General features: G+C 42.6%; 57 protein-coding genes, 4 pseudogenes and 1 riboswitch (1 of these 62 running past the window's edge). Of the genes and pseudogenes, 24 read left to right on the top strand and 37 right to left on the bottom strand.

What is annotated here, in order from left to right:
* Positions 1-94 carry the start of a glycerol-3-phosphate responsive antiterminator gene (locus PP175_RS02475; RefSeq protein WP_272441293.1) on the bottom strand. The gene continues 494 nt to the left of window position 1, outside the view, so only the first 94 of its 588 coding nucleotides appear in the window; the start codon lies at positions 92-94; the stop codon falls past the left edge of the window.
* 356 nt (positions 95-450) lie between these two features.
* On the opposite strand from PP175_RS02475, the gene PP175_RS02470 reads away from it, so the two are divergent.
* The 3 genes from PP175_RS02470 (at position 451) to PP175_RS02460 (ending at position 2,759) form a co-directional block, all read left to right on the top strand.
* A complete protein-coding gene (locus PP175_RS02470; RefSeq protein WP_272441292.1) occupies positions 451-1,032 on the top strand; it encodes a hypothetical protein in 582 nt (193 codons plus the stop codon).
* A 141-nt stretch (positions 1,033-1,173) separates the two neighbouring features.
* Positions 1,174-1,725, top strand: a complete 552-nt coding sequence (locus PP175_RS02465; RefSeq protein WP_272441291.1) for a DUF4309 domain-containing protein — start codon at positions 1,174-1,176, stop codon at positions 1,723-1,725.
* A gap of 398 nt (positions 1,726-2,123) precedes the next feature.
* Positions 2,124-2,759, top strand: a complete 636-nt coding sequence (locus tag PP175_RS02460; RefSeq protein ID WP_272441290.1) for a cadmium resistance transporter — start codon at positions 2,124-2,126, stop codon at positions 2,757-2,759.
* Positions 2,760-2,853: 94 nt separating this feature from the next.
* Here PP175_RS02460 and PP175_RS02455 read toward each other — a convergent pair whose 3' ends face one another.
* From PP175_RS02455 to PP175_RS02435, 5 genes and pseudogenes are all read right to left on the bottom strand, one after another.
* On the bottom strand, positions 2,854-3,207 hold the full coding sequence (locus PP175_RS02455; protein WP_272441289.1) for a DUF190 domain-containing protein: 354 nt from the start codon (positions 3,205-3,207) through the stop codon (positions 2,854-2,856).
* A gap of 4 nt (positions 3,208-3,211) precedes the next feature.
* Positions 3,212-5,335 carry a heavy metal translocating P-type ATPase gene (locus PP175_RS02450; protein WP_272441288.1) on the bottom strand — a complete coding sequence of 708 codons (2,124 nt, stop codon included), beginning with the start codon at positions 5,333-5,335 and terminating at the stop codon, positions 3,212-3,214.
* A complete protein-coding gene (locus tag PP175_RS02445) occupies positions 5,336-5,695 on the bottom strand; it encodes an ArsR/SmtB family transcription factor (protein ID WP_272441287.1) in 360 nt (119 codons plus the stop codon).
* A 404-nt stretch (positions 5,696-6,099) separates the two neighbouring features.
* The gene (locus PP175_RS02440) at positions 6,100-6,483 is read right to left on the bottom strand and encodes a YkvA family protein (RefSeq protein WP_272441286.1); all 384 of its coding nucleotides are present in this window, start codon (positions 6,481-6,483) and stop codon (positions 6,100-6,102) included.
* 156 nt (positions 6,484-6,639) lie between these two features.
* Positions 6,640-8,004: pseudogene (locus tag PP175_RS02435) on the bottom strand (transposase).
* 347 nt (positions 8,005-8,351) lie between these two features.
* Here PP175_RS02435 and PP175_RS02430 point away from each other — a divergent pair.
* The 3 genes from PP175_RS02430 to PP175_RS02420 all read left to right on the top strand — a co-directional run bounded on the left by PP175_RS02430 (position 8,352) and on the right by PP175_RS02420 (position 11,285).
* Positions 8,352-9,035 (top strand): serine/threonine protein kinase, encoded by a 684-nt coding sequence (locus tag PP175_RS02430; RefSeq protein ID WP_272441285.1) that lies wholly within the window; start codon positions 8,352-8,354, stop codon positions 9,033-9,035.
* Between the two features lie 161 nt (positions 9,036-9,196).
* Positions 9,197-10,162, top strand: a complete 966-nt coding sequence (locus PP175_RS02425) for an FTR1 family iron permease (RefSeq protein ID WP_272441284.1) — start codon at positions 9,197-9,199, stop codon at positions 10,160-10,162.
* Between the two features lie 145 nt (positions 10,163-10,307).
* On the top strand, positions 10,308-11,285 hold the full coding sequence (locus PP175_RS02420; protein ID WP_272441283.1) for a glycosyltransferase: 978 nt from the start codon (positions 10,308-10,310) through the stop codon (positions 11,283-11,285).
* 22 nt (positions 11,286-11,307) lie between these two features.
* Here the strand turns inward: PP175_RS02420 and PP175_RS02415 are convergent, their stop codons facing one another.
* The 9 genes and pseudogenes from PP175_RS02415 to PP175_RS02375 form a co-directional block, all read right to left on the bottom strand.
* The gene (locus PP175_RS02415) at positions 11,308-12,012 is read right to left on the bottom strand and encodes a pirin family protein (protein WP_272441282.1); all 705 of its coding nucleotides are present in this window, start codon (positions 12,010-12,012) and stop codon (positions 11,308-11,310) included.
* 77 nt (positions 12,013-12,089) lie between these two features.
* On the bottom strand, positions 12,090-12,545 hold the full coding sequence (locus PP175_RS02410; protein WP_272443158.1) for a MarR family winged helix-turn-helix transcriptional regulator: 456 nt from the start codon (positions 12,543-12,545) through the stop codon (positions 12,090-12,092).
* Between the two features lie 178 nt (positions 12,546-12,723).
* Positions 12,724-13,278 carry a TlpA family protein disulfide reductase gene (locus PP175_RS02405; protein ID WP_272441281.1) on the bottom strand — a complete coding sequence of 185 codons (555 nt, stop codon included), beginning with the start codon at positions 13,276-13,278 and terminating at the stop codon, positions 12,724-12,726.
* Between the two features lie 654 nt (positions 13,279-13,932).
* Positions 13,933-14,742, bottom strand: coding sequence for a molybdate ABC transporter substrate-binding protein (gene modA, locus PP175_RS02395; RefSeq protein WP_272441279.1), 810 nt, complete (start codon positions 14,740-14,742; stop codon positions 13,933-13,935).
* A 203-nt stretch (positions 14,743-14,945) separates the two neighbouring features.
* Complete coding sequence (locus PP175_RS02390) at positions 14,946-15,665, bottom strand: YebC/PmpR family DNA-binding transcriptional regulator (protein ID WP_272441278.1); 720 nt, start codon at positions 15,663-15,665, stop codon at positions 14,946-14,948.
* Positions 15,666-15,767: 102 nt separating this feature from the next.
* Complete coding sequence (locus PP175_RS02385) at positions 15,768-16,649, bottom strand: polysaccharide deacetylase family protein (RefSeq protein WP_272441277.1); 882 nt, start codon at positions 16,647-16,649, stop codon at positions 15,768-15,770.
* 155 nt (positions 16,650-16,804) lie between these two features.
* Positions 16,805-16,927, bottom strand: a pseudogene (locus tag PP175_RS29815) (KGG domain-containing protein); the annotation flags it as partial.
* Between the two features lie 51 nt (positions 16,928-16,978).
* Positions 16,979-17,374, bottom strand: a pseudogene (locus PP175_RS02380) (KGG domain-containing protein); the annotation flags it as partial.
* Between the two features lie 139 nt (positions 17,375-17,513).
* Complete coding sequence (locus PP175_RS02375; protein WP_272441275.1) at positions 17,514-19,934, bottom strand: glutaminyl-peptide cyclotransferase; 2,421 nt, start codon at positions 19,932-19,934, stop codon at positions 17,514-17,516.
* Between the two features lie 308 nt (positions 19,935-20,242).
* Between PP175_RS02375 and PP175_RS02370 the strand changes: the two genes are divergently transcribed.
* The 3 genes from PP175_RS02370 to PP175_RS02360 are packed head-to-tail and all read left to right on the top strand — an operon-like array spanning position 20,243 to position 22,981.
* Entirely contained in the window at positions 20,243-21,046 is an 804-nt protein-coding gene (locus tag PP175_RS02370; protein ID WP_272441274.1) for a GNAT family N-acetyltransferase, read from the top strand.
* Between the two features lie 26 nt (positions 21,047-21,072).
* Complete coding sequence (locus PP175_RS02365) at positions 21,073-21,996, top strand: lysophospholipid acyltransferase family protein (RefSeq protein WP_272441273.1); 924 nt, start codon at positions 21,073-21,075, stop codon at positions 21,994-21,996.
* A 22-nt stretch (positions 21,997-22,018) separates the two neighbouring features.
* Positions 22,019-22,981, top strand: a complete 963-nt coding sequence (locus PP175_RS02360) for a metal-dependent hydrolase (RefSeq protein WP_272441272.1) — start codon at positions 22,019-22,021, stop codon at positions 22,979-22,981.
* A 40-nt stretch (positions 22,982-23,021) separates the two neighbouring features.
* Here the strand turns inward: PP175_RS02360 and PP175_RS02355 are convergent, their stop codons facing one another.
* The gene (locus tag PP175_RS02355) at positions 23,022-23,879 is read right to left on the bottom strand and encodes a patatin-like phospholipase family protein (protein WP_272441271.1); all 858 of its coding nucleotides are present in this window, start codon (positions 23,877-23,879) and stop codon (positions 23,022-23,024) included.
* A 193-nt stretch (positions 23,880-24,072) separates the two neighbouring features.
* On the opposite strand from PP175_RS02355, the gene PP175_RS02350 reads away from it, so the two are divergent.
* The 3 genes from PP175_RS02350 to PP175_RS02340 all read left to right on the top strand — a co-directional run bounded on the left by PP175_RS02350 (position 24,073) and on the right by PP175_RS02340 (position 26,278).
* Positions 24,073-25,197, top strand: coding sequence for a glycosyltransferase family 4 protein (locus tag PP175_RS02350; RefSeq protein WP_272441270.1), 1,125 nt, complete (start codon positions 24,073-24,075; stop codon positions 25,195-25,197).
* A gap of 138 nt (positions 25,198-25,335) precedes the next feature.
* Complete coding sequence (locus PP175_RS02345; protein WP_272441269.1) at positions 25,336-25,599, top strand: hypothetical protein; 264 nt, start codon at positions 25,336-25,338, stop codon at positions 25,597-25,599.
* Between the two features lie 196 nt (positions 25,600-25,795).
* Positions 25,796-26,278, top strand: coding sequence for a stalk domain-containing protein (locus PP175_RS02340; protein WP_272441268.1), 483 nt, complete (start codon positions 25,796-25,798; stop codon positions 26,276-26,278).
* Between the two features lie 50 nt (positions 26,279-26,328).
* Here PP175_RS02340 and PP175_RS02335 read toward each other — a convergent pair whose 3' ends face one another.
* Positions 26,329-26,487 carry a hypothetical protein gene (locus PP175_RS02335; RefSeq protein WP_272441267.1) on the bottom strand — a complete coding sequence of 53 codons (159 nt, stop codon included), beginning with the start codon at positions 26,485-26,487 and terminating at the stop codon, positions 26,329-26,331.
* Between the two features lie 208 nt (positions 26,488-26,695).
* Between PP175_RS02335 and PP175_RS02330 the strand changes: the two genes are divergently transcribed.
* On the top strand, positions 26,696-27,295 hold the full coding sequence (locus PP175_RS02330) for a lysozyme family protein (protein ID WP_272441266.1): 600 nt from the start codon (positions 26,696-26,698) through the stop codon (positions 27,293-27,295).
* A gap of 284 nt (positions 27,296-27,579) precedes the next feature.
* Positions 27,580-27,867, top strand: coding sequence for a putative quinol monooxygenase (locus PP175_RS02325; protein ID WP_272441265.1), 288 nt, complete (start codon positions 27,580-27,582; stop codon positions 27,865-27,867).
* Positions 27,868-27,916: 49 nt separating this feature from the next.
* Here the strand turns inward: PP175_RS02325 and bluB are convergent, their stop codons facing one another.
* From bluB to purE, 8 genes and pseudogenes are all read right to left on the bottom strand, one after another.
* A complete protein-coding gene (gene bluB, locus PP175_RS02320; RefSeq protein WP_272441264.1) occupies positions 27,917-28,618 on the bottom strand; it encodes a 5,6-dimethylbenzimidazole synthase in 702 nt (233 codons plus the stop codon).
* Positions 28,619-28,856: 238 nt separating this feature from the next.
* A complete protein-coding gene (locus PP175_RS02315) occupies positions 28,857-30,464 on the bottom strand; it encodes a glutamate/serine transporter AimA (RefSeq protein WP_272441263.1) in 1,608 nt (535 codons plus the stop codon).
* 314 nt (positions 30,465-30,778) lie between these two features.
* Positions 30,779-33,025 carry a phosphoribosylformylglycinamidine synthase subunit PurL gene (purL, locus tag PP175_RS02310; protein ID WP_442870444.1) on the bottom strand — a complete coding sequence of 749 codons (2,247 nt, stop codon included), beginning with the start codon at positions 33,023-33,025 and terminating at the stop codon, positions 30,779-30,781.
* 46 nt (positions 33,026-33,071) lie between these two features.
* Positions 33,072-33,754: pseudogene (gene purQ, locus PP175_RS02305) on the bottom strand (phosphoribosylformylglycinamidine synthase subunit PurQ).
* Positions 33,755-33,757: 3 nt separating this feature from the next.
* A complete protein-coding gene (gene purS, locus PP175_RS02300; RefSeq protein WP_272441261.1) occupies positions 33,758-34,006 on the bottom strand; it encodes a phosphoribosylformylglycinamidine synthase subunit PurS in 249 nt (82 codons plus the stop codon).
* Entirely contained in the window at positions 33,999-34,718 is a 720-nt protein-coding gene (gene purC, locus PP175_RS02295) for a phosphoribosylaminoimidazolesuccinocarboxamide synthase (RefSeq protein WP_272441260.1), read from the bottom strand. Before purC ends, purS begins: the two co-directional genes overlap by 8 nt.
* Before the next feature lie 14 nt (positions 34,719-34,732).
* A complete protein-coding gene (gene purK, locus PP175_RS02290; RefSeq protein WP_272441259.1) occupies positions 34,733-35,857 on the bottom strand; it encodes a 5-(carboxyamino)imidazole ribonucleotide synthase in 1,125 nt (374 codons plus the stop codon).
* Entirely contained in the window at positions 35,854-36,339 is a 486-nt protein-coding gene (gene purE / locus PP175_RS02285; protein ID WP_272443157.1) for a 5-(carboxyamino)imidazole ribonucleotide mutase, read from the bottom strand. Before purE ends, purK begins: the two co-directional genes overlap by 4 nt.
* A 181-nt stretch (positions 36,340-36,520) precedes the next feature.
* Here purE and purF point away from each other — a divergent pair, with 181 nt between their 5' ends.
* Together purF and PP175_RS02275 are read left to right on the top strand one after the other, a co-directional pair.
* Positions 36,521-37,900, top strand: a complete 1,380-nt coding sequence (gene purF, locus PP175_RS02280; protein ID WP_272441258.1) for an amidophosphoribosyltransferase — start codon at positions 36,521-36,523, stop codon at positions 37,898-37,900.
* 105 nt (positions 37,901-38,005) lie between these two features.
* Complete coding sequence (locus PP175_RS02275) at positions 38,006-38,434, top strand: CBS domain-containing protein (protein WP_272441257.1); 429 nt, start codon at positions 38,006-38,008, stop codon at positions 38,432-38,434.
* A 181-nt stretch (positions 38,435-38,615) separates the two neighbouring features.
* Here the strand turns inward: PP175_RS02275 and PP175_RS02270 are convergent, their stop codons facing one another.
* From PP175_RS02270 to nadC, 4 genes are read right to left on the bottom strand one after another with little or no spacing between them, the layout of a single operon-like run.
* Positions 38,616-39,773, bottom strand: a complete 1,158-nt coding sequence (locus tag PP175_RS02270) for a cysteine desulfurase family protein (protein WP_272441256.1) — start codon at positions 39,771-39,773, stop codon at positions 38,616-38,618.
* Positions 39,774-39,783: 10 nt separating this feature from the next.
* A complete protein-coding gene (nadA, locus tag PP175_RS02265) occupies positions 39,784-40,893 on the bottom strand; it encodes a quinolinate synthase NadA (protein ID WP_272441255.1) in 1,110 nt (369 codons plus the stop codon).
* A 34-nt stretch (positions 40,894-40,927) separates the two neighbouring features.
* Positions 40,928-42,472, bottom strand: a complete 1,545-nt coding sequence (gene nadB / locus PP175_RS02260; protein WP_272441254.1) for an L-aspartate oxidase — start codon at positions 42,470-42,472, stop codon at positions 40,928-40,930.
* 21 nt (positions 42,473-42,493) lie between these two features.
* Complete coding sequence (gene nadC / locus PP175_RS02255; RefSeq protein WP_272441253.1) at positions 42,494-43,345, bottom strand: carboxylating nicotinate-nucleotide diphosphorylase; 852 nt, start codon at positions 43,343-43,345, stop codon at positions 42,494-42,496.
* 418 nt (positions 43,346-43,763) lie between these two features.
* On the opposite strand from nadC, the gene PP175_RS02250 reads away from it, so the two are divergent.
* Together PP175_RS02250 and PP175_RS02245 are read left to right on the top strand one after the other, a co-directional pair.
* Positions 43,764-44,984 (top strand): ammonium transporter, encoded by a 1,221-nt coding sequence (locus PP175_RS02250; RefSeq protein ID WP_272441252.1) that lies wholly within the window; start codon positions 43,764-43,766, stop codon positions 44,982-44,984.
* Positions 44,985-45,006: 22 nt separating this feature from the next.
* Positions 45,007-45,369 carry a P-II family nitrogen regulator gene (locus tag PP175_RS02245; protein ID WP_272441251.1) on the top strand — a complete coding sequence of 121 codons (363 nt, stop codon included), beginning with the start codon at positions 45,007-45,009 and terminating at the stop codon, positions 45,367-45,369.
* 76 nt (positions 45,370-45,445) lie between these two features.
* On the opposite strand, the gene PP175_RS02240 is transcribed toward PP175_RS02245, so the two are convergent.
* Both PP175_RS02240 and PP175_RS02235 read right to left on the bottom strand, forming a co-directional pair.
* A complete protein-coding gene (locus PP175_RS02240) occupies positions 45,446-45,970 on the bottom strand; it encodes a transcription repressor NadR (protein ID WP_272441250.1) in 525 nt (174 codons plus the stop codon).
* Positions 45,971-45,993: 23 nt separating this feature from the next.
* Positions 45,994-47,142 carry an MFS transporter gene (locus tag PP175_RS02235; protein WP_272443156.1) on the bottom strand — a complete coding sequence of 383 codons (1,149 nt, stop codon included), beginning with the start codon at positions 47,140-47,142 and terminating at the stop codon, positions 45,994-45,996.
* A 328-nt stretch (positions 47,143-47,470) separates the two neighbouring features.
* Positions 47,471-47,581, top strand: a riboswitch (TPP riboswitch).
* A gap of 135 nt (positions 47,582-47,716) precedes the next feature.
* Between PP175_RS02235 and thiC the strand changes: the two genes are divergently transcribed.
* The gene (gene thiC / locus PP175_RS02230; protein ID WP_272441249.1) at positions 47,717-49,498 is read left to right on the top strand and encodes a phosphomethylpyrimidine synthase ThiC; all 1,782 of its coding nucleotides are present in this window, start codon (positions 47,717-47,719) and stop codon (positions 49,496-49,498) included.
* A 249-nt stretch (positions 49,499-49,747) separates the two neighbouring features.
* Here the strand turns inward: thiC and folD are convergent, their stop codons facing one another.
* Both folD and PP175_RS02220 read right to left on the bottom strand, forming a co-directional pair.
* On the bottom strand, positions 49,748-50,611 hold the full coding sequence (gene folD, locus PP175_RS02225; RefSeq protein WP_272441248.1) for a bifunctional methylenetetrahydrofolate dehydrogenase/methenyltetrahydrofolate cyclohydrolase FolD: 864 nt from the start codon (positions 50,609-50,611) through the stop codon (positions 49,748-49,750).
* 270 nt (positions 50,612-50,881) lie between these two features.
* A complete protein-coding gene (locus PP175_RS02220) occupies positions 50,882-52,294 on the bottom strand; it encodes an MFS transporter (RefSeq protein ID WP_272441247.1) in 1,413 nt (470 codons plus the stop codon).
* A 170-nt stretch (positions 52,295-52,464) separates the two neighbouring features.
* Between PP175_RS02220 and PP175_RS02215 the strand changes: the two genes are divergently transcribed.
* Positions 52,465-53,349, top strand: a complete 885-nt coding sequence (locus tag PP175_RS02215; protein WP_272441246.1) for a LysR family transcriptional regulator — start codon at positions 52,465-52,467, stop codon at positions 53,347-53,349.
* Between the two features lie 49 nt (positions 53,350-53,398).
* Here the strand turns inward: PP175_RS02215 and PP175_RS02210 are convergent, their stop codons facing one another.
* Positions 53,399-53,593, bottom strand: a complete 195-nt coding sequence (locus tag PP175_RS02210; protein WP_272441245.1) for a hypothetical protein — start codon at positions 53,591-53,593, stop codon at positions 53,399-53,401.
* Between the two features lie 70 nt (positions 53,594-53,663).
* A complete protein-coding gene (locus tag PP175_RS02205) occupies positions 53,664-53,993 on the bottom strand; it encodes an ArsR/SmtB family transcription factor (protein WP_442870413.1) in 330 nt (109 codons plus the stop codon).
* Between the two features lie 221 nt (positions 53,994-54,214).
* Here PP175_RS02205 and PP175_RS02200 point away from each other — a divergent pair, with 221 nt between their 5' ends.
* From PP175_RS02200 to arsC, 4 genes are read left to right on the top strand one after another with little or no spacing between them, the layout of a single operon-like run.
* Positions 54,215-54,556, top strand: coding sequence for an ArsR/SmtB family transcription factor (locus PP175_RS02200; protein ID WP_272441243.1), 342 nt, complete (start codon positions 54,215-54,217; stop codon positions 54,554-54,556).
* A gap of 29 nt (positions 54,557-54,585) precedes the next feature.
* Positions 54,586-55,881: an arsenic transporter gene (locus tag PP175_RS02195; RefSeq protein ID WP_272441242.1), complete on the top strand. Its 1,296-nt coding sequence runs from the start codon at positions 54,586-54,588 to the stop codon at positions 55,879-55,881.
* Between the two features lie 19 nt (positions 55,882-55,900).
* Positions 55,901-56,377, top strand: a complete 477-nt coding sequence (locus tag PP175_RS02190) for an ArsI/CadI family heavy metal resistance metalloenzyme (protein WP_272441241.1) — start codon at positions 55,901-55,903, stop codon at positions 56,375-56,377.
* 25 nt (positions 56,378-56,402) lie between these two features.
* A complete protein-coding gene (gene arsC / locus PP175_RS02185; RefSeq protein ID WP_272441240.1) occupies positions 56,403-56,828 on the top strand; it encodes an arsenate reductase (thioredoxin) in 426 nt (141 codons plus the stop codon).
* A gap of 221 nt (positions 56,829-57,049) precedes the next feature.
* Here the strand turns inward: arsC and copZ are convergent, their stop codons facing one another.
* A complete protein-coding gene (gene copZ, locus PP175_RS02180; RefSeq protein ID WP_272441239.1) occupies positions 57,050-57,256 on the bottom strand; it encodes a copper chaperone CopZ in 207 nt (68 codons plus the stop codon).
* Positions 57,257-57,381: 125 nt separating this feature from the next.
* Positions 57,382-57,666: a metal-sensitive transcriptional regulator gene (locus PP175_RS02175; protein ID WP_272443155.1), complete on the bottom strand. Its 285-nt coding sequence runs from the start codon at positions 57,664-57,666 to the stop codon at positions 57,382-57,384.
* Positions 57,667-57,671: the final 5 nt, after the last annotated feature.

The following is a 57,671-nucleotide window of genomic DNA, read 5'->3' as shown; positions in this document are numbered from 1 at the left end:
CGTTTTCAAGTGCCCTTTCTAAATGCTTATTATATTTAATCGATGCGATTTTTCTGTGTGTCTTGATTTGCTCGTACAATTCTTGCTGATTCACAGAAAGCCCAGCTCCTTCTATGGACAAAAAATAAAGAACCCATAGTAACAGAAAAAGCTCCAAACAAGCTTCACTCATACTATAGGTTCTCCAATTTCTCCGCCCAAAAGTGTATCTACTTGTCACTTATAATAATAGTCTGCATATGTTAAGAGAATTTATGAGAAATATAAAGTAAAGACTTCTTTTCTATTAAGAAGTTGTAAAATGTAGACCTAAAAGGTTGATCACTATACACGATTTTCTATTCCTTCCATTTGCTTATTGCTTTCAGAGCAAAACACCGATTAGGCATAAATCACTTGGTTTGTGAATAATAGAATTAAGAATAGACCAGAAGAAGGAGTTTATAAACCATGAAGAGATTACCCGCTGTCCTCTGTACACTGCTATTATTTCCGTTAATCATTTTAAGCGGCTGCAGCAGTACTTCTGTAACGAAAACAGACAAACCCTTAACGCTAAATCAGCAGACAGACTTCAAATCACCAAACAGCCACCCTGCTTTATCGTCACCAGCAGTAGCATCAAAAGCTGTACATGCCACCCTGAGTGAGAATGATAAACGTTTTATTAAAGGAATAAAGGCTTCACTTCACCACGCACAGCAAGTGATCAGCCAGCTAAAAATAATAGTTTCCACAAGCCAGCAGACAGATGAATTAGATGCGGCCCAGGAGAATATGAATTCTGCCAAACGCGAGATTCTTTATATTTGGAACCAGATCCATAATGAATACCAGCCTGATGGAACGAATCTCAAAAAGATAAAAACTGCATATGAGAATATACTGATGGACTATAGAAAGGGATTAAGTATCCAAATTCAGGGGATAGAAACGACCGGCGGAACCCGGGTTATGGAAGGACTTCAATTAACAGACAAAGCAGAGGAAGATTTAAATAAGCTTTCCACAACGATTATCAAGCTTGGTTAAAGTAAGGCGTAAGCTTCTTAGTGAGTTGCAACGCAGTAATTACTACAAAAATTAAGCAGAAGTACCCCTTTCGATAGCAAAGGTAATAAAAAGGCGGCGCAACGGGTAAAGATAAATAACCAGGTTATAGGAGGGAAAAAGATGAAAATACCAGCTAGGTTTATCTTTTCCGCATCTCTAGTAGCGGGTTCGATATTTTCCAGCGTTACATTTACTGCAACCCAGGCAATGGCTGCCTCTGTTGTACAAGCACCAACCGCACAACAGTCCGCAAGCAGCGAGCAGTTTTTACAGCAAACCCGCCAGCTTGCTTCTAAAGGAAAGGTATCCAACAGCGAGTTTGGATTAGGAACGAATAAGAGTGTAATCCTTAAAAAATGGGGACAGCCTGACTATCAGGACACCTGGACTATCAGCTACACAAATCGCGGCGTTATATTTGATATCGATCCACAAAGCGGTGTTGTGAACGCGATCATATCGCGGGATCCTAAAATAAAAAAAATTCCCACCTCTGCCGTAAAAAAAGCGCTCGGCTCTCCTGCTTATGCCGACCACGGAATGGGCCATGTAAATCTCGTGTATGACAATACAGGAACAGGAGTCGGGAAAAATGAAATCATTTATCACGGCGCTTCCGGCTCTCCTGAAGCAGGCTATAACTTATCGTATATTCAACTCTCAAAAAAGTAAAAGCGTAAATGCCAATCGGTGTGGAAAAAGGCATCCGAATAATTCTATTTGGATGCCCACCTCGGAGAGGTGTACTTAAGACTATAGACAAATCCAAAGAAAACTGATTTGTCTATAGTCTTTTTTGTAATTTAAGTTTATTGGATGATGCAAATGTTAACGAAAAATACTGCAATTGTGACCCATTAAACAATTACAGTAGAACAACTGGTGCCTGACTGCCAATTTCATTGCCAATTCTCTTTTTCGCTTTTGCCAAATAATACATGAGTACAGTTGATATCTTACGACACTATTCGAATATCCAGATTCCATACTGCATAAAGATTCCTTAGCAGAAAATACTCCTTTATTCCCTGTCCACATGGTCATCACTCGACACGGAAAGGAACGATAACGTGATTAAGGTCTTCCTTTCAGGTATTTTTGCGTTCATTGCAACGAATGTTGATGACCTTTTTATATTGGTCACTTTATTTTCTCAAACAAATGATAAACTCCATAAAAAGCACATTGTTGTAGGTCAATATCTCGGCTTCTCGGCATTAATATTGGTAAGTTTACTTGCATCTTTAGGAGCATTATTCATCCCGAAACAGTGGATTGGTCTTTTAGGCTTTCTTCCCCTTTACATGGCTTACAAACTTTGGAGAGAGCATGGAACCGAGGAAAAAAAGGAAGATGATCTGAATCTTGAAATACAAGATGGTTTGAAACCAACTTCCTTTTGGCGTGCATTTATAAACCGAAACACTTATAAAGTTGCTACCATTACGTTTGCAAACTGCTCAGATAACTTTGCTATCTACATACCTATTTTTTCATCTGCTTCTCTTTGGGGACTCGCCTTTATCGTTTCCGAGTTTATGTTATTACTTGGAATATGGTGTTATCTCGGCTTTTTCTTTACCAAGCATCCTGTTGTTGCAAAAACGGTTGAAAAATACGGGCACATTTTACTTCCATTTGTGTTAGTCTTTTTAGGGATTTACATCATTATTAGTAGCGAAACCTTCAAATTGTTAGGACTATAAAATTATTGCTACTGTAATGGTAGACTTTTTTCTATGCATAAATCGACTTTAAAATTTAACAGAGTTAGGGTCATTAGTAAAACAATATGAAGAACTACCTATCGAGCACCAGTTGAACTGGAACTGCAACGACCAATCCTTCTTGGACTTTTTCCTTCACTTCTGGAATTATACTTTGAATCGTTTCTGCCTTGCCGACTGATTCAATCATGATAGGAACATGAGAGGAAAAAGAAAAGATAGACTGCTTATGGGTAACATGATCTTTCCCAAATCCCTCTATTCCTTTGCTAACCGTAGACCAAATTAGCTTATGATTCCTTAAAAGTTGAAGAATTTCTTCGTGCAAAGTACTGATTTGTAAGGTTTTGACGGTTTCTCTGTTTATTACAGATTTATGGCTCCAAAATAAAGAAGGCATAGGTGAAATACCCAAACCCTCTTGCATTCACTTACCTTCTAATATTTAATAATCGCAAAGCATTAAATGTGACAATTAAAGTTGCTCCCATATCTGCAAAAATCGCAAACCAAAGTGTAAGCCAACCTGGAATTAGTAAAAGTAACGCAACAGCTTTAATTACGAGTGAAAAAGAGATGTTTTGTTTAATGATCAACAGAGCCTTTCGACTTAATTGAATGGTAAACGGCAATTTTCCCAAATCATCTGCCATCAAAACGATATCTGCCGTTTCCAATGCCGCATCCGTCCCGGCCCCTCCCATCGCAATTCCAACCGTTGCCGTAGTAAGGGCAGGAGCGTCGTTTACTCCATCTCCAACCATCGCTATCTTGTGATGTGTTTTTTTCAACTCTTTGATGGCTTCCAATTTATCTTGGGGCAACAGTTCTGCCCTAATGTCTTCAATCCCCAACCCATTACCAATGACATTAGCTGTGTCACGATTATCACCTGTTAACATAACCGTTTTTTTTATGCCAGCAGCACGAAGTTTTCCTATAGCTTCTTTGCTTATTGGACGTACTTCATCAGCTACAGCAATAATGGCAAGTATAGTTTCTTTTGTCCCCAAAGCCATAACTGTTTTTCCCTGCTGTTGTAACTGTTCAATTTGGTGTTTGACCTGTACGATCCCTTTTGGAAGCATTTCCTCAAATAAACGGGGACTCCCAATAAAATATTCTTGTCCTTTAACGATTCCCTTAATCCCTTTGCCAGTTAGCGATGCAAAGTCTTCAACCTGATAGTCCGCCTTAGACAGCTTCCTTGCGTCGGCTTTACGAATGATAGCCGAAGCTAGTGGATGTTGGGAGCCCTTCTCCAGGGCTGAAGCAATCGATAAGAACTCATCAACATAATCGTTTTGCAACGTAATAAAGTCGGTAACCTCTGGTATTCCTTTCGTTAGCGTGCCTGTTTTGTCAAAAGCCACCGCTGATAAGGAACCCATTTCTTCTAAGTGAATCCCACCTTTGATAAGAACTCCATTTCGAGCTGCATTCCCAATCGCCGTTACAATGGCTACGGGTGTAGAGACAACTAAGGCACACGGACATCCCACCACCAATACAGCTAATCCTTCGTAAATCCATTTACTCCATTCACCATGGAAAAATAAAGGAGGCACCAGAGCCATCGCTAATGCCAGGACGATAATAGCAGGGGTATAGTATTTAGCAAACCGATCCACAAAAGCTTGCGAGGGAGCACGCTCAGCTTGTGCCTCTTCAACAAGATGAATGATTTTTGCAAGTGTCGTATCCTCCACCGTCTTGGTCACTTCCACTTCAAGAAGTCCTTCTTCATTTAATGTCCCAGCAAATACTTCATCGCCCATTTTTTTTGAGACAGGTGTCGATTCACCTGTAATTGCAGCCTGATTCACAGAGGAGTGACCTTTAACCACTTTTCCATCCATAGCGAGTTTCTGACCTGGTTTTACGATCATAATGTCGCCTACCCTCATGTCATCGACAGGGATAGAAATCTCCTTGCCGCCCTGCCTTATCACAGCTTCTTTTGGTGCAATGTCCAATAAAGTTGTAATGGATTGACGGGATTTTTCCATAGAAAAAGCCTCTAAAGCTTCACTGATAGCAAATAGGATAACAACCGTTGCCCCTTCTTCCCAATCGCCTATGGTAATCGCACCTAAAATCGCAATGGTCATTAAGGTATTCATATCGAACCGAAAGCGTAAAAGGTTTCGTATTCCTTTTACAAATAGGGTATAGCCACCGATAAGTATGGAGGCAGCAAATCCTAATGAAGCAACATTACCAGCAAACTGATTTTGAATGAACCAGGCTAGTATTAGAAGAATGAGTGACAACCCAATCCGTATATACGTTTTGTTTTTCCAGAAAGGTACTTTTTCAACAACCAGATGCTTTTCAGGTGTTAATTTCAAGTTTTCAAAAGAGCCAGCTTTCTCAAGTTCCTCAAGAGTGGTGTCTCCGAAAACGGTTATTTTGGCGGCGCCAAAATTAATTTTCGCATCTGTAATGCCAGGTAATTCTTTTACGTTCCGCTCAAACTGAGCAGCACAGCCCGTTCAAGTAAAACCTTGCACCCGATATACTTCCTTTTTCACTTTCTTGGTTGCTGTCTCCATTTAGGCACTCACCCCCTCATTCGAGTTAATGGATAATGATACAAGTGTCTTTATTTGTTCATTAACCAGTGAATAAAACACCAATTTACCTTCTTTACGGTAAGTAGCAATTCCACTATTCCGTAGTAGACGAAGGTGATGAGAAGCCGTAGCTAAAGTAGAACCAATAATGTTGGCTACATCACAAACACATAGCTCTTCTTCTTCGCACAGTGCATGTATGATCTTTAATCGCGTTTCGTCGCCTAATAGTTTAAACAGTTGCGAAACATGTCTGAGGTTATTCTCTTCGATTTTGGCTTTTACGCGATTCACCTTGTCTTCGTCATAACAAAATACTTCGCAACAATCGTTTGCCATGGATTCACCCCTTCACTCTAATATCCTTTTGATTATTAGTATATAGGAAGGCCGTACTCAGTCAAATAATGATTTGAATGTGCAATCCATATATACACAAACCATGTAAGCCTTGTTTTTTTCGATACCTAGCAAAGAGAAAGGCTCGCAGTGCATTTTATCGATCATAAGCACCACAAAAAGCAGCTGAATCACATATCTATTACCGGTGAATAATAATCCGATCCACGGTGAGAATAGACAATTCAAGGACGTTATTAGGGTCATGGTTACTGCTGATTGGATATAGCTCCAATGTCTGTATGTTTTACGGCAGAATCATCTTTACTTCCAATTGCCTGACCTATGGTTACACTCGCCGCGGTAGCAAAACCAGAACCAATTGCTGGTATCTACGGTCTCCCCTATTTAAAGAACTTATAAGCAACTGTTGATAACCATACAACCAGTACTATCCATACGAGGATAATTAAGCTGCCCACAAACCAGTTTTTCGGCTTCCCATTTTTCATCATTTCCCCAGCTTTAACTTTACAATCCGAAATAATAGGTTCCGGTATCAATTTAATAGCTAACATGATACCTAATGGGACTATTATTACATCATCTAGATAACCTAATATTGGGATAAAATCCGGAATTAGATCGATTGGACTGAAAGCATACGCGACGACACAAACAGCAATTACTTTGGCAACCCATGGTGTCCGTTTATCCTTAGTAGCTAAATAAAGTATAAAAACCTGCCTTTTTAAACTCTTGGCCCATATCTTCAACTTTTTAATCAAATGCTTTCACTCCTTTGAAGTAATTAGGGAACCAGAACATACAGCATTCGCATAAATTTAAATGGATGAATCAATTTCATAATGGCTTCCTAAAAACTTTAATACCTACAGAATTTTCATATTCAATTTTTTAATACGACCGGAGGTCGTTTTCTGCTAAGCAGCTTTAACGCTCAATTTGGCGTTGATACGGTTTACAGCTAATTTAGAAGCATTAAATAATAGACACAGGAAAGCAACTTGGACTTTCGCTAATTCTCCAGAACGATAGCGGATATTATTCAGTTGAAAATACTCTTTTAAGTACGCATTTACTCGCTCAACAGAAGTGCGTTCTTTGTAAAGTTCTTTCCATGATTTGCTTCCACGAGCGGGAGCTGGATAACGACGTAAATCCGCTGTTTTTTTGATTTTCATGCTCTTTTGACAAAGCGTGTCGTGAGCGAGCGGACAGTCCTTACATTCCTTAGGTCTTGTATACTTGAGCGTTTTGTATTTTTTATCATAGCTGTCATAACGGTAGGAATACTCACGAACACATGTCGGTGCAAAATACTTATCGACACCGATAGGTGGCGCTTCGTTCCGCTTGTTATAGGCGATAATCCCATCTGCTTTCATACGATAAATCTGCTCATAGATCGGATTGTAATCATACCCGGCGTCCGCCGTCACTTTCGTGATGGTAAGCTCAGGAAAACACTCAGCGACTCCTTTTAACAGGGGAATAGCCGCTTTCGCATCATTCATGTTTCCTGAGGAAAGCAGATGGCCGAGGATGTATTGGCTTTTTGTTTCTACAGCTAAGTGAAGTTTGTAGCCATACCAAAAAACGTTTTTATTTTCCGAGTTCTTCTTAATTCCCCACCTAGGTGCGTTTGGCATTTCTTTTTGAAGCTGACCGAAGGTGTAATCTAATTGTTTTTCGATTTTTTGTTCAAAAATAGGCAGATTGTTTTGGATTTCTTCCTGCTCTTTTTTCCAGGCCTCATAGTCTTCTTTCTTTTTGCGGCCTCGTTTTGTAGGTTCTTTGACAACGGGTTGCTCTTCCGCTTCTTCCTTTTGTAGAGCTTGTTCCCGCGCCTCTACATGCGTAGCATCAATGGCAAGGTGGTCACCATGAATGAAACCTTCTTCCGTTGCTCGATAAAGAAGTTAATGATTCATTTCAGCCAATACATTTGAGGTTTTAATTTTTCGAATCAAACGGGAAAAAGAAGCTTCAGATGGCACCCGATCCGAAAAAGAAAAACCACAATCCAGGCGGAAAAGAACATCTTGTTTTAAACGGCGAACAAGAAGTCCCATGGTTGGGATTCCTTCTAAAATACGGGCCAGCATCGAATAAATCATCGCCGGATAATTAAGCGACTGTGGAGCACCTTCACATGTTTTCTTAGACGTAATTTTAAGCAGTGGCATAATATTAAGGCCTTCAAAAATCGCCGTGTAGCGTTCGGTAGGTTCTAAATCTAATAAATCTTGCAGGGAAAATAAATGTCCTTGACGAATAGAGTACATGAGGAGACCCACCTTTCTCATTGAGTTGTCTGAGCAACTACTCTATTCGAGATTTGGGGAGGTACTCCTTTTTTTCATGTCAATTGAACCTTACGGTTCAAGGGATTTGAGTTATGAAATTGATTCGGATAAGTGCCATACAGTAAACATGACGAAACTCTTCATAAACCAAAACAGATAGCGTATATTATTTAACGGAACGTATCAGTTAAATTTCAGCATTAACTAAGTTAACTTGGTCACCTGATTAACTTGGCTAACCAATCAATCTAAATATCCGACCTTGTTGGAACCATTGAAAATGCGGTGAATTATTAGCTACTGAACAAAAAATAGGAGATGGTTAAATGGTTCCCGAATGGAAAGAAGCAGAAAAAGCTTTAAATCGTATTGAGGTGATAGCAAACGACAATAATCAACCTGTCTCGGTATTCGGGGATATAGAGAATCTACATTGTATCGGTATTGGAACCGACGCAGCAGTTTTTCGATTTGATAAGGTTCCTGCTTATGCGTTTAAAGTTTATACCTCTAAAGCATTGTCAAAAAAAGAAATTGAGGAAAATGTTTATATTAAATTAGAAGATTCAATGCATTTTCCTAAATATTTTGGATCAGGCTCTAACTATTTGGTTTTGAGCTATGAATTTGGGGTCACTTTATATGATTGTCTCTTACAAGGAATTCATATCCCAAAACAAGTAATTGTTGATGTCGAAAATGCTCGTCAATTTGTACGTAATAAGGGTTTAAATCCCCGTGATATACATTTAAAAAATGTTCTATTACAAAATGGACGGGGTAAAGTTCTTGATGTATCAGAGTATGTTCAAACCGGAAATGATTATCGATGGGAACATTTAGTATGGGCTTACGATCAATTTTATCCTTTGATAGATAGAGTTCCTATATCCTCATGGATACTAGAAACAATTAAACACCAATATTATAGGATGGACACCGCAACATTAGCTTTAAAGGAATTTTCTCAAAGAATGAAAGCGCTTTTCTTAAATAATAAAAGAGGATGAATGACATGAGTTTTCTATGATAATGATAATCTTTATCATTGACAATGATTATCAACTGCTATATCATTGAGAAAGATTCTCACTTATACTTGGTAAGGGGTGAAAGGAAGTACTTAGATACATAAGTCTATTGTTTGATTCACTAATTAGGAGGGGAAATTTTGTTATCTAAAATTCTTAATGTCAAGACCGTACTTATAACCGTTTGTTTATTTTTGCTCATAGGTGTTTTAATATGGCAAGCAATTAATTTTAACGGAACACCTGACCCTACTGCTAAAAATATAACACCTGGTGCCGCGGTGTTAAATACAGCTATTCTTGTGTTTCGGGAAGGATTAGAAGCTATTTTAGTTTTAGCTGCCATCATCTCAGGTCTAGTCCGTAAAAAGCAGGACAACTACTGGAAACCGATATCTGCAGGAGCAGGGGTATCCTTTCTAGCTACAATCGCTACCTGGTTTATAGTAGTAGCGATTATTGCCTCGGTGAATGCGTCGGAGCTCAATATTCAAGCCGCAACAGGAATTCTTGCCGTTGTCGTTCTATTAATAATAATGAACTGGTTTTTTCACAAGATTTACTGGCAGGGTTGGATCAACCTTCATAATCGGAAAAAACAACAATTAGTTGGAGATCGAAATGACAATGTGGAGAAAAACACATTTTGGTCCCTTTTTTTACTTGGTCTTACATCGATTTATCGCGAAGGTTTTGAAGTCGTTTTATTTCTTCAAAATTTACGGTTAAAGGTGGGACCCACTGTGATTTTGCAAGGTGCCTTAATAGGTTTAGCCTTAACACTAATCGTTGGCGCGCTTACCTTTTTAGCTCAACGCCGCCTCCCTTACAAAAAAATGTTAGTGTTTACAGGAGCTCTCTTAGTGGTAGTTTTAGCAGTTATGATGGGTGAAACCGTGCAGGAGATGCAATTAGCCGGATGGATTAGCACAACTGCCATACGTATTCAAATCCCTGACTGGATGGGAGTTTGGTTCTGCATATTCCCAACTGTAGAAACTTTAACCTCGCAAGTTGTGGCTGTTGTCTACGTTGTGGGTTGTTATATGGCTGCCCATTATTTAACAAAAAAGAAAGCAAATAAACAACTAATCAAAACAGCTTAATGAAATCATCGAACACAGACAAATATTAAGTACAAACTGGTAACTTTTGAAGTTGCTGGTTTGTGCTAACTATGATATTTGTTATTTCACATCGATCTATCTATTATTAACTATCATAGGATACTATTACACACAGGTGGCTAATATGCATATTTTATTTTTTGCTCCTTATTTTAATCAGCCCAGAGGAAACTCAACAACGATCAAGCGGCTTGTCCATTTTCTGCAACAGCAGACCATCAACACTTCAGTTATTCCTTATTTGGAGAATGATAATTGGCATCACCCTGATGCTGACATCTACCACATTCTCCATGCGACCCGATTTGTACAGTGGGCAAAGAAGCATGCGATTGCCTTAAACCGCCCTTATGTTGTTACGATGGGTGGCACGGATATTAATATTGATTTGCAGACTGGCATGGATGACGATGTATTCTCCTTATTAAATGACGCCAATTATATTACCGTTTTTACACAGGATGCAAAAGAAAAGGTAATCAAGTTAAATCCAGGGTGGATCCACAAAACCGTGCTTATCCCCCAGGGGATTTGGGTTCCCTGGCGTATAACTGGTAACAAAGAAGAATTACTCCCCCGGATTCTCCTGCCAGCCGGTTTGCGGCCTGTAAAAGATGTGCTGCATGTTCTTCCGGCACTTGATAATTTGATTGATGAGTACCCTCGTATGCGTTTTACAATTCTGGGTGCCAACCTGAATGACGGGGTATATAAGCAGGTACAAAACGAGAGTCAACTGCGTGATTGGATGAATTATGCGGGTGTTGTTCCTTACGAAGTTATGAAATTATGGTACGAGCAGGCCCAAATTGTATTAAATACTTCCATTTCTGAAGGACAATCACTGGCTATTATGGAGGCCATGGCGATGGGCCGGCCTGTCATTGCGCGAAAAAATGCAGCCAATATGCAGTTGATTCAGCACGAACAAACAGGCTGGCTCTATGAAACCATGGATGAATTTGTACAGTCTGTCAAATCCATTGTAACAAATGCGTCTTTACGTGATAAGGTTGTTCAACAGGCCAAAGAATGGACTGTTGAACACTGCTCACCTGAGAAAGAGGCACAGGCTTATATGAACTTGTATCAGCTTTTATAAAAACAGCTCCTCCATCAATCTGTTATGGTAAATCAATCAGCATAAAGCGAGCATCCGAACTTGCTTTAAGTTTTAGCTGGGGTGTATCCGTAATGCGGGCAGAATCACGCCTTTTGAGTGTGGAATCGCCATTAACAGTAAGCCCGCCTTCAATGACAAACAAGAAAATATGGCGCCCTTGTTCCTGTGAAAATGTAAGCTCTTTGCCCTGTTCTAAATCGGCCAAATAAATGGTTAAATCCTGATGAATATTAGCAATATCGGGACCGGAAGAGTGTTTGGATACAATAGGAAGCAAGGCATTATGCATCTTTGCAACATCGAAGGTCGTTTGCTCATAGGAAGGGATGAGCCCTTGTTGTTCCGGCAAGAACCAGAGCTGAAGGAAATTTACCTCTTCCTCTTGAGACGGATTGACCTCAGAATGAACAACCCCTGTACCTGCCGACATTCTTTGCACGCCGCCCCATGTTGTTGTCGCCGTACCACCTGAACTGTCGGTATGTTTTAAATAACCTTTTAGCACAATGGAGACGATCTCCATCTCCCGGTGCGGATGTGCACCGAACCCATTCGAGGGCGCAACAAAGTCGTCATTTAATACGCGGAGCGGGCCAAAACTCATATTGTTTGGATCATAATAATCAGCAAACGAAAAACTATGAGATGTTTTTAACCAACCATGGTGAGAAGTAAATCGTGATTCCGCAGGATAAATTGTTATCATTACTAACGCTCCATTCATTTAAGAGATTTATTGTTTCGATCTATTTCCAGCTTAAGATATTCGTTAGTTCATTAGGTTTACCTCAAGTCATTCGCATAAAAACCAAGTTTCTTTAGCAGCGTAATCAAGGTTTGTTTTTCCTCTGGATCCAACCCTTGAAATATCTCTTGAATTGCTTTTTCGTGCTTAGGAAAAATTCCCGCCATGAGGTCTTTCCCCTTTTCCGTAATAGCAGCATAGGTGACCCGTCTATCTGTTGGACACGGTTTTCGTTCCAATAGTTTCTTTGCTTCTAATTTGTCTACAACATACGTAATGCTTCCGCTTGCCAGCAGCACTTTCTTGCCAATATGTTGAATCGGCTGGTCGCCTTTATGGTACAGCAATTCAAGCACAGCAAATTCAGTCGGATTTAATTCATAGCTTCTAATATCTTCCGTTACCCGATCAACTACGGCACGATTGGCCCGTGATAACACAATAAATAATTTTAAAGAGAGACCTGTTTCATTCAAATTGTTCTCTTCACTCATCATGCACCAAATCCTTTAATTAATATATCTCGAATTCGAGATAATTATAAAACGTTAAATTATAACTTGTCAAGATAAAGAATCATGTGTGCCGTTCTTCTATTATTTTGGCAAATACAAACGGTTTGTATGCAGATTCAAGATATGTAGACATGGCCAATACAGGCTTATTCCTATCTTACTTTTCCACCAAACTTTTGAATTTCGTGCGCAGTTCATTCGGGCTAACCAAACCGATTGTTTTACCAACAATTACACCTTTGCTATTGACAAAATAAGTGGTGGGAATGGCTTGCACTGAAAACCGCTTGGATACATCATCCGTCTTATCAAGCAGAACAGGAAATTTCACATTAAATGCATTTACAAAGGCGTGCACATCGTTTAAATCATCCTGTGAACGTAGATTTACCCCGTACACTTGGACTTTATCTTGATACTGGCTATATAGCTTCGTCAACTCGGGTGCTTCATCCCTGCATGGTCCACACCAGGAGGCCCAAAAGTTAATAACAACGGGTTTATTTAGATTTTTAAGGGAGTATTTTTCCCCGTCTAACCCATCCAATATAAAACGGGGTGCGCGAAAACCAATTTCGGCTTTTTCTGTTACAGGAATAGAACTGCTGTATGATGGCTTCTCTACAACAGCTTTATTACCTGCAGGATGATTTCTATACATAGCTGCGCCAACTAATACAAGAAGGATCATAATAGTGAAAAAGCTCTTCATAACTATCACCCACCTTTCCTATAAATGATAATCCTTTTAACGAATGTTAACCTTCTGCAAGCGCATCGCGTTAAGACAACGGAGTGCTCACCGCCCTTGAATCGGATCCCTGTAAAAATTACACTAAATAATAAAGGGATCATGAACATGATATAGAAATCAATGGTACTTCCATCTCGCAAATACCTTCAATTAGTATGTACGATATCATACGATTAAAATAATCATGGAGTTGGTATTCGTTGACAGATATCAGTATATGGGTTGCCTTCGTATCCAACATTTCTCTCATATAACACTGGTGTTTCGGTAAGTGATATTAAAAACACAGGGTTAGCAAGTCGAAAAGCACTGAACCATACTTTCTTTTTCACACTTGGGTTCTCCATTCCTTTTTATATCATGTCATTCTTTATTGGCAAAATGAAGTGGATAAATCGTTACAGTGGGCTGATAATGAAAATAGGAGGTGTGACGATGATCCTTCTATCTGTTCTTCTTTATACGAATCAATTGTCAACCATTACGAGAACATTAATTCGGCTTTATGGAGGTTTTCTGGATTCTAAAGCTTAGTTAAAAACAAGCGGGTATATACCCGCTTGTTTTCCTTCACTATTTTATCGACTTTGGAGAAAGTATGGGTTAATGGGCTTACTTGGTATCGTAACCAAAATTGTGAAATGTAGCCTGCCCCTCTGGAGAAAGCATGAGTTTCATCAATTCCTCACCCAATTGAGGGTGTGGAGCATTTTTAGGAACCGCTATATAATTGGTCGCAGTTACATTAAGCTCTTTTGGAATTTCTATAATATCCACTTTCTGCAGCAGCTTTTTGGTAACGTCTGTTCGATAAACGATACCTGCGTCTGCTTCCCCCATGGCAACCTTTTGAAGAACTTCTTTTACATTGGTTTCCATCGAAACCACATGGGACATGGCTTTTGCTGAAAAATCATTCCCGTAAACAGAGTTTGCCTTGTTGAATATTTTACGGGTATATTTGCCTACTGGTACACTATCCACGCCAATAATTAACTTTAATTGTTTGGTTCCAAGATCTTGCAATGATTGAATTTTTGCATTTGTTTTAGGAATGATAATTACGGGGTGTGTCTTGGAAACAATTTGAAAATTATCTAAAAGCCCTTCCTGTTTCATTTTTTGAACATGAGATAGATCTGCGGATAAGAAAAAGTCAGCTTTAGCACCTTGTTCTATCTGAGTTTCAAGAATTTGAGTCCCCGCAAAATTTGGGATAACTTGGACCCCGTCTTTATCTTGGAATGTCTTTATCAACGAACTCATAGGATCTGTAGCGTTAGCAGCAACAAATGCTACCATTTGATTAGTTGAGCGGCTTGTTTCAATGGACGAACATCCAGTAATTGCTGTTGTTATAACAACGGTAGAAAGAATAGATAAGGTCCGAAAGTGATTAGATTTGCTTAATAAAGAAGTCATTTCAATGTTATTCCCTTCTGAAGAGATGTAAATCAATCATATAATTTAATCATTTCATTCCTATCTAAGATTATCAACTAAAAGTTATCTAACTAATTTTGATATGGAACAAACTTCACCAGCCTCACCAAGTGATCAGTGAGGCTGTTTTTGTACACGTACTTAAACATACTTGTGTATGTTCAGTGCTTGTATACCACGGATTATTCGCCCAAATCAACGTTGTGGTACACTTGTTGAACATCATCTAAATCTTCTAATGCATCGATCAGCTTTTCAAATTGGGCCTGCGCATCCTCTGGAAGTGTTACCTCATTCTGCGCAAGCATGGTCAGTTCTGCTATTGTAAACTCTGTTATTCCAGCATTTCTCAACGCTTCTTGTACAGCATGGAACTGATCAGGTTCAGCATAAACGATAACCGATTCATCTTCTTCTAAAATGTCCCGTGCGTCTACATCTGCTTCCATCAATATGTCAAGCACTTCATCTGCTGTTTTACCTTCAACACCAATGACAGCTGTTGCATCAAACATATAGGCGACAGAACCATTTACCCCCATGTTACCGCCATTTTTACTAAATGCAGCACGCACATCTGATGCAGTACGGTTCACATTATTCGTCAGTGCATCCACAATTAACATGGATCCATTTGGCCCGAAACCTTCGTAACGCAGTTCGTCATAGTTTTCTTCTGCACCACTTTTCGCTTTTTCGATGGCACGGTCAATAATTGCTTTCGGTACACTGTACGTTTTTGCACGCTCAAGGACGACTTTTAAGGCCCGATTTGATTCTGGATCGGGTTCACCTTGCTTTGCTGCTACATAAATTTCTTTTCCAAACTTTGCGTATATACGACTCGTATTTTTATCTTTTTGCGCCTTTTTTTCTTTAATATTGTTCCACTTACGGCCCATAGTGTTCCACTCTCTTTCAACTGCATTAAATTAGAAATATGAGACAAGCTAAACTATATTATACCCCAAAAGTACATTATATTGCGAGTCTAATCCTCGACGTTAACTGATTCCTACGATTCTCTTAAACTTTCTCTGGCTGGTATATGGATAGATAGCAATCCGGTTCAATTCAAATTTCGGACTGCCAGGATATACTTTGCCTGGCCGGGTTGTAAAGGCAAGATGGAAGCCTTCTTCTTTTAAGATATTTAAAGTATTTAAATTGTATTGCCCGTACGGGTAAGCAAAATACACGGAATGCGTTAATTCCTTTACGGTATGGATATCGTTTTTGACAGCTGCCAGTGGCTGTGCGATCATAAAACTCTTCTTACCAAGCAGGCGGTGGAAACGATGTGCGTGAGCTTCATACGTAAAAACATCACTGTTTTTAGGCAGCTCAGCCCAGCTTACATGGTTTAAAATATCTGGATCATACTTTTCCGGATCTTTCCTCATCAGTCCTGTTACCAAAAACATCGCGGCTTTAAAATGGTAACGTCTCAGCACCGGAGATGCATATCTAAAGTCGGATAGGTAACCATCATCGAAAGTTAATACTACACTTTTTCTGGGCAGCTTAATCCGCCTATCCACATATTGTTCCAGGGTTTTAAGGTCTATCGTTTGATAGCCATTATCATGGAGGATTTTCATTTGTGCAGCAAATGCTTCAGGTGTGATAACAGCTGCATTGTTTCTAAATTTTTTATTTTCATCGGCCTTTAATAAGTGATGATACATCAGAACAGCCACACCCGGAACTGAAGTATCAATGGAGCCTTTCTCATAAGGCTCTGCTGGAATATAAGGATTATGGTGCTGACCAATACGGTTAGCGGCCGTATTATATCCTTCAGATTGAGACGGAATAACAGGACTGCAAGCAGAAACCATAACCCCCATGAATAAAACAACTAGTAATAATCCTACATTTTTCAATTTCTCTATCTCCATTTCTTACAAGCGACTTATCCCCTTTGACTCATATTAATAAATGAAGGTTAAGAATTAATAAGAAATGGATAAAAACCTTTTCTTGCAAGAAATAAAAAAAAGAAGCCCATCGTTGATGATAGGCTTCCTTCTTTATGCTATTCGTTATCGCGCTGCTTGCCGCGGGAACGCCCGCCCTTTTCGCCAATTTCTTCGTAGAATTCTTTATCATGTTTTCTTGCGGTAGTCTCGCCGCCTTTGCGGCCAGCCTCTTCCCTGCTCATCTTAGGTCCGTCATTGTCGTCATTTCTGGAACGTCTTCCACGCCGGCTGCCATTCTCGTCATCATTATCGTTGCGGGCTCTTCCGCCTCTGCTGCCTATCTCCTCGTAGAAATTTCTGTCATGAGTTTTCGCAGTGGCTTCACCGCCCTTGCGTCCTATGTCTTCGTAGAACTCTCTGCCGTGAGATTCAGCGGTGGTCTCGCCACCCTTGCGCCCTATCTCTTCATAGAACTCTCTGCCGTGAGATTCAGCAGTGGCCTCGCCGCCTTTACGCCCAATATCTTCGTAGAATTCCCTGCCGTGAGATTCCGCTGTAGCTTCCCCGCCTTTGCGTCCTATCTCTTCGTAAAAATCCTTATCATGAGACTTTGCCGTCGCTTCGCCACCTCTACGTCCACGTTCTTCCATGCTCATATTCTCGTTATCGCGATCATTATTTCTGGCCATCTTGCATCACCTCTTCATAGTTGTTAGTTTAACAGCCTACTTTTTATTTCCCCTTTAGGCGATAGACGAAACAAGAACAGCAAAAACCCGCCTAAAAATAGGCGGGTTCTTCTCGAAGTCTCGTTGGATAAAAAACTTTTTAGTTTTTGGATACAGGATAAGGTTTATCGCCTTTGGTTGCTTTCCAAAGGACCTTATTGAGCTGGTCTGATGGAGCTGAGTCCTGTTTGCTAAAATCCATTTTTGCTGAAGCCTGCGCACCCGGTGCATTCTCGCCATTCTTCTGATTTAATGGGTACGTCGGCTCCAATGCGGTATACGGTGTATTGTTCGGTTTGGTCGTAAAGGAGTTGAGCATTGGAGTAGCAGCTGCATCATATTGTGTCATCGGGTTTAACCCTAAAATCAATTCCATTGTACGCAGCATCGCAGCGGTATCGTAGAACGTGCTGTCTACTGTACCTTTTTGTGTATAAGGGCTGACCACGAGTGATTCTGTACGATGCGCATCCACATGGTCATAACCGTTTTGCGCATCATCTTCCGTTATAAAGATAGCCGTGTCTTTCCAATATTTAGAATGGCTCACTGCATCCACTAGTTTACCAACAGCCAGGTCATTTTGCGCCACCATCGCTTCAGGTGTCAGTGCGCCAGGTTTTGTTCCGGCGGTATGATCGTTTGGAAGGCGCACAATTTCCAATTGTGGCAGGTTATTATTCTGCTCAAATTGCTTAAATTCCTTTTCCCATTCCTGTTCCCGCTGAACATCACTATAGTTAAAGCTCCAAGAAGGATAATTCGGGTCATAATTGTTTCCAATGCTTGCATCATTAGGTTTCGAGATGCCAGACTTTTCACCGTTCACCCAATCCGTAAATTCTCCGTAATCACGGAACGAAACACCGGAACGCATTGCATTGTTCCAGATATACCCTGCCTTAGAAGAGGCAGCTGTGCTCTGTCCTTCAAAGTCATAGCCACGGTTACGCCCGGAGTAATTCGCCAGCCAGTTCTTTTCCGTATAGTCATTTGCTTTTGCGGCAGTTGCCCAGTTATGGCCCTGTGCGCTTATTTCGGCATTGGCATAGAAATTGTCCAATGTAACAAACTGGTTCGCAAGCTTGTGAAGGTTAGGGGTAACATTCTGGCCAAATGAAGTTAAGCTTGGGTCACCATTTCCCTTCTTCAAATCACCAAATACCTGGTCATATGTGCGGTTTTCTTTTAACACATAAATTACATGCTTGATCGGAGAGTGCTGTGAAGCAAATCTCGGAATAGGCTGCTTGTTATTGCCACCCTCATCGTTCCCTTGCTGGTTGTTCCCTGTCTGATTCTCTTGGGAGCGCACTCGGTTATTCGCTTGTACTTGCTTTGTATATTTTTGCAGCTGCCCCTGGTTTGGCACATCGATAAACGACATTGTCCCTTGGATCATGCTCCCGATGTACTGTTTCTGCACATTCGGGCCTGCTCCGAGGCCTTTGGCATTGAGCACCATGAGTTTTTGATTATCGCTCATATAAACGCCGGTTGGGTACCAGGCAGTAGGAATCAGACCTTTAACCTGTGCTTTTGTATTCTCTTTGGTATTGCCAAGACCAATAACAGCCACATCGTTGTTTCCAGCATTTGCAACATACAGTGTTTTTCCATCCGGACTTACCGTCAGTGCATCCGGTTGGCTTCCTGTCTGCGCTCCACGATAAGGTGCCAGGGAGACAGTCTGAACTACTTGTTGTTGCCCCGGATCAATAATGGATACTTCGTCACTGTCGGAATTCGCTACATAAATAAAGCCATTTACAGGGTTCTCAGCAATTGCATTGGGATGCAATCCTACTTTAATCGTTTTTTGAACGGTTAAACTGTTCGGATCAAGAACACTGATGCTGCTCTCTCCCCAGTTGCTTACATACAGCTTACTGCCATCATGGCTAAGAAACGCTGTATACGGGTTTTTGCCTACAGGAACAGTGGCGGCTATTTTGCCAGAAGCGAGATCGATCTGCGACACAGAATTCGCTACGTTGTTTGCTACATACAGGAATTTGCCATCATTAGATATAGACAATCCTGCCGGGTAAAAATTAGTATTGCTAGAATCTTTCAGTAAAATAGGAGATTTCTCTGTAAGCATGCCATTATCAAAAGAAAAAGTGCGGATTTTGTTGTTTCCACCGGCGGAAGCATAAAGTGTTTTGCCGTCAGGGCTAAAGGCAACACCAAGATATAAGGATTCCGGTGATGTATAAGGGATCGTTTGAATCACCTTTTGCTGTTTAACATCTACCACTTGAAGCGATTGTGTTCCCTGTCCATCATTTGACACCACTAGGTACTTGTGATCCGGGCTCACTGCACCACCCATCGGGAAATCACCTAATGTTTGCTGCGTTCCGGCTGGTGTCAGCATCCAATCGCTAGGTGTAACTCCGGTGCCATCTGTTTTCGGACCCGCCACGTTTGAGGCAGAATAGGCCGCAAATGCGGAACCAGAGCCAAGGGCTAACACCGCTAAAGCAGCAACTGTCACCTTTTTTGCCTTGTTCTTCATCAATCTCACATCTCCTTAGTATGTAATCAATTCGCGCATCACTTACAGTTGCAAGTGTACTTTTTGTATATAAAGTTAAAATAAAGAAGATATTACGAAATCGTAAATGCAGCAAATTTACTGAATATTACCCAGAATGCTTCCAGTAAGAAAGATGTGTTCCAACTGTCGAACTAACCCGCAAGGCTTATATGTTTTAGTTAACATCGCTTCCTTGCCTTAAGAAATTAATCATAACTTAATAAATATCGCATAAATATACAAAACATTTATATTAACCTAAAATTAAAGGAGTATTTATATTATAGGTGAGTGTACTTCAATTAAAAGAAAGGGTGGAAACGATGAGTCAGTCTGCAGAACACGCAAAGACGAGCACTTCTTCTCTTTCAGTAAAATTTGCCGAGACAGCCAATGAATTGGAGCAGGCCTTTCGCTTACGCTATAAAGTATTTGTAGAAGAAGCTGCTAATCTCTCGTTGGCGAATGAGTCCGCGGTGGAACAGGACGCTTATGACACGTATTGCGACCATCTTATTGTTACAGATTTGGATTCAGATAAAGTGGTAGGAACGTATCGCTTGTTGCCAGGGGAACGGGCTGTACAAAACATCGGCTTCTACTCAGAGACGGAATTTGATCTATCCGGTTTTCAACATCATAAGCCATATACGCTTGAACTGGGACGCAGCTGTGTGGATCCGTCGTATCGTGACGGCAAGGCCATCCAGATGTTGTGGAAAGGAATTGCGGATTATATAAAACAACATCCGTTTCGTTACCTAATAGGATGCGCAAGCCTACATGCCATGCCCCCCGAACAATTAAATGAGCTTTACAGCTTGCTGAAGCACAAAGGAATCATAACGGACCGCTTTGGCATTCTTCCCCGGGAAACCCATCGCATTCACAATCTGCAAGTAATCGAGACGCAATATAAAGAGAAAGAGGTGTACCGCAGATTGCCGCCGCTCATGAAAGGCTACCAATGGCTTGGTGCCGAAATCGCCGGTGAACCGGTATATGATCCCACCTTTCATACCGTGGATTTCTTTATAATTCTGGACCCTGCAAAAATTACAAGAAGGTATCAGAAGCATTACCAAATCTAACAGGCTTTTTAGCAGGAGGGATAGTCGTGTACAAGGGTATCGGAAAACTTACAGAAAGCGAAAAACGCCTGCATATTCTGCGTTATTCGCTTTGTTGGATGCCCCGCTGGCTAATCGTTTTTTTCTGCTACATAGCGGGTGTACTGTTATATAGTTGTGCTGTGCAGGTGAGAAAACGTGTGCTGCAAAACTTATCAGATCTAGCAAGGAATGCATCACCCACCCAAATCCGCCATTACTGCCGCACTTATTTCTATCATTTATGTATAACGATGTATGAAATTCTGGTTGATTCGCCGACTCTGGATTCTACAAAAAATTGGAGGTTTAAAGCAGAAGAGGAATCCTGCCTTGAGGAGGCGCTTCAGCATGGGAGAGGTGCGATTTTATTCACCTCCCACACCGGAAACTTTTTTTACTACTATTGGTATCTCTCAAGAAAATATCCCTGCTTAACCGTCGCCACTGCAGGAAGTGCGGAATTGCGCCCGCTGTATCTTATGTTTGAGCAACTCGGCTGCAAGGGATTAGACTATGATGCCGTGCCTCCTCTGCAATTGCTCCGTACATTACGGCGTCATCTCGAGGCAAATGGTGTGGTTTTGCTGCTTGGTGACTTCTGGCGCCCGGCATTTCCGCCGGCAAGGTTTTTCGGCCGAAACACACGAAGCCCTAGCGGAACCGCGGTATTAGGAATTGAACAACGGGTGCCGGTGGTCCCCTTCTACGGTTTCCGGATGCGTGGATTTAGACACGTGATAAAATTTGAGAAGCCGCTATATCTGGATGATATGTTTAATCGTCATGAACGGACAGAAGCAACCAACGCGTTAAATAGGATCTTAGAAAAGACCATAACCGAAAACCCCGCACAGTGGTTTTACTGGTTTAATGCGGATGAGCGTTGGGAAACAAACCAGACACAGATGAGTGGCTCCCATAATCAATGAGCAAATGAATGGAGGAAACAGAATGGACACGGGAAGCCATCTGTTGTGCGGTGTTACGTTAGCGGGCTTAGCCCACCTGGATCCTTTCGTCGCCAATCACCCTGGATTCGCCACAGTTCTTATGATCGGCACAATAATGGGTTCCCATGCGCCGGATTTTGATATGGCCGCAAGAATCAAGGGATTTGCGGCGTATATCCGGTATCACAGAGGAGTCACCCACTCGTTTCCGGCTTTATTTGCCTGGCCTCTGCTTATTGCCGTTGTATTAGCTAAAGGGTTCGGTGTGGAAGAACAATGGATGACCCTTTATTTATGGACTTTTGCCGCTGTGGTCATACACGTTGGGCTGGATATGCTGAATTCTTATGGGGTACAGTGTTTTCGGCCCTTCAGCAGGAAGTGGATCCACCTGGACATTCTGGCCATTTTTGAACCGGTTTTGTTTTTGCTCCATGCGGGTGGATTGATATTCTGGTTGTCGCTGCATTACAGTCCCGCCCCTATTTTTGTTGGCGTGTATGCGGCCAGTTTTTCCTACATTGGTCTGAGAGCCTGGCACCATGCGCTTGTCTTGCAAAAAGTGGCAGCCTGCCTCGCAATTACGGGTATCATTCAGGTGCTGCCGACGTTTTCCTGGTTCCATTGGAGATTTGTACTGGAAACAGAAGCTTGCTTTTATACCGGTCAAGTCGTACATGGAAGGGTCACGCTTGAGGATGTGTATTCGAAACAAAAACGCAATGCGGTCATTCAAGCCACGCTGGGAACCGATGGGGTGCGGGCTTTCTTGGGATTTGCGCAGCGCATCCATGTTACGTGCAGAGAACTGCAGGATGGGTATGAAGTGCGGTGGAGCGACGTCCGCTTCTGGTATAAACGCAAGCTCCCTTTTGGTGTGGATGTGAAGCTCGACCGTAATATGCGCGTCATAAAACATACGCTGGGGTGGCGGAAAAAGGTCTGGGACCCTCCCTTCGTGTAATTTTTTAAATAAAGTTAGATAAAGGGTGCCAGGGGAGATGCTACAATGCATACTCGTTGCCAAGGGCATCCTTTATCTCGTTTATCCTTCGGCGGGTGTATTCATAACCCGACGTTACGCAGTCCGTTATTTTTGAAAAATCCAATATACCGATCGCGCTGGCTTCTGGCTGCAAAATAATATCTGCCTTAGTCATTAACTGCTTTGCCTGAGACGCAAGATTCATGCTAACAGCGCGGGATACGATAGATAATAAGGAATCGAATGATGTTTTAACAGGTTCCACACACACTAAATTGACAGCAATCACTTTGTCTGCGCCAAGCGCTTTCACAGCAGCAATCGGACAATTATCGATGATGCCCCCGTCTACTAGAAACCTTCCCTGGTGAATAACCGGTTTAAAGAGAGCTGGGATGGATACACTGGCTAGAACGGCATCCGCTACACTCATATTGGTAATCATTTCTGCACCCTGACAGGGAGTGACTAAAGGGCGGGAGGAAAGAATCATTTGTCTCCCCTGCATTAAATCTGCCGAAAGCAGTGCCACAGGCAATTTCAATTCAGACATCCCGCAATCATGGGTTAAGCGCGAAACAAAATGATGAAGTTTTCTGCCTTTGATCAATCCCCGTACTTTTACATCGCGGATGAGCAGCCTTTTAAAGAAGTTCCAGTAGTCGAAATCAAGGAACCTCTTTGATAGTGATGGTATCAATTCAATTAATTGTTCAGGTGAATAGCCATAGCCATATAAGGCGGCGACAACGGCGCCTGAGCTTGTCCCCGCTATAGAGTGTATTTCAATTCCCGACTCTTTGAGTGCCTGCAATGCACCCAGGTGCGCACATCCTACTACCCCGCCCCCACCTAAAGCAATACCGACTTTTGTCATATTATAAATCCCTCGCCCAGGTAAATAATTTGTCATTAAATTATTTGCCAAAGAAGAGCCAAGTATTCCTTAAAGTTCCGCACGGTTTGGACATCTATCCCTTTCAAAGAATCAACATGCTTCATATGCTAACAGAAAAGTAATAATGCGAAAGGAACCAAAGATTATGGTCACGAGGTTAGGACGTGATTAGTTGAATATCTTCATTATTGCTCCTCCCGTCTATACGGTTTCTGCTTCTTCTGGAAGCTCGGTTGAAATTTCTATTTACCAGATAACCAAGCGGACAGCAAACTGCCACAATATCACTGTTTTCAGCAGAAAATCTAAAAAACTACCAGAAGTTTCGTCGGAAGGGAACCTCACCATTGTTAGAATTAACGGGAAAACTAATTATTTACAAAAGGCAATTAGTTACGCCCATGAGCATAATTTTGATTGTATCCAAGTGGAGAACCGCCCCGGGTATGTTCTTGAACTTCGTAAAGAGCTGCCCAATACACCGATCATTCTGGTTCTTCATTCCCTTACATTCCTAAACAAATTAAGTACAAGTGATCAAGACCTTGTGTTACAGACAACAGATGCCGTTATTTGCAACAGCAACTTCATCAAGGAATATTATATTCAACAATTTCCCCATTATGCCAATAAATTTCATTGCATTTACCTTGGAGTGGATACCGAGCGTTTTACTCCTCCTACTCCAGAAGAAAAAAATAAATTATTGTCCAGGTATTTTTCAAACTATGCATTTAATGTGCTTTATACAGGCCGAATTGTGCCCGGTAAAGGTATTCACATTCTGATTAGCGCGGTTGCTAATGTTAGGAAACAGTACCCTTTTATACGACTGATTGTTGTAGGGCCTTCCATCAACAAAAAGTATAAGAAACAGTTGAAAATCGAGGCACGGCAGGCAAAAGTTCCTGTTGAATTCTGGAATGCAGTAAAACCCTCAGATATCCATCGCATGTACTGGCTCGCACACTGTTTTGTTTGTCCCACCCAGTTACCGGAAGCGTTTGGCTTGGTAAACGTGGAAGCGATGGCGTGTGAGCTTCCTGTTATCGCTTCCAGGCGCGGAGGGATACCTGAAATTATCGATGAAAACAGCGGTATATTAATCGACGATTATGAAAATCCTCACGCCTTTGCCAGAGCCATCCTAAAAATTATCGCTTGTCCCCAACTTGCTGATTCATTTGCTAAAAAAGGAAGAGATGTGGTTTTGCAGAAATTTGACTGGGACACGACAGCAAATCGATATCTTCTCTTTTATACTAATTTCATCAATCAGCGTTCGGCGCCACTCTAAGGATATGCGGTCCCTTGATGATCAGGAGACCGCTTTTGTAATTGAAAAAAATATTGATGAAATGACCCTTTCGCATCCTTTCAATTTGCCTTTGACGACATAACATATAGTAACGCTTATGGAAAGGAGGACAAAACTATGGCGGCAAGGCGTTATGAAGATGGAATTAGGGGTGAGTTGAAGCGTCTACAGGGAGAGCGTGTTCTCATCTTTCTTGAAGGTATTCAGGTGGAGGGCACCTTGGAGGAAGTAGGCAGAGATATTGTTACACTGCGGGTAGATGCAACTGATCCAGTTAAAGTCAGTACAAGTAGTAAAGATTTGAAAGAGATGGTGTTAGCTAAGATTAGAATCAGAAAAATTCTTGCTGTTGGTCCTGGTATGACTTCTGCAAATCATTAATTTAAGCTTTGATAGGCTCGGATCTTTATTGTCCCGGCCTATCAAAGCTTCACTCGGCATGAACCCGAAGTTCATCTTGTCTCCTTGCATGAAACGATGCTGTTCCAACTTGTTGACCTTTTTATTCTGGTCAGTTCTATTATTAACAAAAGCTGATTAAATATAGAATAACAAGAATTCGATGGGAGTTGTTCACATGCAAAAGATGATGGCATTTTTAGTTGTTGTTATGCTTGTATTATTCGTTCCCGTTATTTCGTTTGCTAAAACTGTACAAGCCTCCTATATGAAAACATCCATTCAGATTAATGTTGATGGTCGACCGGTGAGCCTGCGCCATCCGGTTGTTCTAACAAATAAAGGTATCGTAATGTTTCCGGCGAGGTCCGTATTAGTAGCCTTGAGGGCAAGACTATCGTGGGATCCAAAAACAAATACATTAACCGCAATAAAAAATCACACCACGCTAAGGCTTAAAGTTGGGGATAACATCGCCAGATGGGACAACGACAACACTATGACACAACAAGCGCCCTTTATAGTGAACGGAAACCTTATGGTCCAGGGGCAACTGCTCATTGATGCATTCACGGCCAGTAACGAAGTAGACTTGCAAAATAAAATTATTCATCTATCAACTGTACACTCATACTCTAATAGTTATAACAATACGCTCTGATGTAACTTATCTTACGGAGTATTCACATATACCTTATATTATGTTCGTCTTCAATTAGTAAATTGACCGTCTCCGGCAATGGACAGGCTAGCCATTGTTGGAGACTCACTTTTTTCTGGCTGCTGTAAAAATCCTTCTCTGCCTCCTGATTTTCTGCTAAAATAGCAATATAATTGTTTTCCACCACCTATTGAATCAACAATACCCACACACTCCCCCTACTGCACGGCGCCACTGAAAAAATGCTTACATTTCATTGATTTTTCACTATTCTCCCCTAAAATTCATAGCTAAGTTAGACGATGTTATCTATGTACTTTTGTCTATCAACCAGCGCTAATATATAAATGCCGTCCACCATCCACGGGATATCTACCAGACAAACAAGAATAATCACATTCCAAAGGGTGTATTTAAGTGAAATTTAAAAAGAAACGCTTTATAACGAATCTGCAAAAGGGAATATTCCTCTTTTTTATTTTTTCAATCGCGGTTGTCCTTCTTTTTTTGGCGGCCTTGCAAAAACCTAATTTCTTGAATAATGAACAGGGTAAAGCAACGATCAACGCTGCGGTTCTTCGTTACCAACCTGTACTCCATAAATTTGCAGTGAAGTATGGAGTGAGCAGCTATGAACAATTCCTATTGGCTCAAATGATGCAGGAATCCGGTGGCCAGGGCGGTGATCCGATGCAGGCCAGTGAAAGTTTAGGATTGCCGCCCAACACCATTACCAATCCCGAACAAAGCATCGAAACAGGTGTACGGCACTTCGCTACTGTTCTAAAGCTAGCTGACGGCGACTTAAAGCTAGCAACTCAATCGTATAATTTTGGTATAGGATTTATCCAATACGCAAAAGATCATGGGGGCTATTCAAAGCAAAATGCAGTAGCCTTCTCGCAGATAATGGCAAAAAAGTACAGTTGGAAAACTTATGGCGATATCGATTATGTTGAACATGTATTCCGGTATTATAACAGAACAAACACGCATTTATCCCAGACAAAAACCTGACTACTCTTTGTCCCCTATCGGCAAATAGCCAGCATGATACTGTATTACACGGTACATTGCCGGCTATTTGCGTTTTATTATTTCCATTGATATACATAAAATTAAGAAATGAAACGGAATAACATTGATACTTGGGAGAAAACCGATCATCCACCCAAGTTGGGTAAAGTATCATTATTGGAAAAAGTAAACGAATTGGTATAATATACTGATAGCATTATGAGATACCAGCTTTTTTAGTTAGAATCTAAAAAAGCAATCTGATACAAGAAAAAGGAGCAGAAATGAAACCAATCATTATCACAGCCATTTTAAAGCCAAAAGAAGGCTTCCAAGACCAATTGTTATCCGAACTCAAAAAAGTTCAATTGGCATCCAGGGAAGAAATTGGTTGTATAGAGTACAACCTCAACCAGTCTGTTGAAGACGATACATTCGTTCTATATGAAGTATGGAAAGACAACGAAGCATTAGATCGTCATGCTGGGTCCAGCCATTATCAAGAATACCGAAACAACATCAAAGACTTCGTTTCAACCAGAGAAGTGTATAAGATGAAAACCATCAATTAAAACACGGACACACGAATGCTGGATGTTTGTGCCTTTAAACCCCTAAATACTAGTCAGGCGTAGGCGGTTGGTATTCAGGGGTTTGTTGCATTGTGTCTTCTGCCCCATTCCATGGTGAGTTCCATTTATCACCAAAAATAAGTTGATTTAATGTCCTTCTTTTTTCCCAATTCGCCAATTCTAACAACGGTTTTTCAGGATAATTATCCGTGTAACCAATCGAAATGAGCGCAATGGGATCAATATGCGGTGGAATTTCTAATATGTCACGGATGTCATTTTTTTTGTAAAAACTAACCCAGCCCATGGCTAATCCTTCAGAGTAAGCCGCTAACCACATATTTTGAATGGCACAAGCGGTTGAAAGAATATCTGTTTCGGGAATGGAATTACGGCCTAAAACATGCGAGCCGCCTCTGGAAGGGTCGCATGTGACACAAAACGTGATGGGCGCTTCTTTCAAACCTTCAACTTTTAAACGAAGGAACTTACTTTCCTTTTCCCCTTCGTAATGAATGGCCAACGCCCTTCTTTCTTTATCAGCGGCCCAGGCAAGACGTTCCTTAATTTCAGTCGAGGAAATCACAATGAAGTTCCATGGTTGCATAAATCCGACCGAGGGTGCGTGATGAGCAGCATCTAATATTTTATTAATAGTCTCTTCAGGAATCGCGTAAGGTAAAAAACTTCGAATATCCCTCCTATTGTATATGGCTTTATAAACGGCTGCCTTTTCCATTTCAGAAAACATGTTGTCCCCTCCGTTGACTCGAAAATTAAAAACATATGTTAAAACCCCAATCTCTTCAGATCGGGGTTAGTGTCATTCCTTTTACCCGTTTACTAGTTCACAAGGGCACGTAGATCATTTTGTATATAAATTTAAAATTTATAGTTTATAACATCTTTAATCGCATCATAACAAAAATCTGTCGAATTAGCTATACATGAGCTGCATGAAGTTAGCTTTGCCTTCTTGTCAGTTGTCTTTACCTATCTGTTTCACTCGCTTTTCTTAGACTCGTGTTCACAACTTCCGCATTGCCAAGGTATTCAGACTGCCACCCGCTCTTTACACCCCAAGCATAGAACAGCAATGATAAAACGGCAATAACGATCATATCTACCCCATATGGCAGCACATTGATACCGCCAAATTTATTGCTTCCAATATATGATATGATTGTCATAAACAACAGATAGGTGATAAACCACACACCAGCTTTAAACTGACTGCCAAAATTATTCCACCCACGTTTTCCCTCGAAGTACAGATATATCGGCAGGCCAATAAGCATAATAATCATGACTTGCCCTGTTAGCGGCCAGCGAGCCCAATAGAGAATTAACGAAGCAAAAACAAATCCCACAGGCGCAATAGCAGCCATTCCTTTCAAACGAAGAGGCCTGTGAAAGTTTGCTGCCGATTTACGGAGTGCCATGACGGAAACCGGTCCCGTAACATACGAGATAACGGTGGCTACCGAAATGATTTCCGCGAGCGCTCCCCAGCCTCTGAATATGAAAAGGAAAAGAAAACAAACCAACAGGTTAAACCACATTGCTGGACGAGGAACGCCATATAGTGGATGAATGTGCCCAAAGATTTTTGGAAAGTGGCCGTTTTGCTCAAGTCCATAAATCATTCGCGCTGTTGTAGCAGTATAAGTAGTTCCAGTGCCAGATGGTGATACAAACGCGTCCACATACAGCAGGATCGCAAGCCAGTTTAAGTTGAGGGCCAGAGCCAGGTCTGCAAATGGCGAATTAAAATTTATGTGGGACCATCCGTGTGCAAGAACATCAGATGGCACCGATCCGATATAAGCGATTTGCAGGCAGACATATATTACTGCCGCAATCAAAACGGATCCAATAACCGCAATGGGTATCGAACGGCTAGGTGTGCGCGCTTCTCCCGCCATATTAATCGGGCTTTGAAACCCGTTGAACGCAAAAACAATACCGGATGTCGCCACAGCAGTCAGCACGTTTGCCCATCCGTATGGAGCAAAGCCTTGTCCGCTTGTGAAGTTGCTGGAATGAAACCCGGTTAGCACTAGACCAAGAATAGTAGCCCCTGGAATGATAAATTTAAACACAGTAATTAGCGTGTTCACCCGGGCGAATAGCTTAACAGTCCAATAGTTTAGTAGAAAATAAATAATAACAAGCAAGGCAGCAAGCAATAGCCCTGGAAGGGTAAGCTGGCCGTTCGCTGATAAACCGTGTGTCCACTTGGCCCATGCCCACGGCCATGAACTCATATACTGGATAGAGGCCACTGCTTCTACAGGAATAACAGAGACAATAGCAATCCAGTTCGCCCACCCTGCAATAAACCCAACAAATGATCCATGAGAGTATTGGGCGTAGCGGACCATCCCGCCTGCTTCGGGAAACATAGTCCCAAGTTCAGCATAAGTCAGTGCAATAAACAAGATAACAACCATGCCAATCACCCAGGCCCATATAGAAGCAGGTCCGGCTATTTTGGCCGCTTTCCAGGCACCAAACAGCCAACCTGAGCCAATGATGGAGCCAAGACCAGTCATCGTCAGTGCAAATGTTCCAATATTTCGGTGCAGGTTCTTCACAACGTTCCCTCCTTTTTTGATGTTAAGAAAGTTTACATGTAAACATTATACGTTTCTTTTGTTTACAGCACCAGTACCATATTGGAATCCCAACTTTTACAAGGTTTCATAATAAAAGCCAGGCGCTGCACCCGTGAACTGATGATTTGTCGGAATTAATGCTTTTTTTTCACTGATTTCGTAGCCATGGGTAAGACTTGATCAAGCCATTTAAACGCTATTTGATGTCATCATATCTCCCATGGTGGCAATAAATAGTTGAATATTCAATTTTCCTTGCAGCAATCGAGCGATTGGTTTCATTCGTACTCTGCTCAAATACTGTCGGTGCGTTCAGGACTAAGAGGCCTTTCTCCACTTAGCGGTTGATCATTACCACTCTCGGACCTCTCCATAACCTTTGGAATGGCCGTTTTCCACACTTTCTCTAAAATCGTTACAGGTTGTTGGATGATCTCTGCTCCATTTACGCGGATAATCAATTGTTCTTTTCCGACAGCCCCTAACTCAACAATAAAAATCCCCTGTGATTTCGCCATTTCCGTTAGTTGATTTGCAAGGTTTGCAGGTATCGTTAGTAGTATCCGGGATTGCGATTCGCTAAATAAATAAATGTCAGGGCGAAGGTTGGTTGATAGGGTTATCTCTGCGCCTACGCTTCCGGCAATGCAGCTTTCCGCAAGCGCAACCGCTACGCCTCCTTCCGATAAATCGTGAGCGGATGTTACCATCCCCGCTCGGATTGCGTCCAATACAAACCGCTGAATCCGATATTCCTCGTCTAGATCTATCTGAGGTGGACGTCCTTGGATTTTACCAAGAGTCAGCTTTTGATATTCTGATCCACCTACATCTGACTTTGTTCTGCCAACCAGATAAATCCGGTCACCTTCATTTTTAAAACCCTGTGTTGTGATATGGTCAACATCCTCTATCAGGCCGACCATACCTACAGTCGGTGTAGGATAAATGGCGACACCATTGATTTCATTGTAAAAGCTTACATTACCACCGATAACGGGTGTATTTAGCTTTCGGCAGGCTTCGCTCATACCATCTACAGCCTGTTCAAACTGCCAAAAGATTTCAGGTTTTTCAGGGCTTCCAAAATTCAAGTTATCCGTAACAGCTAAAGGTTCTGCACCGGAGCAAATCACATTTCGGGCCGCCTCAGCGACCGCAATGGCTCCTCCCTGGTAAGGGTCTAAATAAACATAGCGCGCATTGCAATCCGTAACCATGGCCAATGCTTTTCGTGTATCCCTGATTCTAATTACGGCAGCATCGGAGCCCGGGCATACTGATGTATTTGTGCGCACCATATAATCGTATTGATTGAAAACCCATTCCTTACTGGCTATTGTGTGGGTTCCAAGCAAATTTAGAAGCGTTCTGTTATAATCTTCTGCTTCAGGTAATTCGGTGGCATCAATGGCGGCGAATTCATCATAATAGGAAGCAACCTTCGAAGGCTTGCAGTACACAGGAGCATCAGCTGCCAACTTGTCCACTGGAATTTCTGCTGCGACCTTCCCCTTATGAGTAACACGAAGCATAGGCCCAGCTGTGACTTTTCCAATGACAGCTGAGTGAAGCCCCCATTTGTCAAAGATTTTTTTCACTTCTTGTTCCTTTCCTTGCCGCACGACAACGAGCATTCGTTCCTGTGATTCTGACAGCATCATCTCGTACGCTGACATTCCCTTTTCACGTTGGGGAAGCCGATCAAGATTGAGTTCAATCCCATTTCCAGCCTTGCTCGCCATCTCCGAACTAGAGCTCGTTAAACCAGCCGCTCCCATATCCTGAATGCCTTCCACATATCCTGAAGCAATCAGTTCCAGCGTTGCTTCAAGCAAAAGTTTCTCCATGAAGGGATCTCCCACTTGAACAGCCGGACGTTTTGCTTCAGATTCCTCACTTAGTTCTTCCGAGGCAAATGTAGCCCCATGAATTCCGTCTCTGCCCGTAGCGGCTCCTATGTAGATCACGGGATTTCCAATCCCTTTTGCAACCCCTTTTTGTATTTGATCATGCTTTATCAGTCCTACACACATAGCGTTCACCAGCGGATTTCCTTCATAGGAAGGATCAAAGTATACTTCCCCGCCTACTGTAGGAATGCCTATGCAATTTCCATAACCTGCAATTCCTGCTACTACGTTTTCAAATAAGTACTTAGTCCGAAGATTATTTAGTTCCCCAAATCGCAAGGAATTTAGCAGAGCGATAGGCCGCGCTCCCATTGAAAAGACGTCACGAATGATCCCCCCGACACCTGTAGCCGCCCCCTGATAAGGTTCGATCGCAGAAGGGTGGTTATGGCTTTCAATCTTAAACACAACCGCCTGATTATCTCCAATATCCACTACGCCTGCACCTTCTCCAGGTCCCTGAAGCACTCGGGGACCTTTCGTTGGAAAACGGCGGAGCACTTCCTTGGAGTTCTTATAGCTGCAATGCTCGGACCACATTACACTGAAGACTCCAGTTTCCGTGTAATTCGGATGTCTGCCAAGCGTTTTCACAGCCCTTTCATATTCCTCGTCTGTTAGGCCCATTTGCCGGTAGATTTTTTGTTCCTTTATCTCCTGAGGAGTGGGTTCTTTATGCTGCACCGTTGCGCTGCCTCCAATACCTTAAAATTGATGTAAACATCCGCCTGCCATCCGTAGAACCTAACCATTGATGAATAGCCCGTTCAGGATGGGGCATCATTCCCAGAACATTTCCTTCTTTATTAACAATGCCTGCTATTTCCTTAATGGAACCATTCGGGTTTAATCCTTCATAGCGAAAAACAATTTGACTATTCTTTTCGAGCTGTTGAAGCGTTTCGTTATCGCAGTAATAATTCCCGTCACCATGGGCAATGGGAATTTTTATCCATTCTCCTTCTGTGTACTCCAAAGTAAAGGGCGTTTGATTGTTTTCTACCTTTAAATCAACCATTTTGCATTGAAATTTCAAACTGATATTCCTGCGAAGAGCGCCTGGAAGGAGGCCTGCCTCGGTTAAGATTTGAAACCCATTGCAAACTCCTAAAATTAATTTGCCTTGTTCGGCCATGCTTTTCACCTGTCCCATAACCGGCGTTAAGCTGGCCAGCGCACCAGGCCGAAGATAGTCCCCGTAAGAAAACCCCCGGGCAAGAGAAGAGCATCATACTTTAAGAGATCGGTTTCCGTATTCCATACATACTCCACCGGTTCGGCTAGGCAATCCTCTATCGCTTTATACATATCTATATCACAATTGGAGCCAGGAAACATAAGGACAGCAAATTTCATCACCTACACTCCTTTCATTTCGAGACGGTATTCTTCAATGACAGTATTGGCAAGAAGTTTCTTACACATTTCTTCAATCCGCTCGCGCGCGGTTTCTTCTTTGTCAGCATCAATCTGTAAATTCATGTACTTGCCAATCCGTACCTCTCCCACCTCATCAAAGCCTAAGGAATGCAGGGACTCACGGACCGCGTTTCCCTGAGGATCTAAGACGCTTTCCTTTAACGTAACGTATACGGTTGCTTTAAACATTTTCTTGCCCTCCCAAACGACGCAGTATTTCCCGATAGGCCTCTTCTACATTTCCTAAATCTCTGCGGAAACGGTCTTTATCAAGTTTCTCCATTGTATTAGCGTCCCAAAAACGACAGGTATCTGGAGAGATTTCATCAGCCAAGATAAGCTGCCCTTCCGGTGTTTTCCCAAATTCCAGTTTAAAATCGACCAGGATTACCTTTCGGCCCGCAAGGTACTCCTTGAGAACATCGTTTACTCTTAGACTTATTTCCTTTATGTGATTCAGTTCTTCTCTGACTGCTATATTAAGAACCGCTACATGATCATCATTCAAAATCGGATCACCTAACTCATCGTTTTTGTAATACCATTCCACGATAGGTTTAGAAAGCGGGGTTCCTTCTTCCCAGCCTAATCGTTTGGCCAGAGAACCGGCAGCAATATTTCGGGTGACAACTTCGAGCGGAACAATCGTAACTTCACGAACAATTTGCTCCGTGTCCGAAACCGTCTTCACAAAATGATTTTCGATACCCTTTTGCTTAAGCAGGCTTAAAAAAATAGCGCTTATTTGGTTATTTAGAGCACCTTTGCCTGTGATTTCTGCTTTTTTGGCACCGTTAAAAGCAGTAGCATCGTCTTTATATTCCAGCCAAAAAAAACCGGGTTCGGAAGTTCTATACACTTTTTTCGCTTTGCCTTCATACAGCTGTTCACGTTTTTCCATGCTTATTTTCCCCCTCACCATATTCCCATCTGTTGAATTTGTTCAATTGCTTGCTCAACAGAAGAAGATAAAAAATTTACGTGACCCATCTTACGTTTTTTTCGGCTCTCGGCTTTACCGTATAAATGGAGCTTAGCCGTGGAAGGCAGCTCGTCGATTTTACTCATTACGGAATCAAGATGCTCACCCAAGATATTAACCATAACTACCGGGGTTAACACGGAGGTGTCGCCCAGTGGCAAACCGCACACAGCCCGAATATGCTGTTCAAATTGGGATGTTATACAAGCCTCCATCGTATAATGGCCAGAATTATGCGGCCTTGGAGCTAATTCGTTTACAAAAATATCCCCATCCTTAGTAAGAAACATTTCAACAGCAATCAACCCTACAACTTTTAGAGCTTCAGCCACTTGCAAAGCCATTTTTTCTGCCTTCTCTGCTTGTTCTTGGCTAATTCTCGCTGGAACGAGTGTTTGATGCAAAATATTTTCAACATGTATATTCTCACCTACCGGAAAGGCTTTTACCTCCCCTTGTAAATTCCTGGCCACAACGACCGATAGCTCTTTGTCGAAAGAGATAAATTGTTCGACGATCAATTCGAGCCCTGTCTGTTGCGCCTGTGCAAAAGCGGAAGGGATCTGCTGTTCATCGCGAATTACCCACTGGCCCTTTCCATCGTATCCACCAGTGGCTGTTTTCATTACACAGGGTACCCCTAAAGCCGCAACTGCGGTTCGCAAATCCTGCTCTGTTGTGATAATTCGAAAAGGAGCTACCTGTATATCCATTGACTCGAGGGTAGTTTTTTCTCTAACCCTGTGCTGCGTGATCTTTAGGAGCCCACTACCCTGAGGAACAAATGCATTACTTTCCAACTGGGCAGCGACTTCTGCGTCCACATTCTCGAATTCGTATGTGACCACATCGGATAAACTCGCCAGTTGTTTAGCTGCATTTACATCAGAAAAGGAGGCGGTAATTTGACTGTCCGCTACTTGCCCGCTTGGAGAATCATCAGTTGGATCCAGTACAACAAAACGATAGCCCATTTTCCGCCCGGCAAGTATCAACATTCTTCCTAACTGTCCGCCACCTAAGATTCCGATAGTGGCCCCTGGCCTAATCAATTTCACTTCAAATCCCCTCCCTCCATTACACTCATGCGAATTTTTTCCCTGCGTTGTATAACTCTCTGCTGTATTTCGGTATATTTAATCCCCAGGATTTGCGCTGCCAATAATCCCGCATTGATGGCTCCGGCTTTTCCAATTGCAACGGTGGCGACCGGGATTCCACCTGGCATTTGCACAATAGAAAGCAATGAATCCAGGCCGCTCAAAGCAGAAGACTTTATGGGCACACCAATAACCGGTAATTCAGTTTTTGCAGCCACCATGCCTGGCAGATGGGCAGCGCCCCCTGCACCTGCAATAATCACCTCAAGTCCTCTTTCTTTAGCACATTCTGCGAATTGAAACATCAAATCCGGCGTTCTATGAGCAGAAACCACTTGTTTCTCATAGCCAATTTGTAATTCATCGAGCACAATACATGTTTCTTTCATCGTTTCCCAATCCGACGTACTGCCCATAATAACCGCAACCCTGGTTTGCATCATTGAACACTTCCTTAACTGTTTACTTACCTCGCTCCCTACTTAGTTAATTCTTAAATTAGGATTTGCTACTCACTCCATTTATACTTATAGAATTTGGCCAAAAAAGTTAGGACAAATTGATAAATTCTTTTTTCGGGTAAAGAATAGGACAAAAAAGTATAAAGAGCGGAGGGATATTGTGTTTTCAGAGATAGCGGAAGAATGTGGGGTATTTGGTATATTCAATCACCCTAAGGCGGCCGATTTAACCTATTACGGGCTACATGCGCTGCAGCACCGCGGCCAGGAAAGTGCCGGTATTGTAGCTAGCGATGGTGAAAGGTTCAATTATCATCGAGGAATGGGATTAGTTACAAAAGTATTCTCACGGGAAATTCTTGACCAACTAAAAGGAAATAGAGCGATCGGGCACGTCCGGTATTCCACTACAGGTGAAAGTTTATTGCGCAATGCCCAACCGCTTGTTTTCAAATATCGTGAGGGCGATCTCGCTATTGCTCATAACGGAAATCTGGTGAATGCGAACTTTGAACGAAAAATCCTTCAGGAACAAGGAAGCATCTTTCAAACGACAACGGATACGGAGATTATTGCCCATCTGCTTGCCCGTTCAGCCAAAAAGTATATGGAACAAGCAGCACCCGCTATTCTACAACGTATTGAGGGAGCCTTTGCTCTGCTGATGATGACTGAAAAGAAAATGGTAGTGGCATTGGACAGACACGGCTTACGTCCTCTTACCCTTGGAAAAATAGGCGATTCGTTTGTGGCTGCTTCAGAAACGTGTGCACTGGACGCGATCGATGCAAAGTTTTGGCGTGACGTGGAACCGGGGGAATGGCTTGTTATCGATGAAAATGGAATACAAACAGGGCGGTTTGCATCCCAGGAAAAACAGTCACTATGTTCATTTGAATTTGTTTATTTTGCCCGGCCAGACAGCAGAATTCAAGGGAAAAGCGTTTTAGCTACCCGCAAAGAACTCGGGCAAATCCTTGCGCAAGAGCATCCGGCGGACGCTGATGTTGTTATCGGGGTTCCCGAATCCAGTTTGCCGGCGGCTATCGGATATGCAGAGCGATCTGGAATCCCTTACGAAATGGGGCTTATTAAAAATCCATACGTCGGCCGCTCATTTATTGAACCAACCCAAGAGCTGCGCGAACTGGCTGTACGCCTTAAATTGAGTGCTGTCCGGGATGTATTGGAAGGAAAAAGGGCCATTCTGGTTGACGATTCGATTGTAAGAGGGACAACCAGCAAACGAATTGTACAGCTTATCAGGCAAGCGGGAGCGAAGGAAGTCCATGTGCGGATTAGTTCCCCGATGGTTCGAAACCCTTGTTTTTATGGAATTGATATGCCGACAAAACAAGAATTATTTGCGCACAAAATTACAGAGACGGAAAGAATGGAACATCTTATCGGGGCGGATTCATTGGCTTTTCTAAGCAGCGCGGGACTGTTGCAGGCGGTAGACGTTGACATGTCCGAAGTTCCAAATCGCTGTATCGCTTGTTTTAGCGGTGCTTATCCTACCCAATTGTATCTAAAATAGTCTCCACAGCCTAGGGAACGCTCCGTATAATGATGGAAACTGACGTGAATCCTAAAATGCGGGATTTTCCTGCAGCTATCTTGTAAGAAACAGGAGGGAATTCAAATGAAATTACGTGACATTATGACAACTGAGGTTCAAACCTGTTCACCGCAGGATTCACTGGTCCAGGTGGCCAAAATTATGTGGAAGGAAGATGTGGGGATTATACCGGTTGTGGAAGGCAACAAATTGGTTGGAGTCGTTACAGACCGTGATATCGTACTCCGCTGTGTAGCTGAGGGTGATGATATTAGAGCGACTACTGCACAAAAGTGTATAACTACAGATATGATCACAGCCACCCCTGATATGGATGCGCATGAGGCGGCAAGGTTAATGGGAGAACATCAAATCCGCCGGCTGCCGATCGTGGAAAACGGCCGTCTATCCGGTATTGTCGCGATCGGCGATATGGCTGTTGTCTCCATTCATGAAGACGAAGCAGGGCGAGCGCTTTCAGGAATTTCTGAGCCGGACGTGCCGCACCATTAATTTTCCGTCCATGCCTTTTATTAAACATCAATGAGAAAAACATCGTGGGCCAGCTCTGTTCCATACGCTCCACAGGGGGAAAGAAAGGTGCGGACATGCGCCTCACGATGTCTTTCTTGGATGTTTCGGGAGCAGAGGTCCTTTCTAAAAAGTCGCTCAAGGCACGTCATCATCTAAAAATTCACACCGTTATCATGGTTCGCAATTCCGCCACTACCGTGTGAAATGCATCTGCAAATCGGTGAATGTCCGTTTCCGTTGTATTGCGGCCCAGGCTGATTCGCACAGATCCATGTATATAACGGGGGTCCACCTGCATCGCAACCAGTACGTGAGAAGGTTCAGCGTTTGCGGATGAGCAAGCTGAACCGGCTGAAACATGAAATCCCATCCGATCCAAATTCAATAACAGTGCTTCTCCCAGGACATCCGCAACACAAATATTCAGCACATGTGGAAGCGTATGTGCATTACCGCTGGTGATGATGATTTCAGGAACATTGTGAATAAGCCGCGAAAGCAGTTTATCGCGCAAATCGCGCAACCTAACCATTTCAGAAGCCATTTCATCTATCGCTAAACGCACTGCTACAGCAGAACCATCGATTGCGGGCACATTCTCTGTTGCTGATCGCAATCCACGCTCTTGCCCCCCACCAAACAAAATGGGCTTTACTCGTGTGTGGCGATTAACATAGAGCACGCCCACCCCTTTTGGCCCATACATTTTATGCGGGGAAAAACTTAGCATATCCACCCCAAGATCTCGTACATTCACGGGAACTTTGCCAACAGCTTGGACGGCATCCGTATGGAATGTAATCTTATGCTGTTTGCATAACGCCGCGGCCTCAGCTACAGGCTGGAGCGTTCCTACTTCATTGTTGGCCATCATTATCGAAACCAGACAAGTCTCATTCCGCAAGGCATATTGTAAATCTTCCAGGCGAACCACACCTTCATGCGATACCGGCAGATAAGTGACCTCTGTTCCCTTTCTTTGTAGCTCACGGAAACATTCGAGTACTGAAGGATGTTCAATCTGGGTAGTGATAACATGTTTAGGACTTTGTTTGAGTCTCTTTAACATACCCAAGATGGCCAGATTGTTTGCTTCGGTTCCACTGGCAGTAAAGAAAATTTCCTTCGGTTGTGCGCCAATGGCAGATGCGACCATTTCTCGCGCGGATTCTAACCGCTTCTTCGCTGAACGCCCCCGCTCATGCAGGCTAGATGGATTGCCGAATTCACACGCAAAACTGTCCATCATCGCTACCAGAGCTTCCTGTCGCAGAGGAGTGGTTGAACAGTAATCAAGATAAGTCGTATGGTCCAACATTTATCCCCCCTCAGGCAATTTGCAGCATACGATTCAATGCGATTCTAGCATGGTGGGCAATCTTTTCTGAAACCGTAATCTGGTTGACTACCTCACCCTTCAAGATGGTTTCCAACACCCACAGCAAATGCTGCGGTGATATTCTATACATGGTAGAACAAGGACAGACGATAGGATTCAGTGACAAAATTCGCTGTTCAGGATGTGCCTTTGCAAGCCGACTGACTAAATTGATTTCTGTGCCAATCGCCCAAATGGTATCAGGCGGCGCGGCTTCGACCTGAGAAATAATAAACTCTGTAGAACCGCTTAGGTCGGCTGCGTTTACGACCTCGTGGGAACATTCTGGGTGTACCAGCACCTTAATAGTCGGATATTGTTTGCGCAATGAGTCAACATGGGACATATGAAAACGTTGATGTACGGAACAAAAACCTTTCCAAAGAATAACTTTCACATCCTCTGGTTTTTGTCCGGGCAGCCATTCGAAAGTCTGGCTTGCCTGGTTGTATACAACCATTTGTTGGTCAGGGATTTCCAGCGCTGTTGCTGTATTACGTCCCAAAAATTCATCAGGGAAGAACAGGATTCGTTCTCCCTGCTCAAAGGCCCAGGTTAACATCTTCTTCGCATTCGATGACGTACACACAGCTCCTCCATTAGCTCCGCAAAAAGCCTTCAAATTGGCAGCAGAGTTTACATACGTGATCGGAATGGTGGTTCCTCCAAACAAATCCGTTACCTCTGTCCAGCAATCTTCAACCTGTTCCATATCTGCCATATCAGCCATGGAACAGCCTGCGTTTAAATCTGGAAGTATAACCTTCTGCGCTGAGCTTGTTAAAATATCCGCTGTCTCGGCCATAAAATGGACACCGCAAAACACAATAAATTTTGCCTGTTCAGCCTTTTCTGCAAGCCGCGCGAGCTTAAATGAGTCTCCAGTGAAATCGGCAAACTGGATGACATCATCCCGTTGATAATGGTGGCCAACAATTAATAAATCTTGTCCAAGCTGTTTTTTAGCCTGCAGGATTCTCCCATACCATTCATTTTCCTTTAGATTCATATACTCTGCAGGCAGACCGGTCTGGATATGGTCAGACATCATATAACCCATGTAAATCCCTCCGATGGTGGTATTCAATGATCGCTTAAGCGTATTTTTTACTGCTGTTTATGATAGAAAGCCGTGTATTTGCTTTTTTACAAATAAATGTGTCGAGCTTCTCAAAGGACGGATCGTGCGCTGGAAAGTCCGCCCGATAGTGAGCGCCGCGGCTTTCCTCACGAAGCAGAGCGGATTGCAGAATGAGCATGGCTGTCTGCATCGCAGCTGCACGGGGATTAATCTGATTCATCGCCTCCAGCTGTCCCAGCCCCCATTGCAGCATCGCTTTGTCCCGCACGATTCCTGCGGATTTCCACATGACCGATTGAATCTGTCTCAGCATCTCACTATCGATGGATTCAAATTTCTGTATATCCGAATCAACGTAAGAACTGCCTGCTTGTTCGGACAAGTGACTGCTTTGCTGCAAATGTTCGGCGAGTTCATGAGCCATCACAATACATTCCAGTAAAGAATTACTCGCAAGCCGGTTTGCTCCGTGAATGCCCGTACTCGCGACTTCACCAATTGCGTAAAGGCCAGGTACATTCGTCTTGCCGGTTACATCTGCCACTACCCCTCCCATAATGAAGTGGGCTGCGGGTGTTACGGGAATAGGCATTTGTAAGGGATCTACCCCATGTTTTAAGCAGCCCTGATAAATGGTTGGGAATTTACTGTGGAATCCAGTGATTTTGGATGCATCAAGAAATATTCGATGGCCGGCCTGCTGCTGCTCATAGATACACCGGGCTACCTGGTCCCGGGGCGCTAGGTCGCCCTGTGGGTGATCGCTCATAATCTGTTTCCCGGTTTCATTGATTAAATGCGCACCCGCGCCTCGCACGGCCTCAGAGATGAGAAAACGCGGATTTGCCTCCATCTGCAAAGCAGTCGGATGAAATTGAATGAATTCCAAATTTCGCACATAAGCCCCTGCCTCATACGCAAGCGCAATGCCTTCACCCGTTGCCCCGACTGGATTTGTCGTATATTCAAATAACTGTCCCGCTCCACCGGTCGCAAGAACTGTGGCTCTTCGCCCTATCAAAAGCTGTTCCTGCGTATCCAGCTGAACAGAGGCTCCAAGCACCTTTCCTTGATTAAGATATAAGGAGGAAACACGGGCTGGAGAGAACCTTTGAATATTTGGGTGCTGGTTGATTTGTTCCGTGATAACTTTGAGCACATTTGCACCCGTAGCATCTCCTCCCGCATGAAGTATTCGATGTCTGCTATGCGCGCCCTCAAGTCCTAAAGACAATTGCCCTGTGTCATTGTGGTCAAATGTAACGCCAAGCTCCATCAACCAGTGCATCAGTTTTGGCGCGCGGTGCACAATGGCTTGCACAGCTGCTGCATTGGATAACCCGTCACCGGCGGCTAATGTATCGGCCAAATGTAAATGGGGATTATCCGATTTATCCATAGCGGCTGCAATCCCGCCCTGTGCGGCCCACGAATTACTCTTTGTCGGAGATTCCTTGGAAACAACGGCTACGCTGCCAAACTGGGCCAGGAGGTAAGCGGCTGTGCTTCCGGCAAGCCCACTGCCAATGATCACAAAATCAAACTCTGTAGTACACATGCTGCGCCTCCCATTTAACATCTATTTACCGGGAACTTCAAAAACAATATCCAATCCAACGTCAATACTTACCGCCGAATGGGTCAACGCGCCCATTGAAATATAATCTACGCCTGTACGCGCAACATCAGCTAATCGCTCCAGCGTCATATTGCCTGAGGCTTCTAACGGTACTTTGCCCGCTGTCATTTCAACCGCTTGAGCCATCGTTTCGCAATCCATGTTATCGAGTAGAATCAAATCAACAGTATAATCAAGTGCTACCTTTAATTGTTCCAGGGTATCCACTTCAATCTCGATTTTTGTAGACAAAGGAACTCCCTTTCTTACACGTTCAATTGCGTTTGAAATGCCGCCGGCCAGCAACACATGATTATCCTTAATCATCACCATGTCATCCAATCCGAAGCGATGATTGTAGCCTCCGCCCATGCTTACTGCATATTTTTCCAGGCCGCGCCATCCTGGTGTGGTCTTTCGGGTATCAAGCAGTTTTGTTCGGGTTCCTGCTAGCTTATCCGCGGCTTCTCTTGTTTTTGTTGCAATCCCTGTTAGACGGCCAAGAAAATTCAGGGCCGTCCTCTCCCCTGTTAAGATCGAACGTGCAGGGCCGGACAACACACATACCAGAGTTTTCTGTTCGGCCATAAAGCCATCCTCCACCATTTGTTTCACTTGAACGTTAGGATCTAACTCTTTAAAAACAAAATCAATTAACGGCAACCCTGCCACACAACAAGGCTCTTTGACATATACATTCGCAGTAGCATTTGCGGTCTCATCTATAAGAAGGTTGGTCGTATAATCTCCTCTACCAATGTCTTCTTGCAAAGCCATTCGTATAAGAGAATAAATTTGGTCTGTAAGAAACACTGTGAAAACCCCCCTTAAACTAACACAACTATATATACATGTGTATATACACAGTAGTATACAACTATTCGTGTAAAAGGTCTAACCTTTTGTGATTTTTTACACAAGAGTTGAATTCAACATAAGCATTCTGCGTTCGGAACCATTACTCTCATTCCATCTGATGGGAGTTTTAAACATGAGTATTAAATTCAGAAGTCCAATTTATGTCGGGTTTTCTAACATCATTTTTTAAAGAAAATGATTTTTTTATTAAAATGTTAAAGTTTAATTACGTTTGTTACATACTAAACGTATTATGACAGATTATTCATTATCAAAATTTTCCGTTGAATCTATAGATCTTAAAATATATGATAGGTTTAGTAACTACTCATGTAATGAAATATAACACAATAATTTCGCAGAGGGGATAAACATGGTAATGGCCGATTCAGTATTTATGTTTTTGTGCACAGCTCTCGTTTGGATTATGACACCAGGAATTGCACTATTCTACGGTGGCATGGTAAAAAGTAAAAACGTGTTAAGCACGGCGATGTACAGCTTTGGATCAATTGCAATCGTTTCTATTATCTGGATTTTATTTGGTTACTCGCTAGCGTTTTCTTTACACGGAAATCCATTTATCGGGGGTCTAGATTGGGCGGGATTAAAAGGCGTAACCTTTAAACCTAATAATGAATACAGTGCAACGATTCCCCATAATTTATTTATGATGTACGAGCTAACCTTTGCCATTTTAACCGCAGCTCTAATTTCGGGGGCCTTCGTAGAGCGTATGCGTTTTACCGCTTTTGTTATCTTCACGACCTTATGGTCAATTTTGGTGTACTCTCCTGTAGCCCACTGGGTTTGGGGTGTTGGAGGATGGATTCGTAATCTCGGAGCAGTTGATTTTGCCGGAGGAAACGTCGTGCATATTTCATCTGGAGTTACCGGACTGGTGCTTGCGATCGTTCTTGGGAAAAGAAAAGATGCCGTCTCAACGACTCCTCACAACCTGCCGCTTACCATATTAGGAGGATCCTTAGTCTGGTTGGGATGGTTTGGCTTTAATGTCGGAAGTGCCTTAACCCTTAATGAAGTGGCTATGTACGCATTTATCAATACGAATACAGCAGCAGCTGCCGGAATCATTGGCTGGTTATTAATTGAATGGCTGGTCCATAAAAAACCGACCATGCTTGGGGCCATATCCGGTGCAGTTGCGGGCCTTGTGGCAATCACACCTGCTGCGGGATTTGTTACGCCGCCTGCCTCTATTCTTATTGGATTCCTTGGAGGTTCAATTTGTTATTGTGGAGTTTTCTGGGTTAAGGAAAAATTTGGGTATGATGATGCTCTTGATGCGTTTGGATTGCATGGAATCGGCGGAACATGGGGGGGAATTGCCACCGGTTTGTTTGCCACAAAATCCGTCAATTCAGCCGGGGCAGATGGATTATTTTATGGAGACCCAAGCTTAGTCTTAAAGCAACTGGTTGCGATTGTTGCAACATATCTATTTGTTGGGATAGTATCCTATATACTTATTAAAGTGGTAAAAGTCTTCATTCCAGTCCGGGCAAATGAACAGGAAGAATCTCTCGGATTAGATATTACACTGCATGGAGAAAGAGCGTATCACGAATCATAATTTTTCCTAAAAGGGTGATCCTATGAGCGAAGTGCTGACAAAAATTGAAATTATTGCACGTCCAACAAAATTTGAAGAGTTAAAACAAGCCCTGGCCCAAATCGGTGTGAGTGGAATTACAGTAACCCACGCTCTTGGTGCGGGTTTTCAAAAAGGGTATACCGAAACTTACCGGGGCAAGAAGTTGGATGTAAACATGTATGAACGGATAAAGGTTGAAATCGTCGTTTGCAAGGTTCCCGTACAGCAAGTAATTGATACAGCACGAAAGGTGTTAAATTCCGGGCAGCCGGGCGACGGCAAAATTTTTGTATACGAAATCGCCAATGCCATTAAGATACGTACCGGTGAAGAAGGTTACGACGCACTGCAAAATACGAACTAGAATAACTTCTACCGAATAGACTTAAGGGGAGGTATCTTACCTCCCCTTTTACCCTTTTCCAGCTCAACTAAATAATTCAATCAAACACCTGAATTCCATTCTTTCTCAATTCCGCAATCGCATCTGGTAAATGGTCCAAGGAATCAGATTCAATTGTATGCAAATGGTAACCTCCAGTTAAGTTGGACAACAGCGTTCCATTAGAAGGGGAGGCTTTTTGCAGGAAAAATTCAACATCCCGCCTTGAAGAGAGAAGCAGCGATCCGCGTAATTCACCATATAATGGGTGTTCCACTACAACATCCTTTATACGAAATCCATAATCAACGAGTATTTCTAACTCCCGGCCAACCAATTCAGGAGGGTGGTACACAGACAACACATGCTGTTTCCTCGTTAGAGCAGCGTTATTCTTAAGATACATATATCCCCGGGGGGTAGAAACAATGGGTTCTCCTTTAGCACGCAGGATTGCGATATCATGGACTACCACCTGCCGCGTAACCTTGCAGCGATCTGCTAATTCTGAACCAGAAACTGCCCCATCCGTTGATTCCAATTCGGTTAACACTCGATTTTGCCGTTCGGTATAATCATTCATTTGAAGCCCTCCTGAAACCTATCCTACCTAAGGGTTACTTCAGAATCAAGAGGAACACCCTTTGTCTCCGGCCCCCAAAACACAACACTAACGGCACCAATTAACGTTACAGCCAGGAACAAACCAAAAATTTGGCTGAACGAGAAATGGTTGGATACGGCGAACCCTACAAATAAGGGCCCCAAAATACCTCCTATGCGTCCAACAGCAGCTGCAAAACCAGTACCAGTTGCCCGAATGGAATCCGGATAGTGTTCCGGTGTATAAGCATACATGGCCCCCCAGGCTCCTAAATTGAAAAAGGAGAGGAAAATCCCTGCTGCCACGAGGCCGGACAACGAATGTGCTGCGCCAAACGCCCAGGCACTTACAGCGGTCCCAATCAAGTAAGTGACCAATACAAATTTTCTTCCTATCCGTTCTACGAGCCAGGCGGCACTAAAATAACCGGGAAGTTGGGCCAGAGTCATAATGAGGAGGTATTGAAAACTTTTGATCAGTGAGTATCCCTTTAGGACCATCACAGTAGGAAGCCATAAAAACATGCCATAGTAGGAGAATACGACACAAAACCATAGTACCCACAGCATACTTGTTGTTCTAAAATATGGCTTGGACCATATCCTGCCCATCGATTGTTGAAAAGAAGTTCTGCTCGTATTCTTTTTTGTCTCTGGCAATGAAGAACGAAGAAATACCGTGTAGAGTGCAGGAATTGCGCAAATGATAAGCACAGTTCGCCATCCATAATGGGGAATAACAAAATACGCAAGAAGCGCGGACAGAATCCACCCCACCGCCCAAAAACTTTCCAAAAGTACGACTGCTCGGCCCCTCGATTCCGTAGGTTCATTTTCTGCAATATAGGTGGATGCAATAGGTAGCTCAGCCCCAAGCCCCGCGCCAATAAAAAATCGCAGTAACAAAAAGATAGATAAGCCGGTGACAAATGCGGACAATCCACTTGCTACCCCAAAGAGCAATATGGAGGCGAGAAGGATCGGTTTTCGCCCCAATTTATCAGCAAAAACACCAGCAACCCCTGCTCCGACAGCCATTCCTAATGAATTCATACTGCCAATCAACCCCACCTGCTGAGGCGTTATATGCCATTCCTTAACTAAAGCAGCTGCAATAAATGATACAATGCCAACATCTAGTGCATCGAACATCCAGCCCAAACCTACTGAAAAAAGAATTTTTTTATGTTTCACAATAAGTCCACTCCCTAGCACAATTGATGTATATACAGCTAAATATACATGAATAAAAGGTTTTTGTAAGCTATTTTTTGTGTAGACTTAGGGTATGCTTTTACCGCTACCCGATTTCTCACTTTTTATTCTTTTCCTTTGTCTTATTTCTATACATTCTCGCATATTGCATTAGACCTAAGTTTCAACTGGATGAGTTAATTTGCTGCCTTTGGCTGAGTGGCAAATCGATATAAGCAAAAATTAATTTGACAAATTAGACATTATTCAATACGCTAATGATATAAATAAATATGCGGGAGCTTGGAGAACCAGGCTGAGAGGATAGCTATTCTGCTATTGACCGTTGAACCTGAACTGGATAATGCCAGCGGAGGAATCACCTACATACTTACATTTTGTACACCATTTGTATGTAAAAACCGCCTATTTCCTATGGCGGTTTTTTCTATATTTGGTGTACCCTCCGCCTCCTCAAAAGGTTCATTTAGATCATCACACTATTTACCTTTTCTAATCTAGGAGGAATCCCATGCCAAAGACAACTGATACCGAACAAAAAGCCCTCACTGTATCGAGTTTCCCTGGAAGTCAAAAAGTCTATGTACAAGGCTCTCGCCCAGATATGCAAGTGCCAATGCGTGAAATTAAATTAACTCCCTCTTCTAGCACATATGGAGAAACTGAGAATTCACCCGTCCGCGTCTATGATACAAGCGGTCCTTATACGGATCCTTGTTCTCAAGTTAACATTCGAGAAGGTCTCGCCCCCATACGAAGAAATTGGATTTTGGAACGGGGAGATGTAGAAGAATATGAAGGACGCAAGATAAAACCGGAAGATAATGGTCTGCGATCTCTTGATTCACAAAATAACGATGCATTATTTCCAAAAACCAATAACCAGCCTTTACGGGGTAAACAAGGCCACAATGTAACGCAACTACATTATGCACGTCAAGGAATTATCACCCCTGAGATGGAATTCATCGCTATTCGCGAACAAATGTCTCCAGAGTTTGTACGTGAAGAAGTGGCCAAAGGCCGCGCCATCATTCCATCAAATATAAATCATCCAGAAAGCGAACCGATGATTATCGGGCGCAACTTTCATGTAAAAATTAATGCAAACATCGGAAACTCGGCAGTGAGTTCCAGCATTGAAGAAGAAGTAGAGAAAATGACCTGGGCAACGCGCTGGGGTGCAGATACCATTATGGATCTATCTACCGGTAAGAATATCCATACAACACGCGAGTGGATTATCCGGAATGCACCCGTGCCAGTCGGGACTGTACCCATCTATCAGGCGCTGGAAAAGGTGAATGGGGTTGCAGAGGACCTAACATGGGAAGTCTACCGGGATACATTAATCGAACAAGCCGAGCAGGGTGTAGACTATTTTACTATACATGCAGGTGTTCTTCTACGTTACGTTCCATTAACAGCAAAACGTGTGACAGGGATTGTTTCGCGTGGGGGTTCCATAATGGCTGCCTGGTGTTTAGCCCACCATCAAGAGAATTTCTTGTATACACACTTTGAAGAAATTTGTGAAATCATGAAAACCTATGATGTTGCCTTTTCACTTGGGGATGGCCTGCGACCTGGCTCGATTGCTGATGCCAATGATGAAGCGCAATTTGCAGAATTAGAAACGCTTGGCGAGTTAACGAATATCGCATGGAAGCATGATGTGCAGGTGATGATTGAAGGCCCTGGGCATGTTCCGATGCATAAAATCAAAGAAAATATGGATCGTCAGCTTCAAGTGTGCCAGGAAGCCCCATTCTATACACTAGGGCCCCTTACTACGGATATTGCTCCCGGGTATGATCACATTACTTCAGCAATCGGTGCCGCAATGATTGGCTGGTTTGGGACAGCCATGCTATGTTACGTTACACCAAAAGAGCATCTCGGATTACCAAACAAAAACGATGTACGAGAAGGTGTAATCACATATAAAATTGCCGCCCATGCAGCAGATCTGGCCAAAGGGCATCCCGGTGCACAAACGCGGGATGATGCCTTATCAAAAGCTCGTTTTGAGTTCCGCTGGCGCGATCAATTTAACCTGTCTCTTGACCCGGAAAGGGCATTAGAATACCATGATGAAACGCTGCCGGCAGAAGGGGCTAAGACTTCCCATTTCTGTTCGATGTGCGGCCCAAAATTTTGCAGCATGAAGATCACGCAGGATATTCGGGAATACGCTAAAGACAAAGGTATTGCTCTTGATTCTGCAGTCGAAGAAGGGTTTAAAGAAAAGGCTTTAGAATTTAAGGCTGGAGGAAGCGAAATCTATAAATAATCGTAAAATTTCGCTGGAGGAGGATTTCAAATGAATAGACCCCTTCAAATAAAAGAGGAAATTAAAAGATTAAAGCACATGATTCAACAACTTGAACAAGAGTTGTCATCTATTCAATTGGGCTGCGATCATGAATATCAAAATAGCCCTCTTAGTAAAACTTGTCCTCTATGTCAACATAGTGAAAGCCTATATTATTAAGGATTGCTTCAAAAACAGAGTAGTCGGGGGCGTTAAACCCCCGGCTTCTCACACCCTGGTAAGTTCTTTCATCTGACTTTGTACGGCATCAAATGTATTATAAAGCAGCATGGAGATGGTCATAGGCCCTACTCCTCCAGGTACAGGTGTAATATAGGATGCAATATGCTTAATCGATTCAAAATCACAATCGCCAAAAAGCCGATTTTCCTCCCGATTAATTCCAACATCAATAACTACACTTCCTGGCTTGACCATATCAGAGGTGATCAAGTGTTTTTTCCCGACCGCGACAATGAGAATGTCAGCCATTGTTGTTATTTCTTTTAAATTCTTCGTATAGACATGGCAAACCGATACAGTGGCGTTTTCATTTAAAAGCAATGCTGCCATTGGTCTGCCAACGATATGACTGTGACCAACGATCACGGCATGTTTCCCTTGTATTTCAATTTTATACCGTTTTAACAGACTTAAGATTCCAAATGGCGTGCAGGGGATAAATGCTTTTTTTCCAACCTGCATCCTTCCAACGTTTAAAGGATGAAATCCATCAACATCCTTTCGGGGATCTATCGCGTCAATCACTGATTGAACGTCTATATGTCGAGGCAGAGGGAGTTGTACAAGAAGTCCATTAACTTCCGGATCTTTATTAAGCTGTTCGATCTTGTGTATTAATTCCGCCTGTGACACATCCTCCGGAAACCGAATCAGGAATGAACGGATCCCTACTTCGGCGGCAGCTTTCCCTTTTGCTTTTACATAGGTTTCGGACGCAGGATCATTGCCCACTAATATAACGGTTAATACAGGTTGGGAAAATTCGCGATTAAACTTGGCAACCTTTTGCTTTAGTTCACCCTTGATCTCAGCAGCTACTTCGCGTCCACTCATGATTATTGCGCCCATATTTAACACTCCTTTGATGAACACAGCGTAAGTAATAAATACATGCCACACAGGCCGAGCGGTGAAAAAACTAATGTTCTCGGACATGATTTTGGATCAGTTATATTAGTTGATTCCCTCTCGTTTCTAATCCTATCCCCCATTGCGAAAACCTGAAATTTTTTTCCGAGAGAGGTTTGCTCCGTGCTAAGTTGCGCACAAAAAAACTGCCGAATAAGCATCGGCAGTTTAATAAAATTCGTCTTTCCATCCCAGCTAAACAAAGCCACGTTATCGGTGATTTACTTTTGTCATCGCAAGGGTACACATAATTCCTACGACTCCAAATAAGGTGCCGATCCACATCACGAATGAAAAAGCTTCGAGAAATGATCCTGTAATACCTGATCCTTTATACGTGAAGTAGGAAAGCAACAAATCGAATAACGATCCGCCTACAGTTATCCCAGCCATCATACCGATGTATCGAAATGTGGCCAAAGTTCCGGAGGCCACACCTTGTTTAGGGCGTGGGGCTGCTCCTAAAATTGCAGAATTATTTGGAGCCGCAAATGTACCTGTTCCGAGACCAGCTAGAAAGAGTCCGATGATAAGTATCCAGTGGGATACGGCAACAGATGAGAGCTTAGCCATGATTCCGAACAAAACTAGACCTAATGTACTGAAAAGCATCCCTGCTGTAGTTAAAATACGTGGCCCTATACGGTCTGATAATGTACCGGCAATGGGAGCACAAACCGTCATGATCAATGGTGTGATACTCAAGTACGTTCCAGTCGCTAAAGCTGAAAGCTGTAGAACATGATCAAAATAGAATGGGAGAAGGAACATTGTGAGAAAGAAGCACAAGTAATTCAATGCCGCACCCAATGTTCCAAAACCAAAGTTACGTATCTGGAATAGCCGTAAATCAAGCATTGGATCTGGTTGTTTACGCTCAATGTGTACAAAGCCCCAGGTTGAGATTCCGAAGCAAACCAACAAAATCGTGATTAATAATGAGCGGTGTTGTGTGATCGCATTTGAATTCAAGAGTAAGGTGCCTGTCGTCATACCAATGATGAACAAGAAAAACCCCTTCAGGTCCAGATGTTTCTGCTGTTCCGAAACAATCCCTGGGACAGCCCACATTCCAAGCACGAGTCCTGCCAGGCCAAAGGGAACCGTGATGAAAAAGATAATTGGCCAGCCCCATAATTGAGTGAACCAACCTCCAAGGACAGGCCCCAGCGATAGGCCAATATAGGTCATTATCGCTTGAATACCAAGAACCCGCCCTCGTTGTTCTGCCGGAAACGTGGTCGAAATCAGTGCGGGGCCGACAGACAAGATCATTGAACCCGCAAGTGCGAGCAATGCCCTGCCCCATAAAAGAGATACATAATTTCTTGAAAACCCACATAGCAGAGCTGCACAAGTGAAAAGAGCAAAACCAAATAGAAAAATCCGTCGATGTCCCCACACATCAGACAGCCTTCCAACAGGCAGCAGGAACAACGTCAAGACCAGGAGATAAATCAGTACGATCCATTCAGATTGGCTTAATGTTAGATGTATTGCCCGCTGGATCACAGGCAAGACTGTATTGGTAATGCTCGTATTCAGAGACGACAAAAAAGTCCCAATACCAACCGTCCAAAGAACATACCAACGCCGAGCATAAAGATCTGTTGAAGTTTCCATCCAAAAGCCTCGTTCCTATTAGGCACCCTTTGATCTTCGTAGGTGTTGTGCCTTTAATTCTTTCCACCACTGATTGTAGCAATAGACAAACCATATGTGAAATATCTATAATATCTACCATATATACAAATTATATATAGTTAGGCATAACGAGGAGGTCAGGCTGCTAGATGGATTTGAGACAACTTAAATACTTTTTGGTCATTGCAGAGGAAGGTCAAATCACACGGGCGGCAAAACGGTTGCACATGGCACAACCTCCGCTTAGTCACCAGTTAAAGCTACTGGAACAAGAACTCGGTGTACAGCTGGTAGAAAGAATGGGGCGTACAGTAAAGCTAACCGAAGCCGGCCGTACTTTGCAACGTCGTGCAGAGCAAATGGTTGGTTTGATGCAGAGAACCGTTTCTGAAATGGAAGAACACCATGCTGGGGTTCGTGGGACATTGTCTATTGGGACCGTACCATCAACCGGTGTCACACTCTTGCCACAACGAATCCGCTCTTTTTATGACAGCTATCCCTCTGTCTACTTTCAGTTATGGGAGGGTGACACGCATCGTATCATGCAACTATTAGAAAGCAGGGTCATTGAAGTAGGGCTGGTACGACTGCCCATTGAAAGCACAAAAATGTACGAAATGGTACTGTTACCCATTGAGCCATTGGTTGTTGCTATGAATACCACTGGTAAACACGGAGGCGATGATACCCCCATTCGACTCTCCGACCTTGCTAATTTTCCAATGATGCTATTACGTCGACAACATGGAATGTTCATTTATGAACAGTTTATGAAAGCTTGTGAATTCGCCGGTTTTCAACCCCACATTCTCTGCGAAAGCGATGACATTATGACACTTTTGGCTTTGGCCGAGTCTGGCACTGGCATCACGATTGTACCAAAGTCGGCGATGAATCTTCGTTCTACCACTACTCTGCAGTTTCGAGAAATCATTGAACCCTCATTGGAATCCACGGCTGCTGTGGTCTGGTTGCGCAATCGATTCCTATCTACACCGGCACGCCGATTTGTAGAAATGTTTTCTATATAGAGACACGGGATAATCGTTTTCTTTCGCTTGATACATAAGTTTCGGATGATTAACATTCACAACAACAGGAAGATGGAGCTGCAACTATTACTGATTTTTCCGTAGTTTTTAAGAGCTTCTCGATGGACTGGATCTCTTTATTGTCTTTTATATCGATAAATTTCCAAGATTCACGTGCCTGTTTTTCTATTTCTAATTGTTTATGCCTTGCCATGCTTTCCAAATAATAATGATTCAATGACATGTTTATTCACTCCTCACTCTATGGAAAAATTATTTAATCAAAAATAATTGATTAATGAAGCAAAAAAAATTTAGTTACCCTTGTTAGGTAAAAAAACACAACAAAGTTCATTAGAAAGAAGATGGCCCATTTCTTTTTCGTTTAATTGATAATAACTCCACGTCCCTATCGTCTCTTTCTCAATGAGATTCGCATCAAGCAAAATTTTTAGGTGATATGACAGCTTAGATTGTTGCATATCTAAAACGCCGGTAAGATCGCATACACAGGTTTTTCCTCGTTGGCATAATTCATACAGGATATGAAGACGTTTTTTGTCTGCCATAGCCTTAAACTTGGCTTCGTATTGTTCAAAAGTGCTTTCAAGGGAATCACTTAGCAATGGTAATGGTATCTTCATGTGTTTCATCCCTCATTTCTTTATAAGCAGCGGCTTAATTTACTCCCACAGTTGGCAATCAATAGCCGTTCCCCCAATGCATGCATCAAATTTATTTGATTTAATGGTAGTATATGTTAAGATAACCGATTATGCAACATCTAATAAAAAAAAATTGTTGTTGATTTCTATATAAGTTAAGCGTAATATAATCATGCATTTATATAAAAGGTGGTGAATATATGAAGCGTACGGTTGAAGAAATGTCAGAACTTCTGAAGCTGGCTGCTGATAAAACTCGACTGACAATCTTGTCCTACTTAAAAGAGAAAGAACTGTGCGTTTGTGAATTAGTGGACTTGGTTGGAAGTTCACAGCCAGGGATTAGTCAGCATTTGCGTAAGATGCTTAACGCAGGGCTTCTGAAGGAACGCAAAACTGGCACATGGGTGTATTATCGCTTGGATACTGAATCGCATCCGTATATTATGCAGATTCTTGACTATGTCCCTTCCCAGAAGGAAAGGCTCGCCCAGTATCAATCGACTCAAGCGAATGCTTGCTGTGAGACTGACTGCGAGTAAAAAATTTATGGAAGTGGAGAGACAGCAACATGCAAACTTGGATTTCAATTGTGATTTTTGTTATGACCTTAATTTTTGTTATTTGGCAGCCGAGAGGTTTAAACATCGGTTGGTCTGCCCTTGGAGGAGCTATCCTTGCTCTGCTTTTCGGAGTAGTATCGTTTCATGATGTTATGACCGTGACCGGCATTGTGTGGGACGCCACATTTTCGTTTGTAGCTATCATTTTAATTTCCCTTATTCTTGATGAAATTGGTTTCTTTGAATGGGCTGCTTTACATATGGCTCGTTTAGCCAAAGGCAACGGAAAGAGAATGTTTGTTTACGTTGTATTCCTTGGGGCAGCTGTTGCTGCGTTTTTTGCAAACGACGGAGCCGCTTTAATTTTAACGCCTATCGTACTGGCAATGGTACGTGCATTGAAGTTTAAGGACAAAATGATCCTGCCGTTTATAATGGCGAGTGGATTTATTGCCGATACGACATCGCTGCCCCTTGTTGTAAGCAACCTGGTGAATATCGTATCAGCCGATTACTTTCACATCGGATTTTTACAGTATGCAAGCAGGATGATTATTACCACTTTGTTCTCGTTATTCGCGAGCTTACTTGTTCTGTTTCTTTATTATCGAAAAGACATTCCAGACAATTATAATGTTTCCCAGTTAAAAAATCCGGCGGATGCCATTAAAGACAAAACTCTTTTTCGTCTATCCTGGTTTATTCTTGGTGTTTTGTTGATTGGCTATTTGATCACGCAATTCTTCCACATACCTGTTTCCGTAGTCGCTGTCGTAATTGCTTTCATTTATCTCATGCTGGCAAGCAAAAGCCCTGAGATTAAAACATGGAAGCTTGTAAAAGGTGCCCCTTGGGCAGTAGTTGTTTTCTCCATCGGTATGTATGTGGTTGTGTATGGACTCAAAAACGCAGGATTAACGGATTTATTAGGTCAGCTTATTCAGTCGGTTTCTGACAAAGGATTATTTACCGCCACCATTGGAACCGGTTTTATCGCGGCTATTCTATCTTCCATTATGAATAACATGCCCACGGTTATGATTGATGCTTTGGCAATCCATGGCACCCATACACAAGGGGTCGTTCGCGAAGCCCTGCAATACGCAAACATCATTGGGTGTGACCTGGGACCAAAAATAACGCCAATTGGCTCTCTTGCGACCTTGCTTTGGCTCCACGTCCTTTCACAAAAAGGTGTCAACATTACGTGGGGCAGATACTTCAAAACAGGTATTCTGCTTACCATACCAACCTTGTTTATTACACTAGCTGGTCTTTATATCTGGCTACGAATCATTTCATAAAAGGAAAGGATGATTATCCATGTTAAATCCAACATTTCGCATGCATGTCGCAATTAATGTAAAAAGCCTGGAGGAAAATCTTAAATTTTATCGTGCTTTTTTTGGTGAAGAACCAACGAAAGTCAGAGACAATTATGCAAAATTTGAACTGAACAATCCTCCCCTTCATTTCTCCATGAATGTACGTCCTTATGATAACAAAGGAGCATTAAATCATATGGGATTCCAAGTAGCGGATACAGAAGCTGTCATCGCCATGAGAAAGCGTTTTAAAGAAGCAGGAATTGCTACACTTGATGAAATGAATACAACTTGCTGCTATGCCGTTCAGGATAAAATTTGGGTTGATGACCCAGAGGGCAACGCGTGGGAAGTATTCTATACAAAAGAGGATTCAGAATTTGAATCAGCAGATGAACCCCTTGTTGCAGGCGTTTGCTGTGCCCCTGAACCTGTCGTAATTCAGTTTGGAAACCTTGGCAACTTCAAAAAATAAACGGAAACATTAAGGAGATATCATCATGGCTGAAAACAAAAAAAACATCTATTTTCTTTGCACGGGAAATTCCTGCCGGAGCCAAATGGCAGAGGGATTTGGTAAGAAGTATTTATGTGACAAATATGATGTGTACAGTGCAGGGATTGAAGCACATGGTTTGAATCCCAATGCGATGAAGGCGATGTTAGAAAAAGGAATCGATATTTCCAAGCAAACGTCCGATATCATTGACCCAGAACTATTAAATAAAGCTGACTATATTGTGACGCTTTGTGGTGATGCGAATGATAAGTGTCCGATGACGCCTCCTCATGTAACACGCGATCACTGGGGTTTTGACGACCCAGCCAAAGCTACCGGTACAGAAGAAGAAAAATGGGCTGTATTCCAACGTGTGCGTGATGATATAGAGGCTAGAATTAAGCGTTTTGCAGAAGAAGGTAAATAAAGAGGAGAAACTATAAACGAAAATCGCAGACAATGCGAAAGCGTTTGTTGAGAGCTTGGTACCCAAACAGCACTTAGCTTTTATTTATTGGAAACTTTGAATTTTATAGGTGGTTTACTGATTTTAAAAAATAAAAAAGCAGTATCCTCTGCTTATGCTAGTTAACGATCAAACGTTCATAAGCTGCGGATACTGCTTTTTTCAGGTTGGATTGTCATCCTTTATACAACATTATACCCCTGTTCCTCAATTGCTTCTTTCATTTGGCCAGTTGATACTTTTGCATTGTCAAACGCAACGTCTACTTTACCCTCTTTGAGATGAACGGAGACTTTGCTTATACCATTTAACTCTTCTAGTGCTGTTCGCACAGCTTTTTCGCAATGACCACATGTCATACCTTTAACATTCAATGTGATATTTTCCATGTAAAATCATCCTTCCTTAATGGATATTATATATATTGCCTAATTGCCTAAATGTAAATAAGAAATCAGGTATGCTTATTAAATAACCACCTCCTTAACAAGCTTGTCACAAGAGGTTAATCTGTTTATTTCATTAGTTTGTTCATGGTCTTTAATAGTTCATCGATGACTTCTTGGTCACCCTCTTGGATCCTTTCAATGACACAACTTTTCATGTGGCCCTCCAAGAGAAGTTTTCCAACGGAATTAAGAGCAGATTGTACAGCGGCAATTTGATTTAAAATGTCATCACAATATACATCTTTCTCAATCATTCCCTTTACGCCCCGAATCTGTCCTTCAATTCGATTTAAGCGGCTGACTAAATTTGTTTTCATTTTATTTGGATGATGGCTTTTTCTTTCGCTCATCTGAA

The organism is Aneurinibacillus sp. Ricciae_BoGa-3, from assembly GCF_028421645.1.
Taxonomy (GTDB): domain Bacteria; phylum Bacillota; class Bacilli; order Aneurinibacillales; family Aneurinibacillaceae; genus Aneurinibacillus_B.
Note: the sequence above shows the minus strand (reverse complement) of the source record. Positions and strands in the feature narration are given on the sequence as shown.

What these genes read in the sequence shown, in the direction of transcription:
- PP175_RS02470 (WP_272441292.1), top strand. Translation starts at nt 451, where the DNA reads ATGAAGAGATTACCCGCTGTCCTCTGTACACTGCTATTATTTCCGTTA.
- PP175_RS02465 (WP_272441291.1), top strand. Translation starts at nt 1,174, where the DNA reads ATGAAAATACCAGCTAGGTTTATCTTTTCCGCATCTCTAGTAGCGGGT.
- PP175_RS02455 (WP_272441289.1), bottom strand. Translation starts at nt 3,207, where the DNA reads ATGCAAGAGGGTTTGGGTATTTCACCTATGCCTTCTTTATTTTGGAGC.
- PP175_RS02445 (WP_272441287.1), bottom strand. Translation starts at nt 5,695, where the DNA reads ATGGCAAACGATTGTTGCGAAGTATTTTGTTATGACGAAGACAAGGTG.
- PP175_RS02430 (WP_272441285.1), top strand. Translation starts at nt 8,352, where the DNA reads ATGGTTCCCGAATGGAAAGAAGCAGAAAAAGCTTTAAATCGTATTGAG.
- PP175_RS02420 (WP_272441283.1), top strand. Translation starts at nt 10,308, where the DNA reads ATGCATATTTTATTTTTTGCTCCTTATTTTAATCAGCCCAGAGGAAAC.
- PP175_RS02415 (WP_272441282.1), bottom strand. Translation starts at nt 12,012, where the DNA reads ATGATAACAATTTATCCTGCGGAATCACGATTTACTTCTCACCATGGT.
- PP175_RS02410 (WP_272443158.1), bottom strand. Translation starts at nt 12,545, where the DNA reads ATGAGTGAAGAGAACAATTTGAATGAAACAGGTCTCTCTTTAAAATTA.
- PP175_RS02405 (WP_272441281.1), bottom strand. Translation starts at nt 13,278, where the DNA reads ATGAAGAGCTTTTTCACTATTATGATCCTTCTTGTATTAGTTGGCGCA.
- modA (WP_272441279.1), bottom strand. Translation starts at nt 14,742, where the DNA reads ATGACTTCTTTATTAAGCAAATCTAATCACTTTCGGACCTTATCTATT.
- PP175_RS02390 (WP_272441278.1), bottom strand. Translation starts at nt 15,665, where the DNA reads ATGGGCCGTAAGTGGAACAATATTAAAGAAAAAAAGGCGCAAAAAGAT.
- PP175_RS02375 (WP_272441275.1), bottom strand. Translation starts at nt 19,934, where the DNA reads ATGAAGAACAAGGCAAAAAAGGTGACAGTTGCTGCTTTAGCGGTGTTA.
- PP175_RS02360 (WP_272441272.1), top strand. Translation starts at nt 22,019, where the DNA reads ATGGACACGGGAAGCCATCTGTTGTGCGGTGTTACGTTAGCGGGCTTA.
- PP175_RS02355 (WP_272441271.1), bottom strand. Translation starts at nt 23,879, where the DNA reads ATGACAAAAGTCGGTATTGCTTTAGGTGGGGGCGGGGTAGTAGGATGT.
- PP175_RS02345 (WP_272441269.1), top strand. Translation starts at nt 25,336, where the DNA reads ATGGCGGCAAGGCGTTATGAAGATGGAATTAGGGGTGAGTTGAAGCGT.
- PP175_RS02340 (WP_272441268.1), top strand. Translation starts at nt 25,796, where the DNA reads ATGCAAAAGATGATGGCATTTTTAGTTGTTGTTATGCTTGTATTATTC.
- PP175_RS02325 (WP_272441265.1), top strand. Translation starts at nt 27,580, where the DNA reads ATGAAACCAATCATTATCACAGCCATTTTAAAGCCAAAAGAAGGCTTC.
- bluB (WP_272441264.1), bottom strand. Translation starts at nt 28,618, where the DNA reads ATGTTTTCTGAAATGGAAAAGGCAGCCGTTTATAAAGCCATATACAAT.
- purL (WP_442870444.1), bottom strand. Translation starts at nt 33,025, where the DNA reads ATGGGCCTAACAGACGAGGAATATGAAAGGGCTGTGAAAACGCTTGGC.
- purS (WP_272441261.1), bottom strand. Translation starts at nt 34,006, where the DNA reads ATGTTTAAAGCAACCGTATACGTTACGTTAAAGGAAAGCGTCTTAGAT.
- purC (WP_272441260.1), bottom strand. Translation starts at nt 34,718, where the DNA reads ATGGAAAAACGTGAACAGCTGTATGAAGGCAAAGCGAAAAAAGTGTAT.
- purE (WP_272443157.1), bottom strand. Translation starts at nt 36,339, where the DNA reads ATGCAAACCAGGGTTGCGGTTATTATGGGCAGTACGTCGGATTGGGAA.
- PP175_RS02275 (WP_272441257.1), top strand. Translation starts at nt 38,006, where the DNA reads ATGAAATTACGTGACATTATGACAACTGAGGTTCAAACCTGTTCACCG.
- PP175_RS02270 (WP_272441256.1), bottom strand. Translation starts at nt 39,773, where the DNA reads ATGTTGGACCATACGACTTATCTTGATTACTGTTCAACCACTCCTCTG.
- nadA (WP_272441255.1), bottom strand. Translation starts at nt 40,893, where the DNA reads ATGGGTTATATGATGTCTGACCATATCCAGACCGGTCTGCCTGCAGAG.
- nadB (WP_272441254.1), bottom strand. Translation starts at nt 42,472, where the DNA reads ATGTGTACTACAGAGTTTGATTTTGTGATCATTGGCAGTGGGCTTGCC.
- PP175_RS02250 (WP_272441252.1), top strand. Translation starts at nt 43,764, where the DNA reads ATGGTAATGGCCGATTCAGTATTTATGTTTTTGTGCACAGCTCTCGTT.
- PP175_RS02245 (WP_272441251.1), top strand. Translation starts at nt 45,007, where the DNA reads ATGAGCGAAGTGCTGACAAAAATTGAAATTATTGCACGTCCAACAAAA.
- PP175_RS02240 (WP_272441250.1), bottom strand. Translation starts at nt 45,970, where the DNA reads ATGAATGATTATACCGAACGGCAAAATCGAGTGTTAACCGAATTGGAA.
- PP175_RS02235 (WP_272443156.1), bottom strand. Translation starts at nt 47,142, where the DNA reads ATGTTCGATGCACTAGATGTTGGCATTGTATCATTTATTGCAGCTGCT.
- thiC (WP_272441249.1), top strand. Translation starts at nt 47,717, where the DNA reads ATGCCAAAGACAACTGATACCGAACAAAAAGCCCTCACTGTATCGAGT.
- folD (WP_272441248.1), bottom strand. Translation starts at nt 50,611, where the DNA reads ATGGGCGCAATAATCATGAGTGGACGCGAAGTAGCTGCTGAGATCAAG.
- PP175_RS02220 (WP_272441247.1), bottom strand. Translation starts at nt 52,294, where the DNA reads ATGGAAACTTCAACAGATCTTTATGCTCGGCGTTGGTATGTTCTTTGG.
- PP175_RS02215 (WP_272441246.1), top strand. Translation starts at nt 52,465, where the DNA reads ATGGATTTGAGACAACTTAAATACTTTTTGGTCATTGCAGAGGAAGGT.
- PP175_RS02210 (WP_272441245.1), bottom strand. Translation starts at nt 53,593, where the DNA reads ATGTCATTGAATCATTATTATTTGGAAAGCATGGCAAGGCATAAACAA.
- PP175_RS02205 (WP_442870413.1), bottom strand. Translation starts at nt 53,993, where the DNA reads ATGAAGATACCATTACCATTGCTAAGTGATTCCCTTGAAAGCACTTTT.
- PP175_RS02200 (WP_272441243.1), top strand. Translation starts at nt 54,215, where the DNA reads ATGAAGCGTACGGTTGAAGAAATGTCAGAACTTCTGAAGCTGGCTGCT.
- PP175_RS02195 (WP_272441242.1), top strand. Translation starts at nt 54,586, where the DNA reads ATGCAAACTTGGATTTCAATTGTGATTTTTGTTATGACCTTAATTTTT.
- PP175_RS02190 (WP_272441241.1), top strand. Translation starts at nt 55,901, where the DNA reads ATGTTAAATCCAACATTTCGCATGCATGTCGCAATTAATGTAAAAAGC.
- arsC (WP_272441240.1), top strand. Translation starts at nt 56,403, where the DNA reads ATGGCTGAAAACAAAAAAAACATCTATTTTCTTTGCACGGGAAATTCC.
- copZ (WP_272441239.1), bottom strand. Translation starts at nt 57,256, where the DNA reads ATGGAAAATATCACATTGAATGTTAAAGGTATGACATGTGGTCATTGC.
- PP175_RS02175 (WP_272443155.1), bottom strand. Translation starts at nt 57,666, where the DNA reads ATGAGCGAAAGAAAAAGCCATCATCCAAATAAAATGAAAACAAATTTA.